The organism is Nocardiopsis sp. NPDC006139 (assembly GCF_040614155.1).
GTDB classification, from domain to species: Bacteria; Actinomycetota; Actinomycetes; order Streptosporangiales; family Streptosporangiaceae; genus Nocardiopsis; species Nocardiopsis changdeensis.
Map to the genome: position 1 here is coordinate 1 of NZ_JBEXTT010000017.1, position 56,849 is coordinate 56,849.

The window sequence follows — 56,849 nt, forward strand, 5'->3', positions numbered from 1 at the left end:
GCGCCACGCGGAGGCGGACCGGGCCACGGTGCTGGTCGACTACCTCCCCGACGCGGTGGTGGTGGAGGTCGCCGACAACGGGCGGGGCACCCTGGCCGCGCGGCGCCCGCCCCTTCGCGTGCGGCTACCAGCCGATGGCGAACGCGGACTCCAGGTCGTGCTTGGAGTAGGTCTGGAAGGAGATGTGGGTGTCGGAGGAGAGCACGCCGGGCACCTTGTTGACCCGCCCGGGGATGACCTCGGCGAGGTCCTCGTGGCGGCGGACCCGCACCATGGCGATGAGGTCGACCCCGCCGGTGACCGAGTAGACCTCGCTCACCCCGTCGATCTCGGCGATGGCCTCGGCGACCTCGGGGATGCGGTGGACGTCGGCCTTGATCATGACGATCGCGGTGATCACTGTGCCTCCTGGGCGGTGTCGGCGCGGGCGGAGGTCCCGGGGCCGCGCACGGCTAGTAGACGTCGGAGAGCCGCGTCCCGGAGCGCCATCGCAGCCGGTAGACCACCCATCCCGCGACCACCCCGGCCACGAATCCGTACACGTGCGCCGCGTAGGCGACGCCGGAGCCCGCACCGGGGGCGTTCGATGTGGTGACGTAGAGAAGATACTGAAGGACGAAGTAGCTGCCCACCAGCGCCCACCCGGGCAGGCGCATGGGGACCACCCCGAACACCAGGGTGGTGACCCGGCTGCGGAACTGCACGACCAGGTAGGCGCCGAGCACCCCGGAGATCGCGCCGGAGGCGCCGACCATGGGGATCATGCCCTGCGGGTCGCCCAGGGCGAAGCCGTAGGCGGCGGCCAGGCCGGTGACCACGTACAGCGCCAGGAACCGCAGCCGCCCGATCCGGTCCTCCACCACCGGCCCGAACACGAACAGGTAGACCATGTTGCCCACCAGGTGGGCGGCGCCGGAGTGGACGAACATGGAGGCGAACACCGACAGCCACACCTGTTTGCCCTCGATCCTCCCGCACTGGGGGACGACCGGGTCGGCCAGGTCGGTGTGCCCGAACATCTCGGCGGGGACCGCGCCCCAGCGCATGAAGTAGTCCTGGATCGAGCAGAAGCGCTCGACCATGTCGGCCGGGTACCAGACCGCCGTGGTCGCCTGCGGCGACATCAGGTAGGCCAGCACGTTGGCCGCGATCAGCAGGTAGGCGACGACGGGGGTGCGGCGGACCGGGTGGTCGTCATTGAGCGGTAGCGCGGCCATGCGCCCAGTGTGTCATCTCCGTGTGCGCCTCGGCCGACCGCAGCGGGCATGTCCACTCCCCGTCGATCTCCACCAGGCGCGTCGCGGGGTCGTCCAGCCAGGCCAGGATCAGCTCGGTCTCGCCGGGCAGGGCGGCGGACTGCGGGGGGACGGCCGGCTCGACGGTCTCGGCGGTGGCGGCCAGGGCGCGCAGGAACGCCGCGGGGTCGGTGCCGGGCTCCAGCACGGCGCTGGCGGCCAGCCGCCCGTGGCGGACCACGCAGGTGTCCCACCCGGTGGGGCCGCGCCGGGTCGCGACCAGGTGGGGGACGGCGGCGAGGGCGGCCATGCGCTGGGCGCGGCGGGCGCCGCGCAGGAACGCGGCGAGCCGGTCCCGCAGCGCCGCGGCCTCCTCGTAGCGCAGGTCGGCGGAGAGTTCGGCGATGCGCTCGGTGTGGGCGGCCACGACGGCGCCGGGGTCGCCGGTCATGGCGGTGCGGGCGGCCGCGGCGTGCTCCAGGTAGGCGTCCAGGGGCTCGGTGCCGTCGCAGGGCGCGCCGCAGCGGCCCATCTGGGCGAGCACGCAGGGGACGACCCCGCCGGTGCCGCCGGGGGTGAGCCGGTGCGTGCACTGGCGCAGCGGCAGGGCGTGCAGCAGCGCCTCCTTGGCCCGCTCGGCCTCCTGGGCCGACGCGTAGGGGCCGATGTAGGGGGCGCCGTCGTCCTTGACGGTGGTCACCACCGACAGGCGGGGGTAGGGCTCGGCGGTCAGGGTGACCCAGCGGACCCGTTCGGGGTTGCGCGAGCGCCGGTTGTAGGGGGGTTTGCGCTCGGCGATGATGCGCAGCTCGCGCACCGACGCCTCCAGGTCGGTGGCGCACACGATGGGGGTGACGCCCGCCACCACCCCGGCCATCTCCCGGATGCGCTGGCGGTTCTCGGCGGCGGTGAAGTAGGAGGCGACCCGGCGGCGCAGGTTGTTGCTCTTGCCCACGTACAGGTCGGCGCCGCGCGCGTCGGTGAACACGTACACCCCGGGGCGCTCGGGCAGCCCCTCGGCCAGGTGCCGCTTGGCGCGCTGGGCCTTGGTGGGCGGTTTGGTGACCGCGCGCAGCTCCTCCAGGCTGCCCACCCCCAGCGGGGTGAGGCGGTCGATGAGCCCGGTGAGGACGGCGACGGTGGCGCGGGCGTCGTCCAGGGCCCGGTGGTTGGGGGTGACCGGTGAGCCGAAGAACGCCGCCAGGGTGCCCAGCCGGTGGTTGCGGGTCTGCCCCTGGGGCAGGACGGCGCGGGCCAGGCGCAGGGTGTCCACCACCGGCGGGTCCGGCCAGGCCGCGCCGTGGCGCTCGCAGGCCGCCTTGAGGAACCCGACGTCGAAGGGGGCGTTGTGGGCGACCAGGGCGGTGTGCTCCTGCGCGGTGAGGAGGTCCAGCACCCGGGGCAGCACCTCCTCCAGGGGCGGCGCGGTGGCCACCATGGACTGGGTGATGCCGGTCAGCAGGGTGATCTCGGCGGGGATGAGCACACCGGGGTCCACCAGTGTGGTGAACTCCTCCTCCACCCGTCCGCCGCGCACCCGTACCGCGCCGATCTCGGTGATCCGGGAGTTCGTGGCGCTGGTGCCGGTCGTCTCCAGGTCCAGCACGACGAAGGACACGGCGCCCAGCGGAGTGCCGATGTCGCCGATGTCGAGTTGCACGCCCGTGGGCGCCGCGGACCGTCGAATCACCCGGTCAGGGTAATCGGAGGCGACGACCGAACACGGCCGCCCTCCGGTCCGGGCCACCCGACGTGGAAAGATGTGGGTGTTGGGACGTAAGTCCCGCACTTACCCGATCAAGAGGAGGAACCGTGGGGATCGCGATGCCGGGTGACAATGAGCGGTGGCGGTGCACCGGATGCGGCAACCTCACGCGGTTCGATGTGACGCGCACGGTCCGCTCCCAGGACTTCGTGCACCTGGACCTGTCCGGTGAGGGGCGGGTGGAGGAGCGCACCGTGCTGTCCGAGACGATCGAGCAGGTGAAGTGCCGCTGGTGCGGGGCCACGGACCGCATCGAGACCATCGCCCGCCCCGACGCCGACCGGTCGGTCTCCGACACTTCGGCGGAGAGCCCGACGGGTCGGGCATGAGCACCCGCCCGGAGGCCGGCGACTCCGGGAACGGGGCGGCCCCCGCGCACGGCCGCGGGGAGGACGGGGAGCGGCTGCTGCGCCCCCTGCCCGAGGCCGTGCGCTCCCGGGTCATCGACTACGGGTCCGACGTGCTGGGCGGCATGCGCGCCGCCGACCTGCCCGCCCCGCTGCGGCGGGTGGCCAAGTTCGAGCCGCGCCGCCGGGCCCGGCTGGCCGGACCGCAGATCGCCGCGCAGCTGGAGACCGACCCGGAGTTCCGGTCCCTGGTGGCCGAGCGGGTCGAGCAGGTGTGGCCCGAGCTGGCCGAGGGGCTGCGCTCGGGCGTGGTGCCCCCGGCCGCCGACCCCGTGGCGGTGGGGGCCTGTGCGTACCTGCTGCGGCCGCCGGGGTGGGCCGACATCGTCGAGGGCGTCCACCGCGAACTGGACCGCGAGGCCGGGGCCAAGGAGGCCGACGAGGCCGCCGAGGCCCTGGAGGAGGTGAACCGTCGTCTGGCCCAGGCCCGCGAGGAGCACCGGGTCGAGACGGACCGGCTGCGCGCCCAGCTCAAGGAGCACAAGGCCGAGATCTCGGAGCTGCGCCAGAAGGTGCACACCGAGCGCCGCCGCGCCCGGGAGGCGGCGGCCCGCGCCGAGCAGGCGGCGCTCCAGGCCGACGAGCGCGCCGCGGAGGCCACCGGCCGGGTCGGCGCCCTGGAGTCGGAGAACCGGCGGCTGAAGTCCCGGCTGTCGGCGGCGGAGGCGCAGGTGGAGAACGCGCGGCGGGCCGTGCGGGCGGGCCGCAACGCCGACGAGGCGCGGCTGCGTGTGCTGCTGGACGTGCTGGTCGACGCCTCCCACGGGCTGCGGCGCGAGCTCGCGCTGCCGGCCGCGGTGGACTCCCCCGCAGACCTGGTGGCGGCCGAGGCGGACGAGCGCCGCCGGGTGTCGCTGGGCGGGCTGCCCGACGACGACCCCGGCCTGCTCGAACACCTGCTGACGGTGCCGCGCGTGCACCTGCTGGTGGACGGCTACAACGTCACCAAGACCGGCTACGGGACCCTGCCCCTGGCCGACCAGCGCACCCGGCTGCTGTCCTCCCTGGAGGGGCTGGCCAGCCGCACCAAGGCGGAGATCACCTGCGTCTTCGACGGGGCCGACGTGGACGCCCCGCCGGCGGTGGCCCAGACCCGCCGGGTGCGGCTGCTGTTCAGCGCGCCCGGGGAGACGGCGGACGAGCTGATCGTGCGCCTGGTGCGGGCCGAGCCGCCCGGGCGGCCGATCGCCGTGGTCACCTCCGACCGGGAGATCGTGGGCGCGGTGCGCCGGGCCGGGGCGCGGGCGATCTCCTCGCCCATCTTCCTGCGCAGGTTGGAGTCGCACGGCTGACGCGGGTGCGGTGCCCGGGGCACCGCACCCGCTTCCGTGCCCCCTTGAGATCCTCGCCATGTGTTCGACCGTGTGGTTGAGCCGTGCCGTACGGTCCGCTAGGTTCTACCGGGAACGTGAGTGCTCTACCGGATAGAACACCACCCGTGTGTCCCCGGTGGGTCCCGCACACTCACGCCCGGTGCCCGCGTCCCGGACGCGGGTGCTCCCCTTGTACGTGTTCTCCCCAGCACCCCCGTGCGGACTTCTCACACCCCAAGGAGCGTGGCCCGCCATGAAGAACACCGGTGGTCGGCGTACGGCTCGCCGCATCGCTGCCTCGACCGGAATCGGAGCGGTCGTCGCAAGCTCCCTCCTCGTCCCCGGCACCGCCCACGCGGACCCCACCCGCGAAGAGGTCGAGGAGGAGATCGAACGCCTCAACGAGGAGGCCTCCACCGCGGTCGAGGAGTACAACCAGGCCAAGGAGGACCACGAGGTCGCCGAGGCCCGGTACGAGGAACTCGAGGAGCAGGTCGGGGACGAGCAGGAGAACTACGAGGCCCTCAAGGAGAAGGTCCAGAAGCTCGCCAACGCGACCTACCAGTCCGGCGACCTGGACTCGATCACCAACATCCTGACCTCCGACGGCCCCGAGGGGCTGCTGGAGCAGAACGCCGACCTCACCTACCTCTCCGAGACCCACCAGACCCAGCTGGACGAGTTCGGCGAGTCCGCCGAGCGCCTGTTCTCCCTCAAGGACGAGTCCGAGGAGGCCCTGAAGGAGGCCGAGGAGGCGCTGGAGGAGGCCGAGGAGGCCAAGAAGGAGGTGGAGGAGAAGATCGAGGCGCAGGAGGAGCTGCTCGCCGAGTTCCCCGACGCCGACGCCTCCACCGAGGGCGCGAACGACTCCGGCGGCCAGTCCTACACGGGCGGCGCCTCGGGCAGCGCGGGCGCCGCGCTGGACTTCGCCTACGCCCAGATCGGCAAGCCCTACATCTACGGCGGCACCGGCCCCAACGGCTACGACTGCTCCGGCCTGGTGCAGGCCTCCTGGCGCGCCGGCGGCGTGGACCTGCCCCGGACCACGTACTCGCAGGCCGAGGTGGGCAACCGCATCTACGACATCAACGCCCTGCAGCCGGGCGACATCATGTTCTTCACCGGGCTGAGCCACAACGGCCTGTACGCGGGCGGCGGGCAGATGGTGCACGCCCCGCGCACCGGCCGCAACATCGAGGTGGTCGGTCTGGCCGCCTACTGGGGCGGCGTGTTCGAGTTCGCCGTGCGCCCCTGACGCACTCCCGGTCCCGCCGAGGCCGCCCCCTTCCACGGGGGGCGGCCTCGCGGCGTTCCCGGGCGGAGGGCCGTCGTGTCCGCTCTCGCCACGGTTTCTTACGCCCCCTTTTCGGCCATATCCGGCCATGGTTCTGAACATCACGAAAAGGTTGAGAGCGCCCCGGGGATGCACTAGTGTTCAACGCCGAACGTCTTTCGGCCCCTTCACCGCGCCGGTCCGGTCCCCCGCACCGCACCCCGGAAGCCCCTGTTCCGGTCGGCGCCTCCCTTGAGGAAGGTGTTTCCCACCGTGTCCGTATCGCGCCGCATATCGGTCGTTGCCGTCCTGTCCTGCGGAGCGTTCCTGCTGCCCGCGTCGGTCGCGTACGCCGAGCCGACCGCCGATGAGGTCCGCGAGGAGATCGAACGCCTCGAAGAGGAGTTCGCCGAGCTCAACGCGACCTACAACGAGGCGAAGGAGGACCACGAGGTCGCCGAGGAGAAGCTCGAGGACATCCGGGAGGACCTCGAGGAGGCCCAGGAGCGGGTGGAGAAGCTGGGCCGCGGCGTGCGCACCCTGGCCAACCTCGCCTACACCGGCACGGACTTCACCTCCCCCACCCAGCTGATCGGCTCGGGCGCCCCCGAGGAGGCGATGTTCCACCAGGCCGACCTGACCTACCTCTCCGAGCAGCACAACGCCAGCCTCGACCAGTACCTCGAGGAGCTGGAGGAGCTGGAGACGCTGGAGGCCGAGGCCGAGGAGACCGAGGAGGAGGCCGCCGAGGCCCTCAAGGAGGCCGAGGAGGCCACCGAGGAGGCCGAGGAGAAGATGGAGGAGCAGGAGGCCCTGCTCGGCGAGCTGACCGAGGAGGAGCGGGCCGCGGCCACCTCCAACACCGCCAACACCGGCGGCTCCACCGGGGGCTCCGGCGGGGGCGGCTCCAGCTACACCGGCCCGGCCTCGGGCAACGCCCGGGTCGCCCTGGACTTCGCCTACGCCCAGATCGGCAAGCCCTACGTGTGGGGCGGCACCGGCCCCAACGGCTACGACTGCTCCGGCCTGACCCAGGCCGCCTGGGCGCAGGCGGGCGTGAGCCTGCCGCGCACCACCTACGACCAGGTCAACGCGGGCCAGCGCGTCTCCTGGGAGAACAAGCAGCCCGGCGACCTGCTGTTCTTCTACGGCTCCAGCCCGAGCCACGTGGGCCTGTACGCGGGCAACGGCATGATGGTGCACGCCTCGACCTCGGGCAAGCCCATCGGCGAGGTCGCCCTCAACGACTACTACCGGTCCAACTTCGTCGCGGCCGTCCGCCCGTAGGGCGCGCCCTGCGGACCCGCTCCGCTCCTTCGGGCCCCGCACCGGCATTTCGGTGCGGGGCTCCGTGCCGCGTGGGCCGCTACGCTCGTGGCGTGCCGCGAACGCTGATCATCACCAACGACTTCCCGCCCCGGGCCGGGGGCATCGAGGCCTTCGTCCACGAGGTGGCGCTGCGCCTGCCCGACGTCGTCGTGTACACGTCCTCCCCCTCCGCCGCGGACGGCGCCGCCGACCCCGGCTTCGACCTGCGGCTGCCGTTCCCCGTCGTGCGCGACGCCGCGAAGGTGCTGCTCCCCTCGCCCCGGGTGGTGCGGCGGGCGGCCGCCATCGCCCGGCTGGAGGACTGCGACTCGGTGCTGTACGGGGCGGCGGCACCGCTGGGGCTGGCCGCCGGTCCCCTGCGGGAGGCCGTGGGCCGCCAGGTGGCGCTGACCCACGGGCACGAGACGGGGTGGGCGCTGGTGCCGGGGGCGCGCGAGGCGCTGCGCCGCATCGGCGACACCACCGACACCGTCACCTACCTGGGCGAGTACTCCCGGCGGCGCCTGGCCCGCGCCCTGTCCGCCCCCGCCGCGGCACGGATGCGGCGGGTCGCGCCGGGGGTGGACACCGGCCGGTTCCACCCCGGTGCGGGCGGGGAGCTGATCCGCGGGCGGCACGGGCTGGGCGGCCGCCCGGTCGTGGTGTGCGTCTCCCGGCTGGTGCCCCGCAAGGGCCAGGACACGCTGCTGCGCGCCTGGCCCCGGGTGCTGGCCGACGTGCCCGACGCGGCGCTGCTGATCGTCGGCGACGGCCCCTACGCGGGGCGGCTGCGGTCGGCGGCCGCCGGCCTGGACTCGGTGGTGTTCACCGGCCCGGTCCCCGCCGCGGAGCTGCCCGCCCACTACGACGCCGGGGACGTGTTCGCGATGCCCTGCCGCACCCGGCGGGGCGGCCTGGACGTGGAGGGCCTGGGGATCGTCTACCTGGAGGCGTCGGCCACCGGGCTGCCGGTGGTGGCGGGCGACTCCGGGGGCGCCCCGGACGCGGTCCTGCCCGGGGAGACCGGGCACGTCGTCGACGGCTCCCTCCCCGGGCCCGCCGCCCGGGCGCTCGTCCGGCTCCTGCGCGACCCCGACCGCGCCGCCCGGATGGGCGCACGCGGCCGGGAGTGGGTGGAGCGGGAGTGGTCCTGGGACCGCGCCCGCGCACGCCTCACAGGTCTTCTGACGGCCTAGGGACCCTCACAGGCCCTCTCCGTGGACGCCGCCGGGCGGGCTGTCGGAGTCGGTCGCCTGCGGCTCGCCCGTCTCGCTGTGCTCCAGCCACTCCTCCCAGGAGCGCTGGTAGAACCCCCAGCCGTTGTCCCACTCCAGCTCCCGCGCGGTGCCGGTGGTCTCCAGCACGTCGCCCATCAGGGTGTTGTCGTGGAACCAGCGGGCGTCGGAGACCGACATGTTGGTGCAGCCGTTGGACCGGTTCGCGTAGCCGATGCTCCCGTTCCAGGGCGCGGCGTGGGTGAACTCGCCGCTGTTGGAGGTGCGCACCGCCCAGTCGGCCTCGACCCGGTAGTAGCCGGGCGAGCCCGCCGGGATGCCGACGGTCGCCGAGTCCATCACCAGCCTGCTGTACTTCTCCATCAGGACGTGGATCCCGGACGTGGTGGTGTTGAAGTGCCGCTCCCCCTTGCCGTTGCTGACCGGGATGGAGCGGACGCGCTCCCCGTCCACCTCCACGTGCATCCGGTGCTCGGGGACGTGCATGGTGGCGATGAGCTCGCGGCCCACCTCGAACCCGATGCGCCGGTCCTCGGTGCCGAACACCCCCTCGGAGGCCTCCACACCGGTCAGCCGCAGGTCGACGGTGACCTTCTGGTGCGGTTCCCAGTACTTCTTCGGCCGGAACACCGCGGTGGTCTCGTTCGGCCAGTTCCAGGCCCCCTCGGTGGCCTCCTCCGAGGTCACGTGCATGGAGTTCTCGACCTGCTCGCGGTTCTCCACGGGCTCCTCGAAGGTGACGACGACGGGCATGCCCACCCCGACGGTCTGCCCGTCCTGCGGCAGCACGAAGGGCTCGGCCAGGCGGTCCTCCCCGGCCACCGCGTGGGTGCCGAACGTGGAGACGACCTCGGTGCGCTCGCCGCCGGCGTCCCGGGCGGTGGCGTAGACGGAGACGACCCCGCCGGGGGCCAGGTTCCAGTCGCTGACCCAGGCCGAGCCGTCCTCCGAGAGCGTGCCGGTGACCGGCGCCCGCGCGGGGCCCCGCCCGTCCGTCCGCCCCGCCTCCGCCGCGGCCCACTGCTCCCGGTCGACCTGTTCGACGGTGACGTCGGTGAGGACGCCGCCCTCCACGGACACCCGCACCGGTGTGTTGGGCGCGATCCCGGACTCCCCCGGGGCCGGGCTGATGGAGATCCGCGGGCCGGGCGCCTCCTTCGGCTCCTCTTCTGCGGCCGTGCAGGCCGCGGCCGCCAGGGCCACCGCGACGGTGCCGGTGGCCAGGCGCCCCGCGAGCCGGACTCGTCGGTTCATGACAGAACCCCCAGATGTCACGTTAAGTGATTAAGAGGTTACAACGGACATGGGGGAAATCCCGGCATTTGCCACTCATGCACCTCGACCACCCGCCGCACCGCGGTGTCCGGGCACGGAAAAGCCCCGGCGGCGACCGTGCGGTCGCCGCCGGGGCGGGTGCCAGGTGTTCCGGCTAGTGCTGGAACTCCTTGCGGTAGTACTCGAAGACCCAGCCGATGGCGGTGAGGATGATGGCGAAGCCGCCGATGATCACCATCCACCAGCCGATGGCCACGCCCACCGCGGTGAACGCCACGGCCATGGCCACGAACATCGGCCACCAGCTGTGCGGGCTGAAGAAGCCGTACTCGCCGGCGTTCTCGGCGATCTCGCCGTCGAGCCGCTCCTCCGCGGGGAGGCCGTGGAAGTGCTCGCTGCGGCGGGCCGCCTGCCAGAGCCAGTAGCCGACCATCCAGCCGAAGCCGATGGAGACGACCAGCGCCGTCGTACCGGTCCACTCGATGGCCCCGGTGTCCTGCCAGGACCAGTAGATGTACAGGGCGGCCGCCAGACCGAAGAAGGTTGAGACGCCCATGAACAGATAGGCCTGTGTCTTCATGAGCCCCTACTCCTTCGTGGCGCCGACGGGGACCGCGCCCGGGGCGGCGGCGTGCGGGTGGTTGAGGTCGAACGCGGGGCGCTCGGACCGGATCCGCGGCAGCGACGTGAAGTTGTGCCGCGGCGGCGGGCAGGAGGTCGCCCACTCCAGCGAGCAGCCGTAGCCCCACGGGTCGTCGACCTCGACCTTGGGCGCCTTCTTCGCGGTGATGTAGATGTTCCAGAAGAAGATCAGCGTCGAGGCGGCCAGGACGAACGAGGACACCGACGAGATCTGGTTCAGCTCGGTGAACCCGTCACCGGGCAGGTAGTCGGCGTAGCGGCGCGGGAAGCCCATGGCGCCCAGCCAGTGCTGGACCAGGAACGTGCCGTGGAAGCCGAGGAACAGCAGCCAGAAGTGGAACTTGCCCAGCGACTCGTTGAGCATCTTGCCGGTGAACTTGGGCCACCAGAAGTAGAAGCCCGCGAACATCGCGAACACCACGGTGCCGAACACCACGTAGTGGAAGTGCGCCACCACGAAGTAGGAGTCGGTGACGTGGAAGTCGATCGGCGGGGAGGCCAGCAGCACACCGGTGAGACCGCCGAAGAGGAAGGTCACCAGGAAGCCGATGGTGAAGAGCATCGGCGTCTCGAAGGTGAGCTGGCCGCGCCACATCGTGCCGATCCAGTTGAAGAACTTCACACCGGTCGGGACCGCGATGAGGAACGTCATGAACGAGAAGAACGGCAGCAGGACCGCGCCCGTCGGGAACATGTGGTGGGCCCACACGGTGACGGACAGGCCCGCGATGGCGATCGTCGCGGCCACGAGGCTCTTGTAGCCGAAGATCGGCTTGCGGCTGAACACCGGCAGGATCTCCGTCGCGATGCCGAAGAACGGCAGCGCGATGATGTACACCTCGGGGTGGCCGAAGAACCAGAACAGGTGCTGCCACAGGATGGCACCGCCGTGCTCGGCGTTGTAGACCTGCGTGCCGACCATGCGGTCGGCGCCCAGGGCGATCAGGGCCGCGGTCAGGACCGGGAACGCGATGAGCACCAGGACGCTGGTGAGCAGGGTGTTCCAGGTGAAGATCGGCATGCGGAACATCGTCATACCGGGCGCGCGCATGCACAGGCCGGTGGTGATGAAGTTGACCGCGCTGAGGATGGTGCCCAGACCGGAGACGGCCAGGCCCAGGATCCACAGGTCGCCGCCCAGGCCCGGCGAGCGGACCGCGTCGGACAGCGGGGTGTAGGCGAACCAGCCGAAGCTGGCGGCGCCGCCCGGGGTGATGAACCCGCTGATGGCGATGAGGCTGCCGAACAGGAACAGGTAGTACCCGAACAGGTTCATCCGGGGGAACGCCACGTCGGGGGCGCCGATCTGCAGCGGCATGATGATGTTCGAGAACCCGACGAACAGCGGGGTCGCGAACATCAGCAGCATGATCGTGCCGTGCATGGTGAACATCTGGTTGAACTGCTCGTTGGACATGACCTGCATGCCCGGGAGGAACAGCTCGGCGCGCATGAGGAGCGCCAGGACCCCGCCGAAGAGGAAGAAGCCGAACGAGGTGATCAGGTACATGTACCCGATGATCTTGTGGTCGGTCGACGTCAGCCAGTTGACGATCATCGAGCCCTTGCGGCCCGGCAGCCCCTGCGTGGCGCTGTGCGTGGGGGTGGTGGTCGTGCTCATTACTCGTTGGTCTCCTCGGCCTCGTCGGCACCGGAGCCCGTGCCCTCCGCGTTGGAGCCCTCGGCGCCGGAGCCCTCACCCGAGTCCGGGGTGTCGGGGGCCTCGGCGGCCTCGGTCTCCTCGGCGGCCGCGGCCTGCTCCTGCTCGGCGGCCCAGGCCTCGTACTCGTCCTCGGGCAGGACCTCGACGTTGAAGAGCATGCGGGTGTGGTCCACACCGCACAGCTCGGCGCAGCGGCCGATGTACTCGCCGGCGGTGCCGTCGTTGAGGTTCACCTGGAACGCGTTGTCGCGGCCCGGGACGACGTCCATCTTGAAACCGAACGCCGGGATCCAGAACGAGTGGATGACGTCCGGGGAGTACAGGTCGAAGTGCACGACCGCGTTCTCCGGCAGCACCAGCGTGGACTGCGTGGAGGGGTCGGCGGTGCCGTCCGGGTTGGGCATGCCCACCTCGGAGAACAGCACCTCGCCGCCCTCGTCCTTGGGGGCGTCCAGGTAGTTGAACTGCCACGCCCACTGGAACGCGACGACCTCGACGTGGACGTCCGCCTCCTGCTCGGTGTCCAGCAGGTAGCTCTGGTCGCGCGCGGTGAAGTAGAACAGCACCGCGATGACGACGATCGGCAGAACGGTGTAGAGCGCCTCGATGGGCATGTTGTAGCGCACCTGGGGCGGCAGCTGCTCAGAGCGCTTGCGGTGGAAGATGATCGACCAGATCATCAGCCCCCACACGAGAATGCCGACCGCGAACGCCGCCACCCAGGAACCCTGCCAGAGCGAGAGAACACGCTCGGCCTGCTCGGTGATCGGCTCCGGCATGCCCAAACGAGTGAGCTCGTTCGACGCGCAGCCGGTCGCGGCCAGCCCCAGCACGGCGAGCGCGGCGCCGCGTGGTGCCCATCGGCGCAGAGTGGAGCGCCGATTTTCTTGGCGGGTCGGACTCACGGATTGCCTTCCCAGCGGTGTAGCCCGTGGACTTCCACGGGCGGCCTAAGTATCCAAAGCTTGTCAGGGGGAAACATTATCGCGAACCGCCCAGGGTCCCGTTCATGGGCTTGCCTGGTCAGCGTGTTGCCGAAGGCCCGTGATACGGGACGCTCGGTGGTCCGCGGAGCCGGGCCCGTCCGCGCGCCGGGGGTGATCCCCTCCGGCGTCGGCGAGGCACGGCCCGGCGTTCCCCCGGGCCCCTCTCCCGTGAGGCGGCCGGGGCACCCGTCCGGGTGTCGGGCGGCGCCCGCGTCCACAGCGGGTGCGTCCGATCTCCGGCGTCCCACGGGGAGAGAACAAGGTGAGCGTATCGCTGGGTTTACGGCACCCTTAACCGGGTTCGCCTTACCGGGCGGGAGGGGTCAAGATTGGGACACGGAACGACAACGCACAGGGGGTTCCCGTGTCCGAGGGACGGCCGCTGCCCGGGGCGATCACGGCGTCGGTGACCGTGGAAGCGGTGGGCCGCAAATGCCCGATCCCCATCATCTGGGTGGCGCAGCGCATGCACGAAGTGCCCATCGGCGGGGTCATCGCGGTCACCGCGGACGATCCCGCCGCCAAGGCGGACATCCCCGCCTGGTGCCGGATGAAGATGCACGAGTTCGTCGCGGAGGTGCCCCTCGCGCGGGGTAGCGCTTTTCACATCCGGCGCATGTACTGAACCGTTCCGGATTCCGGCTCCGGTTGGATAACGATTCGGGCACACCGAATCCCGGGGGTGTGGGGTACGAGAAAGGCCGCACGGACCCGGGGGTCCGTACGGCCGATCCTCGCTCCGGCGGCGCCGCGGGGACGCCGGCCGCTAGCGGGCGTAGAACTCGACGACGAGCTGCTCGTCGAAGGGCACCGGGATCTGCTCGCGCTTGGGGCGGTCGACGACCGCGATGCGCAGGTCCTTGTGGCTGACCGCCAGGAACCCGGCGATCTTGTCGTCGGCGTGGACGCCCTCGGCGGCCTCGACGAACGGCACCATGGACCGGGACTTCTCCCGGACCTCGATGATCTGGCCCGGCTTGACCTGGTACGACGGGATGTCGACCTTCTTGCCGTCCACGGTGATGTGGCCGTGGTTGATGAACTGGCGGGCGGCGTAGATCGACGCGGCGAAGCCGGCGCGCAGAACCACGGTGGCCAGGCGCAGCTCCAGCTCGGCCAGCATCTCCTCACCGGTGCGGCCGGGGCGCTTCTTGGCGTTCTCGTAGATCCTGACCAGCTGCTTCTCGGTCAGGTCGTAGTACCAGCGCACCTTCTGCTTCTCGGCCTGGCGGACGGCGAAGTCGCTGCTGTTGCGGCGAACGCGGCGGCCGTGCTCGCCGGGCGGGTAGGGGCGCTTCTCGAAGTAGCTGACCGCCTTACGGGTCAGCGGCATTCCGGCGCGCCGCGACAACCGCACCTTGGGTCCGGTGTAGCGCATGCAATGTCCTTTCACATGGAATGCGGGGAATCCCAGGTAAGGCTGACCTAGAACTGGGAGGCGTGCGGGCACGCCCGGGCCCCGTGCGCCTGGCGGCGCCACCGGAGCGGGTTCCCCACCGTCGCGGTGACCCCGCGCGAACGGTTCGGGCTCTGCACCGGCACGCGTTTCAGCGCACCGGCGGGCACGGCGGACCCGCCGAAGAAGGACGACGGGAGCCGTGCGGTCGCGTCCCGGGCATGCGAACGCACGGGACGCGGGGTCACGACTGTCTACTCTACGGGGTCCGGGGACCCTAGACGAACGGGCGGACCTCGGCGGCGACCTCCGCGCCGTAGGAGCGCTCCAGGCGGTCCAGCAGCGAGGCGCCGGTGAGCGTGTACTCCTGCGGGCCGTCGACCTCCAGGCAGTGCACCGCGGTGGCGTTGCCCACCTGGGCCGCGCGCTCCAGGGACAGGCCCCAGGAGTGGGCGGCCAGGAATCCGGCGCGGAAGGCGTCGCCCATGCCGGTCGGGTCGACCAGGTCGCCGACGACGGCGGCGGGCACGTGGACGCTCGGCTCGCCCGCGCTGTCGATCCGGGCGCCCTTGGCGCCCAGGGTGGTGATGCGGGTGCCGACCCGGGCCAGGATCTCGGCGTCGGACCAGCCGGTCTTCTGCTCGGCGAGGGCCTTCTCGTACTCGTTGGTGAACAGGAAGGCGGCGCCCTCGATGAGGGTGCGCACCTGCGGGCCCTCCATGCGGGCGAGCTGCTGGGAGGGGTCGGCCGCGAAGGCGATGCCCCGGGTGCGGCACTCCTCGCTGTGGCGGACCATCGCGGCCGGGTCGTCGGCGCCGACCAGGACCAGGTCCAGGCCGCCCAGGCGGTCCGCGATCGGCTGGAGCTCGATGTTGCGGGCCTCGGCCATGGCGCCCGCGTAGAACGACGCGATCTGGTTCTGGTCGCGGTCGGTGGTGCAGATGAACCGGGCGGTGTGCCGCAGCTCGGAGATGTAGACGTGGGAGGTGTCCACGCCGTGGCGGTCCAGCCAGGCGCGGTAGTCCTCGAAGTCGGCGCCGGCCGCGCCGACCAGGACGGGGGACAGTCCGAACCCGCCCAGTCCGAAGCAGATGTTGGCGGCGACGCCGCCGCGCCGGACGTCCAGCTCGTCGATGAGGAAGGAGAGGGACAACTGCTGGATCTGCTCGGGGATGATCTGCTCCGCGAACCGCCCCTCGAAGGACATCAGGTGATCGGTGGCGATGGATCCGGCAACCGCGATACGCACGGGACGAGGTCTCCTTGGTCGGGACGCGCCGGCCCGGGGCCGGACACTGCTCCGGGCGCGCTCACGGCGCCCTTTCGGACTGACCCAGGGTACCGACCCGTGTTCGGCCCCACACACGGCGACGGGAGGGCGGATCAGGTCCGCCCTCCCGTCGGTGGCCGTCGGCGTCCCCGGCTCGTCCCGGGGCCGCGCGCCCTAGTTGAAGGAGTCGCCGCAGGCGCAGGAACCGGTGGCGTTGGGGTTGTCGATGGTGAAGCCCTGCTTCTCGATGGTGTCGACGAAGTCGATCGTGGCTCCGACGAGGTAGGGGGAGCTCATCCGGTCGGTCACGACCTCGACGCCGCCGAAGTCGGTGACGATGTCGCCGTCGAGCTCGCGCTCGTCGAAGTAGAGCTGGTAGCGAAGCCCGGAGCAGCCGCCCGGCTGGACCGCGACGCGGAGGCGCAGGTCGTCCCGGCCCTCCTGCTCGAGAAGCGCCCGGACCTTGCTGGACGCGTCCTCCGTGAGGATGATCCCCTCGGTGGTCTCGCTCTGAACCGTCATCGTGTAAAGCTCCTCGTGGAAAGGGGTTGCGGCCCGCTTGCGCCCGCGGCCCCGGTCTGACGCCCGCCGCCGGGACGGATGTCCTCTTCAACGGGTGCCAACACCCGGACCCGGCGCCGCATTCCGACGCGCCGCCGCCGTGTCCGTCCGGCCCTCCCGGCCCCGGTCGCGGGGTCCGGTACGGGCTGACTTGCGCGTGTTCCACCAGGGTACCCATCCGGCTCCGCCGCCACACCGGACGGCGGGACCGGACCGCGGTGCTCAGCGGCTCCAGCGGCGGGCGACCGAGGCCGCCAGGTCCCGCAGCCCCCGGGCGGGGTGCTCCATCGCGGCGGCCACCGAGCCGGCGGACTCGACCAGGGAGTAGGTCTCGGTGATGCCCGCGGCGGCCGCCTCGGCCCGGCCCACCGCCACCCGCCCGGCGGTGACCACGCAGGGGACGGCGTGCTCCCCCGCCAGGCGGGCGACGCCGTGGGGCAGCTTGCCGCGCAGGGACTGGGAGTCGAAGGACCCCTCCCCCGTGACGACGAGGTCCGCCGTTGCCAGCCGGCCGGCCAGGCCGACGGCGTCCAGGACCAGGCCGATGCCCGACTCCACGGCGCCGCCGAGCAGCAGCAGGGCGAAGCCCAGGCCGCCTGCCGCGCCGGCGCCGGGCTCGGAGCGGGCCGCGCCCTCGGGGTCGGCCCGGTCGGCGAAGGCGGTCAGGGCCAGGTCCAGGCGCTGGACCAGGGCGGGGTCGGCGCCCTTCTGGGGGCCGAAGACCGCGCTGGCCCCGTGCAGTCCGAGCAGGGGGTTGTCGACGTCGGTGGCGGCGACCAGGCGCACCCCGGCGACGGCCTCCCGGGCCGGGGCGACGTCCACCTTGTCGATGTCGGCCAGTGCCCCGCCGCCGCGGGCGAGGTCGGCGGCGGGGGTCGCGCCCAGGGCGGCGAGCAGCCCGGCCCCGGCGTCGTTGGTGGAGCTGCCGCCCAGGCCGACGACGACCGTGCGGGCCCCGTCGGCGACGGCGCGGGCGAGCAGTTCGCCGACCCCGGCGCTGGTGGTCCGGGCGGGGTCGCGCCGGCCGGCGGGGACCAGGTGCAGGCCGCAGGCCTGGGCGCTCTCCACGTAGGCGGTGTCGCCGACGAGCAGGTAGCGGGCGGTGACGGGCTCGCCCAGGGGGCCGGTGACGGAGGCCTCGCGCAGGGTCCCGCCCAGGGCGGTGTGCAGGACCTCGACGAAGCCGGGCCCGCCGTCGGAGAGCGGGACCAGGTCGATGCGGGCGGAGGGGTCGACGGACCGCCAGCCGTCGGCGACGGCGCGGGCGGCGTCCAGGGCACTGAGGGTTCCGGCGAACTTGTCCGGTGCGATCACGATGTGCACGTGTTCAGTGTGCTGGGTCACGCGGCTCCGCACCAGGGTTCGGCGCCAAAAAAATTCATATCCCGGACTTTCATTTCCGGAATACGGAAATCAGAGGCCGGGTGCGCCGTACACCGGGAACCAGCGCGACCGGTCGGACTCCAACGGCAGGTCTCCGCCGATGGCCGCCTCGGCCTGGAGCTCCAGGGCGTTGTCGCGGCGCTGCCCCGGCAGCGGCGCGAACGGGTAGAAGGTCCCGCGCTTGTACAGGTAGACCAGGCCCAGCGAGCGCCGCCCGTCGGTGAAGCCCACCAGCGAGCACAGCAGCGAGGGCCCGTAGCCGTTCTCCTCCAGGGTGGAGTTGACCGCGTGCAGCGAGGTGACCAGCCCCGTGATGTCGGGGTCGGTGACCTCGCCCTGCTCCGTCGGCGGGTGGTCGGAGCGCACCACCAGCCACGTGTAGCCGTACTCGTCGGCGACCTGGCCGACCGGCGGCCCGTCCCCGGCCTCCAGCAGCGCGGTGATGTCCTTCTCCAGGTCGGCGAAGGCCGCCCCCTCCGTGGGCCGGAAGGCGACCGACCCCGTCCCGGTGGGGCGGAAGCCGGCCGCCGCGCGCAGGGTGACCGCCGCCGACGGCAGCCCGAAGAGGGCGTCCAGGTCGGGACGGACGGGCTCGGACCGGCCCAGCAGGGCTCTCCAGAAACTCACACTGCCTCCTCGGCGGGAACGGATCTCAGGCGCCCCGGCCCAGCTGCCGGGAGATGTCGGAGAGCTGCGCCAGGCGCCGCTCCACCGGCGGATGGGTGGCGATCAGGCTGTTGAGGCTGAACCCCTTGGTGAACGCCGGGGCGAAGAAGAAGGCGTTGAACGGCTCCACCTGGCGCAGGTCCCGGCTGGGGATCCGCGCCATGTCGCCGGTGATCTTGGTCAGGGCGCTGCCCAGGACCGAGGGGCGCCCGGTGAGGTAGGCGGCGGCCCGGTCGGCCGCCAGCTCCCGGTAGCGCGACAGCGCCCGGGTCAGCAGGAAGCTCAGCGCCCACGCGACGGCGCTGACCAGCACCACCAGCAGGGCGACCACCGCAGGGGCCGGGCCGTTGTTGTTCCCCCGGCTCGCCCCGGAGAAGGCGGCGAAGCGCAGCCCGGCCTGGGTGAGGAACCCGGCCACGATGCCCAGGAAGCCGGCCACGGTCATGACCGTGACGTCGCGGTGGGCGATGTGGGACAGCTCGTGGGCCAGCACCGCCTCCAGCTCCGGCCCGTCCAGGCGGCGCATCAGTCCGGTGGTCACGCAGACGACGGCGGTCCTGCTGCTGTGCCCGGTGGCGAAGGCGTTGGGCACGTCGGTGTCGGCGACGCCCACCCGGGGCTTGGGCATGTCGGCCATGGCGCACAGCCGGTCGATGAGCGCGTGCAGCTCGGGCGCCTGCTGGGGGGAGACCTCCTTGGCGCCCATCGCGAACATGGCGATCCGGTCCGAGGAGAAGTAGCTGAACAGCGCGAACGCGAGGACGATGACCAGGACCAGCCAGATGTTCAGCCCGACGGCGACCAGCCCCACGACGAAGGCGACGTACACCAGGACCAACAGGAACATGGTGAGGGCCATCCGGCCGGTCAGGCCTCGGTCAGGAGTGAACTTGGAACCCGCCATGCGCTGCGCCCCTCCCACTGGTCCGGACGCCTCGGAGTCTAGTTCGCGAAGGTGAGAAAGGGGTGAAAACCGCACGTGAACACGCCGGAGCCGCCGCGACCGGGAGGTCGCGGCGGCTCCGGAACAGCATGCGCAGGCACCGAGCCGGCCCCGCCGAGGACGGTGGTGGCGGAGACCGGCGAAACGGCCCGGACCGCGGAAAGCGGCCCTAGCCCGGGATCAGGCCGTCGTCCTGCAGCATCTGGCGGACCTCGTCCATGCCGGCGTCGGCGTGGGGCAGGATGAACTGCGAGGGCTCCAGCGCGTCGGCGGCCAGCGGCGTCCCGTGCTCGCGCACCTTGTCGAGCAGGTCGTGCAGCGCCTTGCGGAAGGCGGCCTCGTCACCCTTCTCGATCGCCGCCTCCAGGGCGGAGTCGAACGAGTTGAGCAGGTCGAGGTCGGCGTCGGTGAGGTCCACCTGACCCTCGCCCATGATGCGGACGATCACGCGCCCTCACCCCGTCCCGAGCCGCTGTTGCCGCCCTCGATCTGCGGGGTGGAGGAGGACCCGCCGCCGCCCAGCTCGAGCTTCATGCGCTCCAGCTCGGCCTCGACACCGCTGGAGCTGGCCATGCGGTCCAGCTCGGCCTGGATGTCGTCGCGCGGGCCGGACCCGGTGACGTCGTCGAGCGCGCCGGAGGCGAGCAGCTCGTCGACGGCCCCGGCCCGGGCCTGCATCTGGGCGGTCTTGTCCTCGGCGCGCTGGATCGCCAGGCCGACGTCGCCCATCTCCTCGGAGATGCCGGTGAAGGCCTCGCTGATCTGCGTCTGGGCCTGGGCCGCGGTGTAGGTCGCCTTGATCGTCTCCTTGCGGGTACGGAAGGCGTCCACCTTGGCCTGGAGGCGCTGGGCCGCCAGGGTGAGCTTCTGCTCCTCGCCTTGGAGGTTGGCGTGCTGCTCGCGCAGGCCGTCGATCTGCTGGGTGAGACCGGAGCGGCGGGTCAGGGCCTCGCGGGCGAGGTCCTCCCGGCCCTGGGTCAGGGCCGCCCGGCCCTGGTTCTCCAGCTTGGAGGACTGCTGCTCGAGCTGCTGGATCTGGAGCTCGACCCGCTTGCGGGAGGTCGCGACATCGGCCACGCCGCGCCGGACCTTCTGCAGCAGTTCGAGCTGCTTCTGGTACGAGTAGTCGAGGGTCTCCCTGGGATCCTCGACCGAGTCCAGGGCCTTGTTGGCCTTGGACTTGAAGATCATGGAAAGTCGCTGAAACACGCTCATCGGCGTGGCCGTCCCCTTCTCGGTGCGTACATCGGCTGTTCCCAGCGGGCGCTTCGCCCAACCCTACGCGGTCTGACCCGCGGTCGCCATAAAGCTGTGACCGGCTACCCTGAGGGTGTGTTCCGACGTCGCTCCGCTTCCGCAGACACGGATTCGAAGACCACCGAATCCGCCAGCCCCGAGGCCTCTGAGGCCACCCAACCTAAGGGATATACCCCTAAGAAGGGTGTGCCCACCCCCAAGCGCAAGGAATCCGAGTCGAACCCGCGCAAGCTGGTCAAGGCTCCGGAGACCCGCAAGGAGGCCTACGAGATCCACCGCGCCCGCTCCGAACGTAAACGAGGCGTCAGCAAGGTGAGTTCCGGCGGCCTCAAGGGCGTTCCCGCCGACGAGGCCCGGTTCTACCGACCCGCCGACCTGGGCCCGGCCCGCCGCTACGCCCGTGACCTGGTGGACTCCCGCCGCACGCTCAGCGAGTTCTTCCTGCCGCTGTCGATCGTCATCATCCTGCTGATCATGGTGCCCAGCCCGATCTTCCAGGTCGGTGTGGCGTACGTGGCCTGGCCGCTGATGATGGTGTCGCTCATCATCGAGGGCGTCTTCACCTCGCGCCGGGTCAAGCGGGAGGCCGCCGAGCACTACCCGGACGACGACATGCTGCGCGGCATCGGCTGGTACGCGGTCATGCGCCAGATCCAGTTCCGCCGGCTGCGGCTGCCCAAGCCGAAGGTCAAGGTCGGCGAGGTCCCGGTCCCGCACTAGCGCGGACCCGGGACGGGGCCCGCGTCCCCACGGACACCCGGGGCCGGTGCGCGCACGCGCACCGGCCCCCGACCTTCTCCCCCGTCTTTCCCCGGGACCGCCCCGGGGCTTCCCCGATCTTTCCCCGGGTTCTCCGCGAAGGCCGGTGGGAGCGTTCCCACACCCGCCGGGGCCGCCCTCGCGGAAGGACCCGGTACCCGGCTAGAGTGCCCGCCATGGAATTCCGCCATCTCGGCAAGAGCGGTCTCGTCGTCAGCGAGATCGCCTACGGCAACTGGATCACCCACGGCTCCCAGGTCGAGGAGGACGCGGCCGTCGCCTGCGTCCGCGCCGCCCTGGACGCCGGCATCACCACGTTCGACACCGCGGACGTCTACGCCCGCGGCAAGGCCGAGGAGGTCCTCGGCCGGGCGCTCAAGGGCGAGCGCCGCGACGGCCTGGAGATCTTCTCCAAGGTCTACTGGCCGATGGGCCCGGGCAAGAACGACCGGGGCCTGTCGCGCAAGCACATCATCCGCGGCGTGGAGGACACCCTGCGCCGCCTGGGCACCGACTACCTGGACCTGTACCAGGCCCACCGGTTCGACCACGGGGCCCCGCTGGAGGAGACCCTGCGGGCCTTCGAGGACCTGGTCCGCCAGGGCAAGGTCCTGTACGTGGGCGTCTCGGAGTGGAACGCCGAGCAGATCGAGCGGGCCCTGAAGATCGCCGACGAGTCCGGGTTCGACCGCATCGTCTCCAACCAGCCGCAGTACAACATGCTGTGGCGGGTCATCGAGTCCGAGGTCGTCCCGGTGTCCCGCCGCGAGGGGCTGGGCCAGGTCGTCTGGTCGCCCATCGCGGGCGGCATCCTCACCGGCAAGTACAAGCCGGGCGCGCCGCTGCCGGAGAACACCCGGGCCACCGACCCCAACAGCAAGCACTTCATCGCCGATCGGGTCGGCGACCAGGAGCTGCTGGAGCGGGTGCAGAAGCTGGCCCCGCTGGCCGCCGAGGCGGGTCTGACCCTGCCCCAGCTGGCCGTGGCCTGGGTCCTGCAGAACGACAACGTCTCCACCGCCATCGTCGGCGCCACCCGGCCCGAGCAGGTGCGGGACAACGTCCAGGCGGCCGGCGTGAAGCTGGACGCGGAGCTGCTGGCCCGGATCGACGAGATCCTCGGCGACAGCGTCGACCGCGACCCGGCGCTCACCCGCAGCCCGGAGGACATCCGCGCCTAGGCGGAGTCCCCGGACCTCCGCTCCGCAGCGGTCCGTGCCCGGCGCCCTCCGGCGCCCGCGGACCCCGCCGGCGCGGGAGGGCCCTGGGAGAACAGGGCCCCGGCCCCCGGAAGGGGCCGGGGCCCGTCGGTCATTCGGCGGGTTCCAGGGACATCGTGTAGACCTCCCTGCCGTCCTCCAGCAGGACGACCCGGTCCACTCCGCCCTCGGTGAGCTCGCCCCAGTTCTCGCCGAGCCAGCTCTCCGCGTCGCCGCGCGAGGTGAACGACTCCGCGGGGAGGTCACCCGCCGGCGGGTCCGCCCCGTCGGCCTCGCGGTACCGCCAGGTCCACGCCATCGTCGACCGCCCTTTCGTCCCGATAGGTCGCGGTCTACGGGTCACCGCGATCCAGTCCCGAGCTTAACCAAGGCTTGGTGGAGCATGCGGTTTACTTCTTCAGGTGCGAATCCGATTCCCGGGGACGGCCGGCCACGCCGGATGGCCCGCCCCGCAGTGCACCTGCGCCTCGTGCAACCAGGCCCAGGCCGACCGCCGGCTGCCGCTGCGCGTGACCGTCGACGACCGGTTCCGGCTCCGCGAGAGCGGTGCGGTGGGCCCGGTGCCACCGGACTACTCGGTGACGCCCACCCCCGACGGCATCCTGGTGGCGAGCCCCGACGGCGGGCGGCTGCTCTACGCCCGCTCCGGACCCGCGGTGCTGCCCGCGGTGCCCCCGGTGGAGGCGGTCCCGCCCGGCTCGGGGTTCGCGTCGGCGCCGCCCCAGCAGGTGGACATGGTCATCGTGGACGCCGCCCAGCGCCCGGAGACCATCGGTGAGCTGCGGCGCAGCGGGGTGATCGGTGTGACCACGGCCGTGGTCGCGGTCGGCGGCGACCACCGGGTCCGCTCCCCCGCGGAGTTCGCCCGCCGGGCCCGGCTGTGGGGCGCGTTCGCCCCCGGCGACGGCCACGTCATGTCGTGCCCGCCGGCGGTCTGGCCGCAGTCGCGGCCGCACGGCCCGCACCGGGTGCTCATCACCGGCGGCGCCCGCTCGGGCAAGTCGGTCGAGGCCGAGCTGCGGCTGCTCACCGAGCCGAAGGTGTCCTATGTGGCCACCGGCGAGCCCGCCGACCCCGCGCGCGACCCGGAGTGGGCCGAGCGGGTGGCCCGGCACGCCGCCCGCCGGCCGTGGTGGTGGGAGACCGAGGAGACCCGCGACCTGCCGTCGCTGCTCAAGCGGGCGCGGGGCGCGGTGCTCATCGACTGCCTGGGCACCTGGCTGACGGCGGTCATGGACGAGCACGGGCTGTGGGACGAGGAGCCGGCGCCGGACGCCGAGGAGCGGGTCGAGGCCGAGATGCACGACCTGCTGGAGGCGTGGCGGGCCACCCAGGCCTACGCGGTGGCGGTGACCAACGAGGTGGGCTCGGGCGTGGTGCCCGCGACCCGGTCGGGGCGGCTGTTCCGCGACCACCTGGGGCGGCTGAACCAGTGGGTGGCCGCCGAGTCCGAGGAGGTCGTCCTGGTCACGGCCGGACGCGTGCTGGAGCTTCCGTGAGCGGTGCCGCCGGCGCGGGCGCGCGTCTGGCGGTGGGGACGTTCACCGTGGTCCCGGTCCGGGTGGAGCGGGTGGACCGGGCGGCCGCCCGGTGGGCGATGCTGTGGGCCCCCGCGCTGGGGGCGGCGGCGGGCGCCCTGACCGGGGCGCTGGCCGCGGTGGGGGCGGCGGCGGGGCTGCCCCCGGCTCTGGCGGCGCTGCTCGGTGTGGGCGCCGGGGCGCTGTTCACCCGGGGGCTGCACCTGGACGGGCTGGCGGACCTGGCCGACGGGCTGGGCAGCGCCCGGCCGGCCGCGGGCGCGCTGGAGGTGATGCGCCGCTCCGACATCGGCCCGTTCGGTGTGATCACCCTGATCGTCGTGCTGGGCGCGCAGGTGCTGGCGCTGGGCCGGCTGGCGGAGGTGTCCCCGTGGGCGGCGCTGGCCGGGGCGGTGGCGGCGGGGACCGCGGGCCGGACGGCGATCACGTGGGCGTGCACGCCGGGGGTGCCCGCGGCGCGTCCGGAGGGGCTGGGCGCGCTGGTGGCCGGGACGGTGCCGGTGGCGGGCGCGGCGGCGGCGACCGCGTGCGCGCTCGCGGTGTGCGCGCTGGGTCTGCTCCGGGGTCCGGCGTTCGCGGCGGCCTGCGCCGCGGCGTTCGTCGCGGGCCTGGCGGGGGCAGCCCTGCTGAGGCGGCGGGCGGTGCGCCGGCTGGGCGGCGTGACCGGGGACGTGCTGGGGGCGCTGGCGGAGACGGCGGCCACGGTGGCTCTGGTGGTGCTCACCGGCGCGGTCGCGTGGCTGTGAAGCCGGGACCGCGCGGCCACCAGGCGTTTTCTACCGATCGGTAATATCAACGCGCACCCGATGTAGCCATCATCACATTTTTTCACACCACGTTTCACCGCCCACCACGCCGGGGAACGCGCCGTCCGCCCGCCGCCCGGCTGTGACGGCCCCCACCGGCGGCCAGGGGCGCCCTCCCCGGCCGGTCGGCCCGGGGCCGACCCCCGACCGGCCCCGCCCGCCGCTCCCCCGCGCAGCGCCCCCTCAGGGGCCGGAGCGCCACGTCACCGACCGGAGCACGGGGCGACTAGCATCGTGGGTGTGAGCACGACGTTGTCAGTACACACGGAGTCCCCCAGTTCGCTCGACGCCGACGCCCTCGTCGTCGGTTACCACTCCGGGGGCGACGCCCCGGAGCCCGCGTCGGGCGCTCATGACGTCGACGCCGCCTTCTCCGGCGGCCTCGCCCAGACCCTGTCGCTCCTGGGAGCGAGCGGCGCCGCAGAGGAGGTGCACACCCTTCCCTCCCTCGGGGCCGTCGCCGCCCCGGTGATCGTCGCCGTCGGCCTCGGTGACAGGCCCGCCGACGGCCCGGTCGACGCCGACACCCTCGCCCGCGCCGCGGGCGCCGCGCTGCGCGCCCTGGCCGCCCGCCCCGAGGGCGCGGGCCGCGTGGCGCTGGCCCTGCCGGCCGGCACCGCCGAAGAGGCCGGGGCCGTCGCCCTGGGCGCCCGGCTGGGCGCCTACTCCTTCGACCGCTACCGCACCGGCGAGAAGGCCGGGAAGAAGGCCGCCCCCGCGCTGCTGCTGGCGAGCGGCGCCGAGGGCGCGCAGGCCGCGGTCGAGCGCGCCGCCGTCCTGGCCGACGCGGTCGAGCTGACCCGCGACCTGGTCAACACCGCCCCCTCCGACCTGGTCCCCGAGGACCTGGCCGCGACCGCCCAGGAGATCGCCGCGCAGGCCGGCCTGGACATCGAGGTGCTCGACGAGCAGGCCCTCGCCGAGGGCGGCTACGGCGGCCTGACCGGCGTCGGCCAGGGCTCGGCCAACCCGCCGCGCCTGGTCCGCCTGGCCCACACCCACCCGGAGGCCACCCGCACGGTCGCCTTCATCGGCAAGGGCATCACCTTCGACTCCGGCGGCCTGTCCCTCAAGCCCGCCACCGCCATGGACTGGATGAAGTCCGACATGGCCGGCGCCGCCTCCGTGCTCGCCGCCCTGCGGGCCGTCTCCGCCCTGGGCCTGAAGGTCAACGTCGTCGGCTACCTGGCCGTCGCCGAGAACATGCCCAGCGGCACCGCCCAGCGCCCCTCCGACGTGCTGACCATCTACGGCGGCAAGACCGTCGAGGTCCTCAACACCGACGCCGAGGGCCGCCTGGTCATGGCGGACGCCCTGGTCCGCGCCCAGGAGGACGGCCCCGACCTGGTCGTCGACATCGCCACGCTGACCGGCGCCCAGCTGGTCGCGCTCGGCACCCGTGTGTTCGCGGTCATGGCCAACGACGACGAGGTGCGCGAGCAGGTCGTCGCGGCGGCCGGCGCCGAGGGCGAGGCCGCCTGGCCGATGCCCCTGCCCGCCGAGCTGCGCGCGGGGCTGGACTCCGCGGTCGCCGACATCGCCAACGTGGCGGGCGAGCGCTGGGGCGGCATGCTGTCCGCCGGCGTCTTCCTCAAGGAGTTCATCGGCGAGGGCGTCAAGTGGGCGCACCTCGACATCGCCGGCCCCTCCTTCAACCAGGGCGGCCCGCACGGGTACACGCCCAAGGGCGGTACCGGCTCCGGCACCCGGACCCTGATCCGCATCGCGGAGTCCTACGCCGAATAGCCCGACCCCGGGGCGGTCGGCGCTCCCTGAGCCCGCGCCGACCGCCCCGACCGCGGTCCCCTCCCCCCGAGCCGCGGAAACCACCGGCAATCACCAGCCACCACAACAAGGAGTTCGTTCCCGTGAGTGAGAGCGGCGGCACCTTCGACCTCGTCGTCCTTGGCGGCGGCAGCGGCGGATACGCGGCGGCACTGCGCGCCGCGGAGCTCGACATGAACGTCGTGCTGATCGAGAAGGACAAGCTCGGGGGCACCTGCCTGCACCGCGGCTGCATCCCCACCAAGGCCCTCCTGCACTCGGCCGAGGTCGCCGACTCCGCCAAGGAGAGCGAGAACTTCGGTGTCAAGGCCACCTTCGAGGGCATCGACATCGAGGCCGTGCACAAGTACAAGGACAAGGTGATCAACGGCCTGCACAAGGGCCTCACCGGTCTGATCAAGTCCCGCAAGATCACCGTCGTCGAGGGCGAGGGCCGCCTCACCGGCAAGGACGAGGTCACCGTCGGCGACGCCGTCTACAAGGGCAAGGCCGTCCTGCTGGCCACCGGCTCCCAGCCCAAGACCCTGGGCCTGGAGATCGACGGCGAGAAGGTCATGACCAGCGACCAGGCCCTGGGCCTGGACCGCGTCCCCGGCTCCGTGGTGGTCCTGGGCGGCGGTGTCATCGGCGTGGAGTTCGCCAGCGTCTGGCGCTCCTACGGCGCCGAGGTCACCATCGTCGAGGCCCTGCCGCACCTGGTGCCGGTCGAGGAGGAGTCCAGCTCCAAGCTGCTGGAGCGCGCCTTCCGCAAGCGCGGCATCAAGTACGAGCTGGGCACCCCCTTCGAGTCGGTCAAGACCACCGACTCCGGGGTCACCGTCACCCTCCAGGGCGGCAAGACCCTGGAGGCGGAGGTGCTGCTGGTCGCCATCGGCCGCGGCCCCGTCTCCGCCGGCCTGGGCTACGAGGAGCAGGGCATCTCCCTGGACCGCGGCTTCGTCACCGTGGACGAGAACCTGCACACCGGCGTCGGGAACATCTACGCCGTCGGCGACCTCATCCCGACCCTGCAGCTGGCCCACGTCGGCTTCGCCGAGGGCATCTTCGTCGCCGAGCACATCGCGGGCCTCAACCCGGCCCCGATCGACTACGACGGCGTCCCCCGCGTCACCTACTGCGAGCCCGAGGTCGCCTCGGTCGGCCTGACCACCAAGGCCGCCAAGGAGCGCGGCCTGGAGGTCGTCGAGATGAACTACAACCTGGCGGGCAACGGCAAGAGCCAGATCCTCCAGACCCAGGGCGCCGTCAAGGTCATCGCCGAGAAGGACGGTCCCGTGCTGGGCGTCCACATGGTGGGCAGCCGCGTCGGCGAGCTGATCGCCGAGGGCCAGCTCATCTACAACTGGGAGGCGCTGCCCTCCGAAGTGGCCCAGCTCATCCACCCGCACCCGAGCCAGTCGGAGGCGCTGGGCGAGGCGCACCTCGCGCTGGCGGGCAAGCCGCTCCACGTCCACGACTGACCGCACCGGGGGCGGGCCCGGCGGGCCCGCCCCCGCCGCCGTACATCCGCGCTGCCCATCACCGGGATCGGGCAGGACACCGCGCCCATATCCAACGAGGAACCCATGCCGACATCCGTTTCCATGCCCGCCCTGGGTGAGAGCGTCACCGAGGGGACTGTGACCCAGTGGCTGAAGAACGTGGGCGACACCGTCGAGGTAGACGAGCCGCTCCTTGAGGTCTCCACCGACAAGGTGGACACCGAGATCCCCTCCCCGGTAGCGGGCGTGCTCACGCAGATCCTCGTCCAGGAGGACGAGACCGTGGAGATCGGCGCGGAGATCGCCGTCATCGGCGAAGCGGGCGAGGACTCCGCCGCGCCGGCCGCCCCGGCCGCCGAGGAGGCGCGCCCGGAGCCGGCCGCCGTCCCGGAGCCCGAGCCGGCCCCGGAGCCGGAGCCCGAGCCCCGGCAGGAGCAGGCGCGGCCGGCCGCCGAGGCCCCGGAGCCCGCGGCCCCCGCCGCGGAGGGCCCCGAGACCCCCGTGACCATGCCCGCCCTGGGTGAGAGCGTCACCGAGGGGACCGTCACCCAGTGGCTCAAGAGCGTCGGCGACACCGTCGAGGTGGACGAGCCGCTCCTCGAGGTCTCCACCGACAAGGTGGACACCGAGATCCCCTCCCCGGTGGCCGGCGTGCTCACGCAGATCCTCGTCCAGGAGGACGAGACCGTGGAGATCGGCGCCCGGATCGCCGTCATCGGCGGTGCCGGCGCCGCTGCCGCCCCCGCGGCCCCCGCCGCCCCGGAACCGGCCCCGGCGAAGGCCGCCGAGCCCGCGGCGGCCGAGCCGGCCCCCGAGCCCGCCGCCCCGGCGCCCGCTCCGGCCTCCACCGACACCCCGTCGGTGGACATCGGCACCCTGAGCAGCACCGGCCCGTCGGGGACCGACACCGGCACCGAGGGCTACGTGACCCCGCTGGTGCGCAAGCTCGCCGCCGAGCACCGCGTGGACCTGAGCCGCGTCCGGGGCACCGGCGTGGGCGGGCGCATCCGCAAGCAGGACGTGCTCAAGGCCGCCGAGGAGCAGAGGGCCGCCGCCGCGCGCGCCGCCGCCCCGACCGCCCCGTCCTCGGCCCCGCGCAAGCAGAGCGCCGACACGGCGCTGCGCGGGCGCACCGAGAAGCTCACCCGGCTGCGCAAGTACATCGCCGACAGCATGGTGGAGTCCCTGCACGTCTCGGCGACGACCACCCAGGTCGCCGAGGTGGACGTCACCAAGATCGCGCGCCTGCGCGAGCGGGCCGCCGAGAACGGCGGAACGGCCCCGGACTTCTTCGCGTTCTTCGCGCTGGCGACGGTGGAGGCGCTGCGCGCCCACCCCAAGCTCAACGCGTTCATCGACGCGGACAAGCAGGAGGTGACCTACCACGACGTCGAGAACCTGGGCGTGTCGGTGGACACCGAGCGCGGCCTGCTGGTCCCGGTCGTCAAGGACGCGGGCAAGCTCGGGCTGAGCGGCCTGGCCGGCACCATCTCCGACCTGAGCGAGCGGGCCCACACCGGCCGTCTGGGCCCGGACGAGCTGGGCGGCGGCACGTTCACCATCGCCGAGACCGGCGGCACCGGGGCGCTGTTCGGCACCCCGATCATCAACCAGCCGCAGGTCGCGATCCTGGGCACCGGCGCGGTCGTCAAGCGCCCGGTCGTGGTCGAGGACCCGGCCATGGGCGGCGAGGTCATCGCCGTGCGCTCGATGGTGTACCTGTCCCTGGCCGTGGACCACCGGCTGATCGACGGCGCCGACGCGGGCCGCTTCCTCACGGCGGTCAAGGACCGCCTGGAGGAGGGCGACTTCGAGGGCGAGCTGGGCCTGTCCTAGCCGTCCGCCGATCCGCCCCGGAGGGCCGGGCACCGCACGGTGCCCGGCCCTCCGGCGTGAAAGTTCACATTCGCTTGACCTCTACAGCGGTTGAGGTTTTAGCGTTGGTGCACCGACCAGCACGGCACAAGGACCTGACACATGGACAACCTGCGGATCGCGGTGATCCTGGGCTCGAACCGGAACGGACGCACGGGGCCGGCGGTCTCCCGCTGGTTCGTGGACCTGGCCCTGGGCCGACCGGACCTGGACGTCGACGTCCTGGACGTGGCCGACCTGCCCGCCGACGAGCGGTACGGTCACGGGCACGGCGCCCCGCTGGCGGACTTCGGCCCCCGGGTGGCGGCCGCCGACGGGTACGTGGTGGTCACCCCCGAGTACAACCACGGCTATCCGGGCCCGCTCAAGAGCGCGATCGACTCGGCCCGCCGGGAGTGGTTCGGCAAGGCCGCGGGGTTCGTCTCCTACGGCGGGATGTCCGGCGGCCTGCGCGCGATCGAGCAGCTGCGCACGGTCTTCTCCGAGCTGCACGTGGCGACGATCCGCGACACGGTGAGCCTGCACAACGCGGGCGCGCTCTTCGGTCCGGACGGGCTCCCCGGCCCGGAGATGGCGGGCGCCGACGCCGCGGCGAAGCTCCTGCTGGACGAGCTGTCCTGGTGGGCCCTGGCCCTGCGCGAGGCGCGCCGACACCGGCCCTACCCCGCCTGAGCCCGCCGGGCGGGCGTGGGGGCACGGGCCGGGAACGGTGGACGGGGCGGCACCTCGCGGCGCCGCCCCGTCTTTCTACCCCACCAATCACCATCCCCTGATGATCCCCATCATCAAAGGTCTGTTGGGTGGACGCGACAGCCAGCCCGACAGCGCGTCGCCCACGGTAGCCCCGCGTTGACGCGGAGTTCCATGTCCCACGTTCAAAGTAGAAGACCCGGGGCCCCGCGCGCAGGACTTTGGCGAAAATCCCCGGGAAAAAATCGGGGCGGCCCCCACAAGGGCACCCCGGCCCCGGTACTCGCTCCCGCGCCGGGTAGACACCTGAGCATGAAAGTGGCGATCACGGGCAGTTCGGGACTCGTCGGGGCGGTACTGGTCGAGGCGCTCCTCGCCGACGGGCACCAGGTCGTGCGGATGGTGCGGCACGCGCCCCGGCCGGTCTACCGGTCGCGGTTGGAGGAGGCCGAGTGGCGCCCCGAACAGGGGCGGGTGGACACCGTGGCGCTGCACGGCGCCGACGCGGTGGTGCACCTGGCGGGGGCGCCGCTGAGCCACGCGCCGTGGCCCCGGGGGCGGCGGGAGGCGATCCGGCGGGCCCGGGTGCGCGGCACCCGCACCCTGACGCGGGCGCTGACCGGTATGGACGCCCCTCCCCCGCGGCTGCTGGCCGCCTCCGGCATGCAGTTCTACGGCGACACCGGGGGCCGGGTGGTGACCGAGGCCGACCCGGCGGGCACCGGCTTCCTGGCGCAGGTGTGCCGCGACTGGGAGGCGGCGGCCGCCGAGGCCGCCGGGGCCGGGATCTCCACCGCGCACCTGCGGATGGCGGTGGTGCTGGACCGCTCCGGCGGCTACCTGCGCTCGGTGCTGCCGCTGTACCGGGCGGGGCTGGGCGGCCGGATCGGCTCGGGGGCCCAGTACATGACGTGGATCGCGATGCGCGACGCCATCGGGGCGATCCGGTTCCTGCTGGAGCGGCCCGACGTCACCGGGCCGGTCAACCTGTGCGCGCCCGAGCCGGTGAGCAACGCCGCCTTCACCGAGGCCCTGGCCCGCGCCCTGGACCGCCCGGCGGTCCTGCGGGTCCCGGCGACGGCGCTGCGCGCCACCCTGGGGGACTACGCGGAGGAGACGGCCCTGCTCGATCTGCGGGGGCGGCCCGAACGCCTGATCAAGGAAGGTTATTCCTTCACACTTCCCACCATCGACAGTGCGCTATCCGACATCCTGGCCCGACCGCTGCCTTCCGCCGGGGCGTAGAGTGAATGTGTGAGTGATCTCGTTTACGCATGGCTCGGCGCCACCCCCGTCCCCTACCATCAGGGCTGGGACCTGCAGAAGCGGCTCCACGAGCGCCGCGTCGCCGACGAGGTGGCCGACACCGTCCTCCTCCTGGAGCACGAACCCGTGTACACGGCGGGCAAGCGCACCGGGAGGTCGGATCGTCCCATCACAGACCCCGGAGCGCCGGTCGTGGACATCGACCGGGGGGGCAAGATCACCTGGCACGGCCCCGGGCAGCTCACGGTGTACCCCATCGTGCGGCTCCCGGACCCCATCGACGTGATCGCCTACGTCCGCATGCTGGAGGAGGCCATCATCCGCACCATCGCGGAGTACGGCCTCGTCGGCAGGCGCGTGGAGGGGCGCACGGGGGTGTGGCTGGACGCCGACCCCGACCGCGGGCTCATCGAACGCAAGATCGCGGCGATCGGCTGCCGCATCGCCCGCGGGGTCGGCATGCACGGGCTCGCCCTGAACTGCAACAATGACATGTCGTGGTTCGACCGGATCGTCCCCTGCGGCATCTCCGACGCCGGGGTCACCTCGCTCACCGCCGAAACCGGGCGCGACGTCCCGGTCGCCGAGGTGCGACCGCTGATGGAGCGCCACCTGGCGGACGTCCTGGGCGCGCACCAGTACAGCCACATCGACGGCCCCGGACTGCTGTCCGAGCCCGTCGCCGCCCGGGGATGACACACCACACCATGAGCCGGCCCCCGCACGGCCCCGCCCTCACCAGGGCGTCCGGGTCCGCGGGGCACAGAAGGGAACGGGTTCACGTTGACCATCGCTCCTGAGGGCCGCCGCCTGCTGCGCGTCGAGGCGCGCAACAGCGAGACCCCCATCGAGAAGAAGCCGCCGTGGATCAAGATCAAGGCGCACATGGGGCCGGAGTACTCCGAGCTGCGCTCACTGGTCAAGACCGAGGGCCTGCACACGGTGTGCCAGGAGGCGGGCTGCCCCAACATCTACGAGTGCTGGGAGGACCGCGAGGCCACCTTCCTCATCGGCGGCGACCAGTGCACCCGCCGCTGCGACTTCTGCCAGATCGCCACGGGCAAGCCCACCGCGCTGGACCGCATGGAGCCGACCAAGGTCGCCAACTCGGTCAAGACGATGGGGCTGCGCTACGCCACCATCACCGGTGTCGCCCGCGACGACCTGGAGGACGGCGGCGCCTGGCTCTACGCCGAGACGGTGCGCAAGATCCACGAGCTGAACCCGGACACCGGCGTCGAGCTGCTCATCCCGGACTTCAACGCCGACCCCGACCAGCTGGCCGAGGTCTTCGGGTCCCGCCCCGAGGTGCTGGCGCACAACGTGGAGACGGTGCCGCGCATCTTCAAGCGCATCCGCCCGGGCTTCCGCTACGAGCGCTCCCTGGAGGTCATCACCAAGGCCCGCGAGGACGGCCTGGTCACCAAGTCGAACCTCATCCTGGGCATGGGCGAGACCCGGGAGGAGATCAGCGAGGCCATGCGCGACCTGCACGAGGCCGGCTGCGACCTGCTGACCATCACCCAGTACCTGCGCCCCTCCAAGCTGCACCACCCGATCGACCGCTGGGTGAAGCCGCAGGAGTTCGTGGAGCTGGGCGAGGAGGCCGAGGAGATCGGCTTCGCCGGTGTCATGTCGGGGCCGCTGGTGCGTTCGTCCTACCGGGCCGGACGCCTCTACCAGCAGGCGCGCGAGAAGCGTGACGCCGAGGCCGCGGCCCTGACCAAGTAGTACATAACGGGCTTTCCGCCCGAGTCGTGACCAAGCTGGAACGGTGGCCTCCGGGCCACCGTTCCGCGCACCCGGGTCCCGCCGCATATCCTGGGGGTCCGACAGGGCGCCCCGACAGGTGGCGCCGAAGGGCGCCGCACGAGTCGACCGCGTAGGTAGAAGGAGGCAAGGCAGCTTCGGGATCTCCGTCCCCGCCGACGGTCCGTCGGCGCCCGCTGCCTGAGAGCACGATGGCGAAAAAGGGTTCCGAGAGCACAGCACCCGCCCAGGGCAAGGACAAGAAGGAGCCCGGCCGGCTCAAGCAGATCGGCATGGTCGCCAAGGTCGTCCACCGCCAGAGCCCGCGCAGTATCCCGCTGGCCGCCGGCGTCGCGGTCCTCATCCTCGCGGTGTTCGTCGTCATCGGCATCTGGACCGGTTCCTGGATCCTGTGGCCGCTGACCGGCCTGCCGATCGCGCTGCTGACCGGTTTCATCATCTTCACCCGTTCGGCCCAGCGCGTGCAGTACCAGATCCTCGACGGCCAGATCGGCGCCGGCGCGGCGATCCTGGACAACATGCGCGGCAACTGGACGACCGAGTTCGCGGTCAACGCCAACCGCCAGCAGGACGTGGTGCACCGGGTGGTGGGCCGCCCCGGCGTCATCCTGGTCGGCGAGGGCGACCCGCACCGCCTGAAGTCGCTCATCGCCTCGGAGAAGAAGCGCGTGTCCCGGGTGGCCCTGGACACCCCCATCTACGACTACAAGGTGGGCAACGGCGAGGACCAGGTCCCGCTGGCCAAGCTCCAGCGCACGCTGGTCAGGCTGCCGCGCACCCTGGACAAGAAGGACGTCACGCAGCTCAACTACCGGCTGCGCGCGCTGCCCGCCAAGATGCAGATGCCCAAGGGCCCGATGCCCAAGAACGCCAAGATGCCCCGGGGCCTGCGCGGCCAGAGCGGCGGCTGACAGCCCCGGCGCCTTTCGCCACGCGACGAAGGGGGCGCGCACCGGATCCGTCCGGTGCGCGCCCCCTTCCCGCCGTTCAGGACCGGTCCGCTGCGGGCGCGTAGTCGATGAGGTCGCCGGGGCGACAGTCCAGCTCCCGGCACAGGGCCGCCAGCGTGCTGAACCGGATGGCCCGGGCCCGGCCGTTCTTGAGCACCGACAGGTTGACCACGGTGATCCCGACCCGGGCGGCCAGTTCGGTGAGGGTGATCCCGCGCGCGGCGAGCACCTCGTCCAAGCGGACGACGATGTCCGCGCCCTCGTCCTCCTCCGGCGGCATCAGACCAGTCCCCGCACGTCGTCGCGCATCCGTGTGCCGCGCCGGAACACCTCGGCCAGCCCCAGCAGGAGCAGGGACACGAAGACCATCGTGAAGGAGATCCCGCCCTCCCCGATGAGGACGTAGGAGACCTCGAAGCCGTCGACGCCCAGGGCCTGGCCGCGCAGGAGCCCTTCCCCGACCTTCTCCGCGGCCGGGACCAGCAGCGTTCCGGCCAGGACGGCCAGGGCGATGACGCGCAGCCGGAGGGCGTTGGCGGGGACGAAGGGGTCGCCGAGGTCCAGGCTCCGGACGATGCGCAGCAGGTTGACCATCACCAGGAGGGCGGCCGCCTGGGCCAGCAGGCCGGGCAGGACCAACAGCAGCCGCTGCACCGTCGTGGGGTCGTGGAACGTGATCACCATGTCCTGCTCCGCCTCGATCCCGTACTCGGGCCCGGCCGGGACCGCGGGGGGCGCCGGCTCCGGGGCGCCGTCGGGGGACGGGACCGTGATGGTGTTCGCGGGCACGGAGCCGTCGGCGGGCAGCAGCGGTGTGATCCACACCAGGGCGAACACGGTCGTGAACAGAGTGACGCCGATGGCCATGACGAGGACGAACTGAGCCACGAAACCGTCGGCACGGCTCCACCGAAAGGGGGTCCTCTTCGACATGCCTTCCCTCCTTATCGTTTTTCGATATTAACGATAAACGATAAGCCCCGGCGTGCCGAACGGATGGAACGGCGAGGGCCCCGGGGCGCGTTCGGCGCTCCCGGGGCCCTGTGGTGCGTGGCGTGCGGGCCTAGCCGCAGTCGACGGCCTGATCGGCGGAGGTGCCGCTCAGACCCGCCAGCGGGTCGTCCGCGGACTCCCCGCCGGACTCGCCGCCGGACTCGGAGCCCTCCAGGGCGACGCCCTGCCAGTCGGTGCCCATGACCAGCTCGACCGAGCCGGACAGGTCCGCGGCCTCCTCGATCTGCGCCCCGCTGACCAGCGCGTCGGCCACGGCCTGCGCCTGCGCCTGCTCGCCCGGGGCGTGGTAGACCGTGGTCTGCTGCGGGGCCCGGGTGGTGGGGTTGCCCGAGCCGGTGACGGTGAAGCCCAGCCCGGTCAGCAGCGGCTCCACCTGTCCGGCCAGCCCCTGGGTGCCCTGGTTGTTGACGATGTACACCGAGACGTCGGAGGGCGAGACGGACTCCTCGGGGGCCTCCTCGGCCGCCTCCTCCGGCTTCTCCTCCTCTTCGGGCCTGGTCGCCTCGCCCGCGGCGACCGCCGCGAACAGCTCGGACGCCTGGGGCTCCATGAGCTGGACCTTGGCGTCGTTGTAGTCCTCGACCGGGACCGTCACCATGTTCATCCGCCCCAGGTCCACCCCGCGCATGGCGATGGCGAGCTCGGCCATCTCGTCGACGCTGAACTCGCTGTCGGTGGTCATGCTGTCGGTGACCGAGCCGAAGAAGTCGTAGAGGGTGGCGGGGCTGGTCATGACCTCGCCGGTGGTGACCTTGCGCAGGATCGCGCCGATCATCTGCTGCTGGCGCTTGATCCGGTCCAGGTCGCTGCCGTTCTCGGTGGTGTCCCGGGAACGGGCCAGGGCGAGCGCCTGGGTGCCGTCCAGGGTCTGCTCCCCGGCGGGCAGGTCGAGCTTGGCCTTGGGGTCCTGGAGCGGCTCGGGGATGCACATGTCGATCCCGCCGATGGAGTCGACGATGGCCTGGAACCCGGCGAAGTCGACGAGGACCATGTGCTCCAGGTGGACGCCGGTGATGTTCTCGATGGTCTTGCCCTGGCAGTCCATCCCGCCGTAGAACATGGCGTGGTTGAGCTGGTCCACCGTCCCCGCGGTGATGCCGGGCTTGTCCTCGACGGGGTCGCAGCCGGGCATGGTGACCATGAGGTCGCGGGGCATGTTGACCATGGTCACCCCGCCCTTGTCGACGTCGATGTTGACCAGCACCAGGACGTCCGGGCGGATCCCGTTGGCGACGCTGTACTCGGCGTCCTCCCCGGCCCGCTCGTCGGTGGCCAGCAGCAGGATGTTGTGGATCCCGTCCACCTGCGCCGGGCGGTCGCCCCAGGCGTCGGTGTTGATGTCCTCGGTCTGCACCGCCAGGGCGTCGCGGTAGCCCGCGTAGCCGACCAGGCTGGCCGCGATGACGACGCCCGTCAGCCCGCAGGCCGCCCACTGACCCGGGGACATCCACGCCTTCGCCGTGGACTTCGCCGTTCTGGACACGTGTCTGGGAGCCAAGAGGGCACCTGCGATCCGTTCAGGGACAAGGGAAGGGGGAGGCCGTTCTCCCGGGCGGGCCCGGGGGTCACGACGGGATCACGGCCGAACGCTACCGCACGGTACGCCGAAGGCCGGGTTTCGGTCAAGTAAGGGTAACGAACCCCTTCGACCGGAATGTCCCCCTGGGGATCAGCAGGCGCTCTCGGGCTTCTCCTCCGCGGTGATCCCGCCCAGGTCCTCGGTGACCGAGATCTCCGGCGCGGCCTCCTCCTCGTCGCCCTTGAACCCGGTCCAGTCCGGGCCGAGGACCAGTTCGAGGGTGCCGGTGAGCCCGGCGGCCTCCTCGGTGACCGCGGTCTCCAGCGACCCCGCCAGCAGCTCGGCGGCGGCCTCCTGGCCGGGCGCGTAGTAGACGGTGGTGACCGCGGGGACGCGGACCTGGGGGTTGCCGGTGGCGTTCACCGTGTACCCGTCGGTGGTCAGCCGCTCGGCGACCTGGCCGGCCAGGCCCTCGATCCCGGTGCCGTTGAGCACGTCCAGGGAGATGTCGGCCGGGGTCGGGCCGCTCTCGGCGTCGTCGGCCTCCTCGCCCCCCTCGTCCCCGTCCTCTTCCTCCTCCGCGCCCCCGGAGAGGTCGGCGCCGGAGTTGATGGCCGTGAAGAGCTCGGAGGCGGCGGGCTGGCTCAGCGCCAGGCGGTTGGGGTCGGCCGGGTGCTGGCCGTTGGGCACGGTGACGAACTGGATCCTGTTCAGGTCCACCTCGCGCATGGAGATCGCGATGTCGGTCATCGTGTCGACGGTGAAACCGTCGTCGGCGGTGACCGATTCGGTGACCGCGTTGAGGAAGTTGGTGATGGCCAGGGGGCTGGTCATCACCTCGCTGCTGAGGACCTGGCGCAGCATGGCGCCCATGAACTGCTGCTGGCGCTCGATGCGGGACAGGTCGCTGCCGTCGCCCTGGCCGTAGCGGGAGCGCACGTAACCCAGCGACTGCTCGCCGTCCAGGGTCTGCTCCCCGGCCTCCAGGGTCAGGTGGGCCTTGGGGTCGTCGATGGGAGCGGGGATGCACATCTGCACGCCGCCGACGGCGTCGACCATGTCCTTGAACCCGGTGAAGTCCATCATGACGAAGTGGTCCAGGTGGACCCCGGTGACCTGCTCGACGGCGTTCCACTGGCAGCCCACGCCGCCGAAGGTCATCGCCGAGTTGATCATGCCGCTCTGCGGGGCCATCCCCTCGTAGCCCTCGACCGCCTCGCAGCCGGGCAGGTCCACGACCAGGTCGCGGGGCAGGTTGACCATGGTGACGGCGCCGCGGTCGACGTTGATGCTGGCGATGAGCATCATGTCGGGGCGCTCGCCCTCGGCCTCGCCGTAGTTCGCGTTCTCCCCCGAGCGCACGTCCGACCCGATGACCAGGAGGTTCATGACACCCTCGACGCTGGTGGGCCGGTCCCACTCGTCGGTGTCGACCTGGGCGGTCGTGATGTTGTTGGCGATGCCCTGGTACCAGAGGTAGCCGCCCAGGCTCCCCACGATCGACAGCGCGGTGACCGCGCAGGCGACCCACTGCCCCGTGGACAGGCGCACGGCGTCCAGGAAGCCGGCGGGGCGTGGGGCGGAGCGTTTTCCAGCCATGGCGAACCTTCGAGGGGTGCGGTGAGACCCGGGAGGGAGGGGACGCCGGGCGTCCGATGAGGGGATCACACAGTCCCGGGACGGTGTGACCGAGAATCGGATGCTAACAGCACCGGAGGGGCTGTTGATCCCGTCGTCATCCGCGCCGGGACCCGGGTGCTCAGATGCGGACGGCCACGGTGCCCGCGGCGCGGTCGTGGAGGCCGCGGGTGTCGCGGTCGTAGATGACGGCCGGGATGACCAGGCACAGCAGGAGGGTGCGCACGGCCATGGAGGCGAACCACGGCCAGGAGCGCTCGCCGGTGGCCTTGATCCGCACGCCGACCAGGCGGCGGCCGACCGAGGTGCCGAACAGGCTGAGCAGCACGATGTTCATGGCGGCGAACACCACGAGGGCGGTGTTGCTGACCAGGGTGGTGGCCTGCTGCTCGTCGGCGACACCCGCGCCGATGGCCCCGGCCGAGTACAGCCCGGCGGCGATGAGCAGCGCGAGCAGCCAGTCCAGCAGCAGGCCGGCCAGGCGGCGGCCCACGCCGGGCACCGAGTCGGGTCCGTGTTCGGGCAGGCCCAGCCGGTTGCCGCGGTAGCGGAAGTCGTCGTCGGTCACGGCCCTGTCCTCGCTCATGCCTCCACGGTATCCACCGCCGCGCGCGGCCTCGTCCCGGGTCGCCCGCACGGGCCCGCCCCGGGCCCGGCGGCGCCGTGGCGCGGGCCACATCCGGGCCTCCCTGCGTCCCGTTTTCGCCCTGTACACACAGGAATCACCGGGTCAGGCGGTATGGTCTGCGAAAACACCGGAGTCCGTAACATGCAGGAAACAATGGAGACACGGCATGGAAATCCCGCGCTCCTAGCTTCGTCAGCGAAGCCGGGAGACACCGCGTCGATCCGCCGCGTCCGCGATGGGGCGGCCCGCGGATCCGGTCGTCTCAGCCACCTGCACGGAGGTTCGTTTTGTTCAGCAGCGTCGACGAGGTGCTCGCTTTCATCCGGGACGAGGACGTCAAGTTCCTCGACGTCCGTTTCACGGACCTGTTCGGAGGCGTGAACCACGTTACCCTCCCGACCGAGAACGTCGACGCCTCGACGTTCACCGACGGTCAGATGTTCGACGGCTCGTCGATCCGCGGTTTCCAGGCCATCCACGAGTCCGACATGCTGCTGCTCCCCGACCTGAGCACCGGCGTGCTGGACCCGTTCCGCAAGTACAAGACGCTGAACATGACGTTCTTCGTCCACGACCCCCTCACCCTGGAGTCGTACAGCCGCGACCCGCGCAACGTCGCCCGCAAGGCCGAGGCGTTCCTGCGCGGCTCCGGTGTCGCCGACACCGCCTTCTTCGGCCCCGAGGCCGAGTTCTACATCTTCGACGACGTCAAGTTCGAGACCCGGTCCAACACCGGCTTCTACGAGATCGACTCCATCGAGGGCGCCTGGAACACCGGTTCGGCCCTCGAGGGCGGCAACCGCGGCTACCGTCCCCGCTACAAGGGCGGCTACTTCCCCGTCGAGCCGGTCGACCACTACAGCGACCTGCGCTCGGACATGGTCCGCACCCTCATCGAGGCGGGCATCGAGGTCGAGCTCCAGCACCACGAGGTCGGCACCGCCGGCCAGGCCGAGATCGGCATCAAGTTCGGCACGCTGCTCCAGCAGGCCGACCGCGTGCAGCTGTACAAGTACATCGTCAAGAACGTGGCCAACAACGCGGGCAAGACGGCGACCTTCATGCCCAAGCCGCTGTTCGGCGACAACGGCTCCGGCATGCACTGCCACCAGAGCCTGTGGAAGGACGGCGAGCCGCTGTTCTTCGACGAGTCCGGCTACGGCCAGCTGTCCGACACGGCCCGCTACTACATCGGCGGCCTGCTCAAGCACGCCCCGGCACTGCTCGCCTTCACCAACCCGACGGTGAACTCCTACCACCGCCTGGTGCCCGGCTACGAGGCCCCGATCAACCTGGTCTACAGCCAGCGCAACCGCTCCGCGTGCATCCGCCTGCCGCTGACCGGCTCCAACCCCAAGGCCAAGCGCATCGAGTTCCGCGTGCCGGACCCGTCGGCCAACCCGTACCTGGCCTTCTCCGCCATGCTCATGGCCGGCATCGACGGCATCAAGAACAAGATCGAGCCGCCGGAGCCCGTGGACAAGGACCTCTACGAGCTGCCGCCGGCCGAGGCCAAGGCCATCAAGACGGTCCCGGCCTCGCTGGACGACGCGCTCAACGCGGTCGAGGAGGACCACGAGTTCCTCCTGGAGGGCGGCGTGTTCACGAAGGACCTCCTGGAGACCTACGTGGACTTCAAGCGCACCGAGGAGATCGACTCCCTGCGCCTGCGCCCCCACCCGCGCGAGTTCGAGCTCTACTACGACATCTAGGCCGTAGCGCAGCTCCCCGGGGAGGCGCGCCCGCGCGGGCGCGCCTCCCCGCCCGGGGCCGGTATCCGTTCGGATACCGGCCCCGACCCGGTTCCGGACCATCCCCGGGCGAACCCGGCGACGGGGCGCATGGAGGTGTTCCGGCCCTCACCGTGCGGCCGTCCCGGGGCCGTGCGGCTACCGTTGACGCGTGGCAAGGGACGGAACAGACACCATGACGGCAGGCTCGCTCGCACGGCGCGGCTTCAGTGACAGCCCGCGGGCCCTGCGGCTGCTGACGGGGGCGGGGCTGGACTCCTCCGCCGACACGGCCGTGATCGACTCCCTGGCGGCGGCCCCCGATCCCGACCAGGCCCTGCTGGGGCTCATCCGGGTCCTGGAGAGCGACCCCGACCCGGACGTCCTGCGCGACGCCCTGCGCGAGGACTCCGACCTGCGGGAGCGGCTGTGCCGGGTGCTGGGCACCGGCGGTGCCCTCACCGACCACCTGGTGCGCCACCCCGGCGACTGGCGGGAGCTGCGCGGCGCCGACGCCGCCCGCACCCCCGAGCCGGAGGAGCTGCGCCGGGGGCTGCTGCACACCGTGGGCGCCGACCCCCACTCCCCCGCTCCGGCCGCCGACCTCTCCGGCACCCGTTCCGCCGCCGAGCTGCGCCACGTGCTGCGCGTCGCCTACCGGCGCCGGGTGCTGCGGCTGGCCGGCCGCGACCTGACGGGGCTGGTCACCGTGGACGCGGTCGCCGCCGAGCTGGCCGACCTGGCCGCCGCCCTGCTGGACGGCGCGCTGGCGGTGGCCCGCGCCGAGCACCCCGAGGACGCCGCCCGCTGCCGCCTGGCCGTCATCGGCATGGGCAAGTGCGGGGGCCGCGAGCTCAACTACGTCAGCGACGTGGACGTGGTGTTCGTGGCCGAGCCCGCCGGGGACCCCGGGGACGGGGAGCCGGCGGACGAGCAGGCGGCGATGCGTTCGGCGACCCGGCTGGCCACCGCCATGATGCGGGTGCCCGTCGAGACCGACGCCGAGGGCACCCTGTGGGAGGTAGACCCGGCGCTGCGCCCGGAGGGCAGGAACGGCCCGCTGGTGCGCCCGCTGTCGGGGCACCGCGCCTACTACGAGCGCTGGGCCAAGACCTGGGAGTTCCAGGCCCTGCTCAAGGCGCGGCCGATCGCCGGGGACGCGGAGCTGGGCCGCGCCTACATGGACGTCATCACGCCCATGGTGTGGCAGGCGTCCGCGCGCAAGGACTTCGTCGAGGACGTGCAGGCGATGCGCCGCCGGGTGCTGGAGCACATCCCCGCCGGGCAGGCCGACCGGGAGCTCAAGCTGGGCCCGGGCGGGCTGCGCGACATCGAGTTCTCCGTGCAGCTGCTCCAGCTGGTCCACGGCCGGGCCGACGACCGGCTGCGGTCGGGCACCACCCTGGTGGCGCTGGCCGCCCTGTCCGAGCACGGGTACGTGGGCCGCCAGGACGCCGCCGGGCTCGCCGACGCCTACCGGTTCCTGCGCCGGCTGGAGCACCTGCTGCAGCTGGAGCGGCTGCGCCGCACCCACCTGATGCCCGACGGCGCGACCGCCGACGGGCAGGCGGAGCTGCGGCGGCTGGGCCGGGCCCTGGGCTTCGTCGCCGACCCGGTGCGGGAGCTGACCGAGGCCCGCCGCAAGGTCGCCGCCGAGGTGCGCCGCCTGCACGAGAAGCTGTTCTACCGGCCGCTGCTGAACGCCGTCGCCAAGCTGCCCGGCGGGGAGGTGCGCCTGTCCCCCGAGCAGGCCCGCGACCGGCTGGAGGCGCTGGGATTCGCCGACCCGGCCGGGGCGCTGCGCCACCTGGAGTCGCTGACCTCGGGCGTGTCCCGGCGCGCGGCCATACAGCGCACCCTGCTCCCGGTGATGCTGGGCTGGTTCTCCGACGCCCCCGACCCCGACGCGGGGCTGCTGGGGTTCCGCCAGGTCAGCGACTCGCTGGGCACCACCCCGTGGTACCTGAGGCTGCTGCGCGACGACGTCCGGGTCGCCGAGCGCATGGCGTGGCTGCTGGGCACCAGCCGCTACGTCACCGACCTGCTGCTGCGCGCCCCCGACGCGATCAAGGTGCTCGCCGACGACGCCGACCTGGTGCGCCGCGACCCCGGGTCGCTGGCCGCCGAGGCCGACGCGGCGCTGCGCCGCTACGCCACCGCCGAGGAGTCGGTGTCGGCGGTGCGGGCGCTGCGCCGCCGCGAGCTGCTGCGCACCGCCGCCGCCGACCTGTTGGAGGTCTCCGACGTCCGGGAGGTGGGCTCGGCCCTCACCGACATCTCCGCGGTGACCATCGACGCCGCCCTGCGGGTGGCCACCGCCCGGGTGCTGGAGGCCGACGGCGAGGAGCTGACCCGGGTGTGCGTGGTCGCGATGGGCCGGTTCGGGGGCGGTGAGCTGACCTACGCCAGCGACGCCGACGTCATGTACGTGCACGCCCCGCTGCCCGGCGTGGACACCACCGCGGCGACCCGGCAGGCGATGGCGGTCGTCCGGGAGCTGGCGCGGCTGTTGGAGATGCCCGCGGCCGAGCCGCCGCTGAAGGTCGACACCGACCTGCGGCCCGAGGGCAGGAGCGGCCCGGTGGTGCGCACCCTGGACTCCTACGCCGCCTACTACGGCCGCTGGTCGCAGGTGTGGGAGAGCCAGGCGCTGCTGCGGGCCCGGCCGGTGGCCGGCGACCCGGAGCTGCGGGCCGCGTTCACCGCGCTCATCGACCCGATCCGCTATCCGGCGGGCGGGATCGACTCCGCGTCGGTGCTGGAGATCCGCAAGCTCAAGGCGCGCATGGAGGCCGAGCGGCTGCCGCGCGGCGCCGACCCGACCCTGCACACCAAGCTGGGCCGGGGCGGGCTGTCGGACGTGGAGTGGGTGGCGCAGCTGACCCAGCTGCGCCACGCCCACGAGTACCCGGACCTGCGCACCACCGGCACCCTGGAGGCGCTGGAGGCGGCGGTCGCCCACGGGTTCCTGACCGCCGACGACGGCGCCGTCCTGGAGCAGGCCTGGCGGCTGGCCTCGCGGGTGCGCGGCATGGTGATGCTGGTGCGCGGCCGGGGCGGCGACTCGCTCCCCACCGACCTGCGGGTGCGGGCGGCGCTGGCCACCGCCATGGGCTGCCGCAGCGCCCAGGACGAGGAGGGCCTGTGGGCGGGGCCCGCCGAGCAGCTGACGGAGGCGTACCTGCGCACGACCCGCCGGGCGCGGGCCGTGATGGAGCGCGTCTTCTACGACGACTAGGACCTGTTCTCGAACGCTCTCCTGTGCCGCCGGGGGTTCGCGAGGCGCCCGGCGGGCCGAAGCGCGGCGGAGGTTCGAAAGAGCACAGCCTAGGAACGGCCGGGGAGGGTGACGGTGGCGGTCAGGCCCCCACCGGGGCGGGGTGCGAGGTCCAGGGTCCCGCCGTGGACGGCCACGACCCGGGAGACCAGGGCCAGGCCCAGCCCGTAGCCATCGCCGCCGCGCCTGGTGCGGCCCTCGCCGCGCAGGAACGGCTCGGTGAGCCGGGCGACGGTCTCCGGGGCCAGCACGGGGCCGGTGTTCTCGGTGCGCAGCACGGCGGACCCGTCCGGGGCTCGGCCGACGGAGACGGTGGCGGTGCCGTCCTCCACGTTGTGGCGCAGGGCGTTGCGCACGAGGTTGTCGGCCAGCCGCAGCAGCAGTTCGGCGTCCCCGGTCACCGGCGCGGGCGCCGCGTCCAGGCGCAGGCCGACGCCGCGCCGTCCGGCCTCCTCCCGGGCCTCGGCGACGGCGCGGCGGACCGGGTCGGCCAGGTCCAGGGGTTCGGCGGCCGCGGTGACGGCGTCCACGTCGGCCAGCCGCAGCAGCGCCTCGGTGATGCCGACCGCGCGGGAGTTGACCTCGGTCAGCCGGTCGAGCACCGGGTCGTGGCCGGGTTCGCGGCGGGCCACGTCGAGCATGGTGGCGGTGATCGCCAGCGGGGTGCGCAGTTCGTGGGAGGCGTTGGCGGCGAACCGCTCCTGCACGGCGAAGGCGTCCTGGAGCCGGTCGAGCATGTGGTCGAAGGCGTCGGCCAGCCGCCGGAACTCGTCGTCGGGACCGGTCAGGCGGATGCGGTGGTCCAGCCGGCCGGCGGCGACGGTGCGGACCGCCGCGTCGATGCGGTGCAGGGGCCTGAGCACCCACCCGGCCAGGAACCAGCCCCCGGTCAGGCCGATGGCGGCCAGCGCGAGCAGCACCCACAGGGTCACGTCCACCAGGGCGTCCACGATCTGCCCCCGGGAGGTGATGTTGACGTGGGTCACACTGGGGTCGGCGGTGGTCAGCGGGTAGTCGGGGATGTAGCGGACGACGATGTACACCCCGGCCAGGACCGCCATCCCGGACACGACCAGGAAGGCGGCGTAGCCCAGGGTCAGGCGCAGGCGGGCGCTGACCGGCAGTCCCGGCCGCCGCAGCGGGGCCCGGTTCACCGCTCCCGCCCGGGGTCGACCAGACGGTAGCCGACGCCGGGAACGGTGACGACGGGGTCGGGGGCGCCCAGGGCCTTGCGCAGGTGGGAGACCGCGACCCGGGGCGCGCTGGTGAAGGGGTCGGCGTGCTCGTCCCACACCTTCTCCAGCAGGGTCTCTGCGGTGACCACGGCCCCGTCGGCGCGCATGAGCAGTTCGAGGACGGCGAACTGCTTGCGGGGCAGCCGCAGCGGGCGGGCCCCCCGGTGGGCCTCCCGCCGGTAGGGGTCCAGGCGCAGGTCGCCGACCCGCAGCACCGGGTCGACGGCGGTGGCCGGGCGCCGGGCCAGGGCGCGCAGGCGCACCACCAGCTCCTCCAGGGCGAACGGCTTGGTGAGGTAGTCGTCGGCGCCCAGGGAGAACCCGTCGACCTTGTCGCGCAGCCGTCCGGCGGCGGTGAGCATGAGGATCCGGGTGCCGGGGTGGTCGCGGACCAGGACGGCGCACACCTCGTCGCCGTGCACGCCGGGGATGTCCCGGTCCAGGACGACCGCGTCGTAGTCGTTGACGGCGACGCGTTCCAGCGCCCGGTCCCCGTCCAGGGCGATGTCGGCGGCGATGGCCTCCTGCCGCAGGCCCGCCTGGAGGGCCTCGGCCATGTAGGGCTCGTCCTCGACGACCAGTACGCGCATACGGTGCTGCCCCCTCTTCCCGGCGGGCTCCCCGGGCCCGCTCGGCCCCGAGTCTAGGAGCGCGCCTGTTGCGGAAGTGTTGGGTTGCGCAAGTGTTGCGCGAACGCTCAACACGGACGCAACCCCCCCTTTGATGGTGTGGCCCCCGCAGGCCGGGCGCCGGGCCCGGCTCCGGACGAGGGGGAGTTCGTTGAACGCAGTGCGCCGCTGGGCGGCGACCGCGGCCGTGGCGGCCGTGCTGGTGTCGGGGGGCTGCGCGTCCCAGGAGGCCGGCGGCGGGGGCGCCGCGGCGGGCCGGCTGTCGTTCGGCTCCGAGCCGCTGACCGAGGAGGACGGGTTCGTGCCGGTGGGCGAGGGGCTGGAGGTCGACGCCGACGTCCCGGCGCTGGCCAACCTGGACCCCGAGCTGCTGGCGGCGGTCCAGGAGGCCGCGGCGGACGCCCTGGACGCGGGGATCGACGTGGTGATCGTGACCGGCGGCTGGCGCAGCGAGCGCTACCAGGAGCACCTGTGGGAGGAGGCGCTGCGCGAGCACGGCGGTGAGGAGGAGGCGAGCCGGTGGGTGGCCTCGCCCGAGGAGTCCACCCACGTCAGCGGGGACGCGGTGGACATCGGGTACACCAACGCCGCGGACTGGTTCTCGCGGTTCGGGCACGAGTACGGGCTGTGCCAGACCTACGCCAACGAGCTGTGGCACTACGAGCTGGCGGTGGAGCCGGGCGGGCCCTGCCCGCACCCGGTCTCCGACGCCTCCGAGCGGAACGCGGGCGCCCCCGTGCCGGAGGGGTGAGGCACGGGGGCGCCGTTCGGGGCGGGTCCTCTCAGGCGGTCACCGGTGGTTCCAGGTGACGGTGGCGGCGGGGCCGACCCGGTTGGACCCCGTCTCCCATTCCACGTTGCCGGAGCCGTCGACCTTGACGAGCTTCCATTCGGTGCCGGCTCCGATGTCGACCGTGCCGGACCAGGTGGGGTAGGTGGCGGCGTCGGTGGACAGCTTCACGCCCCGGGAGGGGTCCCAGGACCCGAGTCCGGGAGTGGAGCCCACCACGTACACCTCCTGTCCCCAGACGGTGTGGACGACCGCCCGCAGGGTGTCCCCGGTGCCCGGGTCGGGGCCTCCGCAGTCGTCCTCGCACTCGCCGTCGACGTGCAGGGCCACGGCCCCGTTCGCGGGCACCTCGACGGTGACGCGTCCGCCGGAGACGGTGGCGGTGCCGCCGCCCGCGGCGTTGTCGTAGGTGCCGTCGGGCAGGGAGGTGTCGGAGGTCAGCCGCCAGGTGTCGCCGGTGGCGTTGAAGGCGGCGAAGCCGCGCGCCCCGCGGTCGAAGGCGAGGCGCCCGTTCCCGTCGGTGGCGCGCTGGACCAGGGCGGTGTCGCCGGCGGAGGCGCGGAAGGCGACCATGCCCGCGACGGTGGGGTGGCGGTGGGAGCAGACCCATGCGCCGGTGGAGCAGTCGGTGTCCTCGGTGATCCAGCCCGCCGGGTTGCCCTCGGCGTACCCGGTGCTGGGCGGGCCCTCGGTGACGTTGTCGCCGAAGTCGTAGCCGGAGGTCACCACGGGGGTGCCGTAGGGGTGGGCCAGCATGAACGCGGTCGCCAGGTGGTAGCGGTCCCCGTCCTTGTAGGTGAGGGTCGGGTGGTAGCGCTGGGTGTCGTGGTTGTCGATGAAGACGGTGGCCTGCTCCGAGGTCAGCCCGCCGTAGTCCGGCATGTGCGCCAGCCCGGCGATGTTCCCGTCCTTGAACTTCCCGGCCACGTCGCGCTGGTAGTCGAAGTTGGTGACCTCGCCGTAGGGGGCGTAGGCGGTGTAGGGGACGGTGGCGTCGCCGTAGACCTCGTAGAAGACGCGGGGGGTGCCGCCGAAGCCGGGCACCGTGTTCAGGTTCCCGAAGATGTCGGCGATGTGCGCTTCGGGGACGTGCTTGGCGGCGTCGACTCGGAAACCGCCCACCCCCAGGTCGACGAGGCCGTTGAGGTAGCGCTTGATGTGGTCGCGCACCCGCGGGTCGGCGGTGTCGAGGTCGGCCAGGCCCACCAGCTGGCAGTTCTGGACCTCCTCCTTGTCGTTCCAGTTCGCGATCTCCTCGTAGCAGGGACCGAAGTCGTCGTACCCGTAGGAGGCGGTGCCGTCGCCGAAGAGGTCGGGGTGGTCGTACTTGGCCCAGGAGGTGCCCGCGCTGCCGACGCCGTCGCCGTCGCCGGTCATGTGGTTGACCACGGCGTCGACGTAGACGCGCACGCCGTTGTCGCGGCAGGTCCGGACCATGGCGGCGAACTCCTCGGCGGTGCCGCGCCGGGTGTTGTCGAGCCGGTAGGAGACGGGCTGGTAGTCCTGCCACCAGGGGTGGTTGCCGCCTTCCGCGAAGGGGATGACGACGTGCTCCTGGGGCGGGGACACCTGGACCCCGGAGAAGCCGTTGGGTCCGAGGAAGTCCTCGCACTCGGCGGCGACGGAGTCCCAGTTCCACTGGAAGAGCTGGACGAGGGCCTCGTCGTCGGGTGTGGTCCGGGCGGCCGCGGCCTCCGCCGGGGCCGGCAGGGGTGCCGCGGACGCGGGGAGGGCGGTCAGGGGGAGGAGGAGCAGGGCCGCGGCGGCGGCCGCTTTCAGGGGGGTGCGTCGGTGCATCGGCGCTCCAGTGTCGCTTGCGGGGGGTCGCGCATCCTCTTGCGTGAAATGCAAGAAATTGCGTGATGCCGAGCACACTACCGGCCCGTTACGGCTTTGTGAATAGAGCACTACCCGCGCGTCGAAATGGGACGTGGTCCCTCCAGCGGCCGGGACCGGGGGCGATCGCGTTCCGCCACGTCGGGTCACCGGTGGCGCCCGCGCAAGATCTTGCGTCACGGGTAAAGAAAAACCGGCGCCGACGCGGTTCACGGGCTCCGCGCCGGCGCCGGTCGGGGACCGGCGGGGTCCTATCCCCAGAAGACGGCGACGCCGATGTTGACGATGGCGAGCACGCCGGCGATGATCGCCAGGTTCTTGGCGGGCTTGCGCAGGTTGAGCACGCCCACCACCACGACGGCCAGGGCGATGATCAGCTTGACGCCGATCTTGATGTGGTTCAGGTCGCCCAGGTCGCCCATCTCGGCCACGCCCACCAGGAGCAGGCCGGTGACGAGCTGGAGCAGGGAGCTGTGCAGCAGGACCTTGGTCGACTTGGGGTTGTCGGTCATGAGCTGCATGAGGAAGCCCGCGATGATGCCCGCGAGGCCGATCATGTGCAGGAAGACGAGCGCGGAGTAGAGGATTGCCATGGCCCTAGACTACTACCGCGTGTAGTACTGGTGGGATTTTTCCTGACACTCTGACGTAACGATCGGGTGGACTTCACGCCACCCGGCGCCGCCACACCAGCCACCCCAGCCCCACCAGCAGTGCCGCCCCCGCCACCCGCGCCAGCAGCGCGCCGTCCACCGTCTCCGTCACCCGCGACAGCACCGTCGGAGAGGCCACCACGACCGTGTCGCTGGCGCACGCCGTCGGGTCGGCGTTCCGGTCCAGCAGCAGGCAGGCCGTGCTCATCAGCCGCTCCGCCCCCTGGACGTCCTCCGCCACCCGGACCCGGACCGTGTAGTCCCGCTCTCCCCCGGCGGGCACGTCCACCCGCCAGTTGACGATGCCGTCCTCCAGCACCCCGCCGGCGCCCACCTCCAGGACCTCCAGGTCGTCGGGGACGTGCTGGGCGAGCTGCGCGCCGCTCACCGCCTCGCCGGAGTCGCCGTTGGCCACCGTCGCCCGCAGCACCGCCTCGTGCCCGGGCAGCGGCGCCTCCCCCTCCACCGCCAGGGACAGCCCGACGAAGGCCTCCGGGGACTCCTCGGCCGACGGAGCGGTGTGCACGTCCCCGCCCGCGTCGGCGAGCGCCGCAGGCGCCGACACCACCAGGCCGGCGCCCATCAGGGCGGCCGCCCCGGCCGCCAGTCGGCGGCCGCGCAGGCCGCCTCCGATCCCGTCCATCATCCGCGCCTTCCGTCCGTGCGGTCACGACACCACCCAAGACAACTATGCGCGCATACGGGATCACCATGTGTGACACGCCGGTCCGGGGTCCCGGACCGGGCGCCCGGGGGTCCCGGACCCGGACAAGGCGCCACGGGCGCCTAAGACCCCCTAAGACCCCGATACTCCACCGCGAACGGGGATTTCTCCCGATGCGCGCCCCGCCTCCTCAGACCGATCGTGGAGTGAGGAAGGAGGGCGGGGCACCCGGCCCCGCCGCGAGGAGGAGAACGTGTACCACGAAGCCCTGTTCCTGGCCCACCATCCGCCCCTGACCGAGGAGGACGTCCGCCGCCTGGGGCACCGCGCCGCGGCGCGCCGTAGGGCCCGCGCCGAACGCCGCGCCCGTCGCCGCCGCTGGTGGCCCCGCCGCGACAGCGGCCCCCGGGCCTACGCCCGTGCCGCCTGAGCCCGCCGCCGCCCGGTCCCCGCGGGGCGCCCCGGACACGGCGCCGTTGGGGATAATGGCGCCCATGCCCCTACTCCCTGGAACCGCTCCGGTGCTCGTCGGCCGGGCCGCCCCGCTGGCGGCGCTCACCGAGCACGCCGACCTCTGCCGCACCGAGCGCTCCGGGGCGCTGCTGCTGGGCGGGGACGCCGGGATCGGCAAGTCCCGGCTGGTCGCCGAGTTCGCCCGGACGCGGCGGCCGGGGACCGTGCTGGTCGGGGGCTGCCTGGAGCTGGGCGTGGACGGCCTGGCCTACGCGCCCTTCACCGCAGCCCTGCGCCAGCTCCTGCGCGAGCGCGGGCCGGAGCCCTTCGCCGCCGGGGGGCGGGCGGGCGAGCTCGCCCGCCTGCTCCCCGAGCTGGGCCCGGTCCCCGAGGGCGGCCACCGGGACCGGGGCCTGCTGTTCGGGCTGGTCCTGCACCTGCTGCGGACCGTCGCGGGCGAGGAGGGCCTGACCCTGGTCCTGGAGGACCTGCACTGGGCCGACGGAGCCACCCGCGACCTGCTCGTCTACCTCATCCGCAACCTCGACCTGCCCGGCGTGCAGATCGTCGCCACCTACCGCAGCGACGACCTGCACCGCACCCACCCCCTGCGCCGCCTGCTCCCCGAACTGGAGCGTCTGCCCTCGGTGACCCGGCTGGAGCTGGAGCCGCTCACCCGCGCGGAGGTGGAGGAGCACGTGCGCGCCCTCACCGGCCGCTCCCCCGCCCCCGCCGAACTCGACGACCTGTACCGGCGCAGCGACGGCATCCCGCTGTACGTGGAGGCCCTGGCCGCCTCCCCGCACCGGCCCGGCGGCGTGCCCGACGCCTTCCGCGACCTGCTGCTGGCCCCCGTGGACCGGCTGGACGACGCCGCGCTGTCCGTGCTGCGCCTGTCGGCCGTCGGCGCGGTCTCCGGCACCGTCTCCCACGAGGCCCTGCGCCACGCCTCCGACCTGGGCGACCGGGACCTGGAGATCGCCCTGCACACCCTGATCGACGCCCGGCTGCTGCACGTGGACGGCGACGGCTACCGGTTCCGGCACGCGCTGCTGCGCGAGGCCGTCCACGAGTCCCTGCTGCCCGGCACCCGCACCCGCCTGCACCTGCTGCTGGCCCGCATCGTCGGGGACCACCCGGGGACGGTCCCGCCCGAGCGCCGCGCCGCCGAGCTGGCCCACCACTTCCAGGCCGCCCACGACCTGCCGCGCGCGGTGACCGCCGCCTGGGCCGCGGCCGAGCGCGCCGGGGAGACCCTGGCCCACGGGGAGCGCCTGGCGATGCTCCGCCGCGTCCTGGAGCTGTGGGACCGGGTGCCCGACGCCGCCGCGCTGCTGGGCGGGCGCGAACGCCCCGCGGTGCTGGCCGAGGCCGCCCTGTCCGCCCTGGAGGGCGGACACCCCCGCATGGCGTGGGAGCTGTGCGACGAGGCCCTGGCCGCGGTCCCCGAGGAGCCCGCGGACGACGCCGGGCTGGAGCTGCGGGCGCTGCTGCTGCGCCGCCGCGGGCAGGCCCGCAGCCAGTGTGTGGACCCGGGCGCCGAGGACGACCTGGCCGAGGCGCTGCGCCTGCACCCGCCGCACATGCCCGGGTACGCGCGCATGCTGTCGATCCTGGCCCGCGAGACCATGGTCCGCGCCGACGGCCGCGGCCCGCTGGACCGCTCCGCCGAGGAGCTGGCGACGGAGGCCATCACCGCGGCCGAGCGGGTCGGCGACGACAGCGCCCTGGCCGCCGCCCTGGTCACTCTGGGCTCGGTCCTCATGGCCCAGGGGGAGGAGGACCGGGGCCGCCCCTACCTGAAGCGGTCCATCGAGCTGAGCCGCCGCATCGGCGACCCGATGATGGAGGCCCGCGGCGTCAACAACCTCTCCCACTACCTGCGCGAGCAGGGGCAGCACACCCGCGCCCTGGAACTCCTGGAGGACTTCCTGGCGGCCCCCGGCCACAGGGACTCCGGATGGGTGCACGGCGGCTTCACCTCGCAGAACCTCGCCGAACTCCACTACGAGATGGGGGACCTGGCCGGGGCGCGCGCCATCGCCGTCCGGGCTCTGGGCCACAGCCCCTCCCCCACGCACCGGGTGTTCCTCCTGGTCCCGGCGTCCCGGGCCGCCATCGCCCAGGGCGACCTGGAGGCGGCCCGCTCCGGGACGGCCCGGGGGGAGCTGGGGGAGGCGGGCATCGCCTCGCTCGACCGCGCCTCCGTGCTGAGCCTGGAGCGCGTGGACCAGGCCCAGCAGGCGGCCTCCGCCTGGCTGGACCTCCTCCTGGCCGAGGGCGACGCCGAGACCGCCCGCGCCTACGCCGTGCAGGTCCTGGAGCGCCCCGGGTTCGCCGGGTCGGCCGGGTACGGGTGGGTGATCACCGAGCTGGCCGCCGAAGCGGTGCGCCGCTCCGGCGCCGGGCCCGGCGACCCCGCTCGCGCCCGGGTGGAGGAACTCCTGGAGATGCCCGTGCACGGCCCGGTGCAGGAGGCGTTCCGGGCCTCGACCGCGGCCCGGCTGGCCGAGGGGGCCGCCGACCCGCGGGAGGTCCTGGAGCGGTGGGCGGCGGCGGTGGCCGCCTGGGAGGCCACCCCGCTGGTGCTGAACCTGGCCGCGGCCCGCCTGCGCGCCGCCCGCGCCGCCCTGGCCGTGCGCGCCCCGGAGCGGGCCCGCGCCTGGTGGGAGCCGGTGGGCCCGGCCGCCGCCGCGAGCGGGGCCGAGCCCCTGGCGCGGGAGGCCGCCGACCTGGGCCGCCGGGCCGGGTTCACCGCCCCGGTCCGGGCGGCGCCCGCCGGGCTGACCCCGCGCGAGGCCGAGGTCCTGCGGCTGCTGGCCGCCGGGGGCACCAACGCGCAGATCGCCGCTGAGCTGTTCATCTCCCCCAAGACGGCGAGCGTGCACGTCTCCAACATCCTCGCCAAGCTCGGCGCCCCCAACCGGGCCGCGGCCGGCGCCCGCGCCCGCGACCTGGGCCTGGCCTGAGCCCGGACCGGAACGGCTCCCCGCAGGTCGCCGGAGAGGTCTCAGGACCGGGGCGGGACGTCTTAGACCGGGGCCGCCGGATGCCCGGTCCGGGCCCGGATGTCTTAGACGGGGTCCGCCCCGCCGCCCGGGACGGTGCTCGGGACTGGGTGTTCTCCCGATGTGGGGGCGGGGTTCTCAGCGGGATCGTGGAGACGTCGGTGAGGGACACCGGCACGACACACCGCTTCGAGGAGCACAGCATGAACCCCGAACTGCTCAACGCCACCGCCCGCGCGATGACCGAGGAGCGCCTGCGCTCCGCGCAGCTGCGCAAGGAGGCCCGGGAGCAGCGCGCCGAGGCGCGCCGACGCGAGCGGGACGAACGCAGGGCCGAGCGCTTCGGCCGGGCGGCCTGACGGGCCGCCCGGCCGGGCCCGGCCGGCACCGACCGGCCCACTGCCCCGCCGCCACGACCGGAAATTCCCATCGGACCGACACCCAGGGTCGGCATAATGAGCGGTATGCCCCTTCTTGTCGACAACGGTCCCGTGTTCATCGGCCGCGAGGCCGAACTCGGAGCCCTGCGCGACCACGCCCGTCGCACCCGCACCACAGGCCCCGGCATGATCCTCCTGGGCGGCGACGCGGGAGTCGGCAAGAGCCGCCTCATCAGCGAGTTCGCCGCCACCCTCCCCCCGGGGGCGGTGCACGTCGGCGCCTGCCTGCAACTGGGCGGCGACGGCCTCGCCTACGCCCCCTTCACCGCGATCCTGCGCAGGCTCCTGCGCGAGCGCGGGCCCGAGCTCTTCGCGGCCGCCGCCCCCGGCGGCACCGGCGAACTCGCCCGCCTCCTGCCCGAGCTGGGCGAACTCTCCGCCAACCGCACCGGCGGCCGGGGCGCCTTCCACGAGCCCGAGAACCGCGGCATCCTCTTCGAACAGGTGCTGCGCCTGCTCTACCACAGCGCCGGGGACGAGGGCGTGACCTTCGTCCTGGAGGACCTGCACTGGGCCGACAGCGCCAGCCGCGACCTGCTCGTCTTCCTCATCCGCAACCTCGAACTGCCCGGTGTGCAGATCATCGCCACCTACCGCAGCGACGACCTGCACCGCGCCCATCCGCTGCGCCGCCTGCTGCCCGAACTCGAACGCGTCCCGGGCGTGGAGTCCCTGCGGCTGGCCCCGCTCACCCTCACCGAGACCGGCGAGCACGCCGCCGCCCTGCGCGGCGGCCGCCCGCTGGCCCCGCACGAGCTGGACGAGCTCTACCGCCGCACCGAGGGCGTGCCCCTGTTCGTGGAGTCCCTGGCCGACGCCCCCGCCGGGCACGGCGACGTCCCCGACCGGTTCCGCGACCTGCTCCTGGAGCCCCTCCAGGGGTTCGACGACACCGCACGGTCCGTCCTGCGCACGGCCTCCGTGGGCGCCGTCTCCGGCGGTATCGACCACGAGGTGCTGCGCCAGGCCGCCGGCCTGCCCGACGGCGACCTCGAGGCCGCCCTGCACGCCCTGGTCGACGCCAACGTCCTCAAGGTCGACGGCGAGGGCTACCGGTTCCGGCACGCCCTGCTGCGCGACGCCGTGCACGGCGAGCTCCTGCCCGGCCCGCACACCCGCCTGCACCTGCGCTTCGCCCTGCTCATCGACGAGCGGCCCGACCTGTTCCCCTACGAGCGGCGCGCCTCGGAGGAGGCCCACCACTACATGGCCGCCCGCGAGCTGCCCCGGGCGCTGCAGGCCGCCTGGTGGGCCGCCGTCCGCGCCGGGGACACCCTCGCCTCCAGCGAGGAGCTCGACATGCTGGAGCGGGTCCTGTCCCTGTGGGACCAGGTGCCCGACGCCCGGGAACGGGTCCAGGACCACACCTGGGCCGAGGTCGTCTCCCGCGCCGCCGGCGCCGCCGTGGACGCCGGGCGCGGCCGCCGCGCCCTCGAACTCGCCGACGAGGCCCTGGCCACCCTTCCCGAGGACCCCGCCGACGACCACACCCGCGCCGTCAAGGCCACCCTGCTGCGCCGCCGCGGCCTGGCCCGCTCCCTGACCACCTGCGGCGGCGGCATCGACGACCTGGTGGCCGCCCTGGACCTGCACCCGCCCCACATGCCGGGCTACGCGTCCCTGCTGTCCGTCCTGGCCCGCGAGAGCCTGCGCCACCGCGCCGACCGCCTCGTCCCGCCCGACCAGGAGCGGCTGCGCGACCTGCGCGAGACCGGGCACTCGGCGCGCGAGCTGGCCGAGAAGGCGATCGCCCTGGCCGAGACCTCCGACCCGACCGACCGGTGCGCGGCCGCCGACGCCCGCATCACCCTGGGCAGCCTCCACATCGGCGAGGGCGACCTGGAGCGCGGCCGCCCGCTCATCGAGGAGGCCATGAGGATCGCCGCCGAGGTCTCCGAGCCCTCCCTGGAGGCGCGCGGCGCCGGGAACCTCGGGCACTTCCTGCGCGAGCTGGGCCGCCACGAGGAGGGGCTGCGGGTGCTGGAGGAGTCCCTGGCCCGCCACGAGGAGATGGGCTGGGCGTCGGTCCACAAGACGTTCAACCACCAGAACCGCGCCGAGATCCACTTCGAGCTCGGCAACCTGGCCGAGGCCCGAGAGATCTGCGAGATGATCCTGCGCACCCGCGGCCCCGTCAAGGACCGCTCCTACGTGGACGCGGTGCTGGCCCGCAGCGCCGCCGCCACCGGCGACCTGGAGACCGCCCGGCGGGTCTCCCGCTGGGCGCCGGGCGAGCGCGTCCCCGGCGCGCAGCGCATGAACATCATCCAGCTGGACCTGCTGGCCAAGCTGGAGACGGGCCTGGCGGAGGGCTCGGTGGACGCCGTCCTGGCCCTGTCCGAGCAGGCCCTGGAACAGCTGGAGCTGGAGGCCTCGCGCGGCTACACCTGGCCGCTGGTCGACGTGATGGCCGAGGCCGCCGCGCGGGCGGCCGGGGCCGGCACCGGCGGGAACGGCGCGGGGGACGGCGGTGCAGGGGGTGACCGGGCCCGCCGCGTCATGGCCATGGCGGTGAAGATCATGGGGGCCATGGCCGTCACCGGCACCCCGCAGCGCGCCCACCGCGCCCGGATCCTGGCCTACGCCGCCGACCTCGACGGCGGCGGACCCGCCGACC

General features: G+C 73.0%; 51 protein-coding genes (1 of these 51 running past the window's edge). 25 read left to right on the plus strand and 26 right to left on the minus strand.

The features are described 5' to 3' along the window. Positions 1–124 precede the first annotated feature (124 nt). Genes ABZ249_RS21440 through ABZ249_RS21450 form a run of 3 tightly spaced genes read right to left on the minus strand, consistent with a single transcriptional unit; the run spans position 125 to position 2,922 of the window. Positions 125–400 (minus strand): Lrp/AsnC ligand binding domain-containing protein, encoded by a 276-nt coding sequence (locus ABZ249_RS21440; RefSeq protein ID WP_220559899.1) that lies wholly within the window; start codon positions 398–400, stop codon positions 125–127. 52 nt (positions 401–452) lie between these two features. Then, positions 453–1,217 carry a rhomboid family intramembrane serine protease gene (locus ABZ249_RS21445; RefSeq protein ID WP_355265695.1) on the minus strand — a complete coding sequence of 255 codons (765 nt, stop codon included), beginning with the start codon at positions 1,215–1,217 and terminating at the stop codon, positions 453–455. After that, a complete protein-coding gene (locus ABZ249_RS21450) occupies positions 1,195–2,922 on the minus strand; it encodes a DEDD exonuclease domain-containing protein (RefSeq protein WP_355265994.1) in 1,728 nt (575 codons plus the stop codon). The genes ABZ249_RS21445 and ABZ249_RS21450 overlap by 23 nt, the downstream gene beginning before the upstream one ends. Positions 2,923–3,047: 125 nt before the next feature. On the opposite strand from ABZ249_RS21450, the gene ABZ249_RS21455 reads away from it, so the two are divergent. The 5 genes from ABZ249_RS21455 to ABZ249_RS21475 all read left to right on the plus strand — a co-directional run bounded on the left by ABZ249_RS21455 (position 3,048) and on the right by ABZ249_RS21475 (position 8,497). Continuing rightward, the gene (locus ABZ249_RS21455; protein ID WP_220559896.1) at positions 3,048–3,329 is read left to right on the plus strand and encodes a hypothetical protein; all 282 of its coding nucleotides are present in this window, start codon (positions 3,048–3,050) and stop codon (positions 3,327–3,329) included. Next, positions 3,326–4,699 carry an NYN domain-containing protein gene (locus ABZ249_RS21460; protein ID WP_355265698.1) on the plus strand — a complete coding sequence of 458 codons (1,374 nt, stop codon included), beginning with the start codon at positions 3,326–3,328 and terminating at the stop codon, positions 4,697–4,699. The genes ABZ249_RS21455 and ABZ249_RS21460 overlap by 4 nt, the downstream gene beginning before the upstream one ends. A 274-nt stretch (positions 4,700–4,973) precedes the next feature. Beyond that, positions 4,974–5,975, plus strand: a complete 1,002-nt coding sequence (locus tag ABZ249_RS21465) for a C40 family peptidase (protein WP_220559894.1) — start codon at positions 4,974–4,976, stop codon at positions 5,973–5,975. A 291-nt stretch (positions 5,976–6,266) separates the two neighbouring features. After that, complete coding sequence (locus ABZ249_RS21470) at positions 6,267–7,280, plus strand: C40 family peptidase (RefSeq protein ID WP_355265701.1); 1,014 nt, start codon at positions 6,267–6,269, stop codon at positions 7,278–7,280. Between the two features lie 92 nt (positions 7,281–7,372). Then, the gene (locus ABZ249_RS21475; protein WP_355265704.1) at positions 7,373–8,497 is read left to right on the plus strand and encodes a glycosyltransferase family 4 protein; all 1,125 of its coding nucleotides are present in this window, start codon (positions 7,373–7,375) and stop codon (positions 8,495–8,497) included. A gap of 6 nt (positions 8,498–8,503) precedes the next feature. Here ABZ249_RS21475 and ABZ249_RS21480 read toward each other — a convergent pair whose 3' ends face one another. The 4 genes from ABZ249_RS21480 to coxB form a co-directional block, all read right to left on the minus strand. Continuing rightward, positions 8,504–9,790: an Ig-like domain-containing protein gene (locus tag ABZ249_RS21480; protein WP_355265707.1), complete on the minus strand. Its 1,287-nt coding sequence runs from the start codon at positions 9,788–9,790 to the stop codon at positions 8,504–8,506. 175 nt (positions 9,791–9,965) lie between these two features. Further along, positions 9,966–10,391: a cytochrome c oxidase subunit 4 gene (locus ABZ249_RS21485; protein ID WP_220559890.1), complete on the minus strand. Its 426-nt coding sequence runs from the start codon at positions 10,389–10,391 to the stop codon at positions 9,966–9,968. Between the two features lie 6 nt (positions 10,392–10,397). Next, positions 10,398–12,011 (minus strand): cytochrome c oxidase subunit I, encoded by a 1,614-nt coding sequence (gene ctaD, locus ABZ249_RS21490; protein WP_355265997.1) that lies wholly within the window; start codon positions 12,009–12,011, stop codon positions 10,398–10,400. Positions 12,012–12,073: 62 nt separating this feature from the next. Beyond that, on the minus strand, positions 12,074–12,895 hold the full coding sequence (gene coxB, locus ABZ249_RS21495; protein ID WP_355266000.1) for a cytochrome c oxidase subunit II: 822 nt from the start codon (positions 12,893–12,895) through the stop codon (positions 12,074–12,076). A gap of 571 nt (positions 12,896–13,466) precedes the next feature. On the opposite strand from coxB, the gene ABZ249_RS21500 reads away from it, so the two are divergent. Next, positions 13,467–13,727 (plus strand): sulfurtransferase TusA family protein, encoded by a 261-nt coding sequence (locus tag ABZ249_RS21500; protein WP_255646423.1) that lies wholly within the window; start codon positions 13,467–13,469, stop codon positions 13,725–13,727. A gap of 141 nt (positions 13,728–13,868) precedes the next feature. Here the strand turns inward: ABZ249_RS21500 and rpsD are convergent, their stop codons facing one another. The 8 genes from rpsD to ABZ249_RS21540 all read right to left on the minus strand — a co-directional run bounded on the left by rpsD (position 13,869) and on the right by ABZ249_RS21540 (position 20,536). Beyond that, a complete protein-coding gene (rpsD, locus tag ABZ249_RS21505) occupies positions 13,869–14,480 on the minus strand; it encodes a 30S ribosomal protein S4 (protein ID WP_220559886.1) in 612 nt (203 codons plus the stop codon). Between the two features lie 295 nt (positions 14,481–14,775). Continuing rightward, the gene (locus tag ABZ249_RS21510) at positions 14,776–15,747 is read right to left on the minus strand and encodes a carbohydrate kinase family protein (protein ID WP_220559885.1); all 972 of its coding nucleotides are present in this window, start codon (positions 15,745–15,747) and stop codon (positions 14,776–14,778) included. Positions 15,748–15,942: 195 nt separating this feature from the next. Further along, positions 15,943–16,290 carry an iron-sulfur cluster assembly accessory protein gene (locus tag ABZ249_RS21515; RefSeq protein WP_306367561.1) on the minus strand — a complete coding sequence of 116 codons (348 nt, stop codon included), beginning with the start codon at positions 16,288–16,290 and terminating at the stop codon, positions 15,943–15,945. Positions 16,291–16,551: 261 nt separating this feature from the next. Then, positions 16,552–17,652, minus strand: coding sequence for a glycerate kinase (locus ABZ249_RS21520; RefSeq protein ID WP_355266003.1), 1,101 nt, complete (start codon positions 17,650–17,652; stop codon positions 16,552–16,554). A 90-nt stretch (positions 17,653–17,742) separates the two neighbouring features. Beyond that, entirely contained in the window at positions 17,743–18,339 is a 597-nt protein-coding gene (locus ABZ249_RS21525; RefSeq protein WP_220559883.1) for a hypothetical protein, read from the minus strand. A gap of 25 nt (positions 18,340–18,364) precedes the next feature. Continuing rightward, positions 18,365–19,282: a zinc metalloprotease HtpX gene (htpX, locus tag ABZ249_RS21530; protein WP_355265713.1), complete on the minus strand. Its 918-nt coding sequence runs from the start codon at positions 19,280–19,282 to the stop codon at positions 18,365–18,367. A gap of 208 nt (positions 19,283–19,490) precedes the next feature. Further along, positions 19,491–19,769: a hypothetical protein gene (locus ABZ249_RS21535; RefSeq protein WP_355265716.1), complete on the minus strand. Its 279-nt coding sequence runs from the start codon at positions 19,767–19,769 to the stop codon at positions 19,491–19,493. Beyond that, entirely contained in the window at positions 19,766–20,536 is a 771-nt protein-coding gene (locus ABZ249_RS21540; protein WP_355265719.1) for a PspA/IM30 family protein, read from the minus strand. The genes ABZ249_RS21535 and ABZ249_RS21540 overlap by 4 nt, the downstream gene beginning before the upstream one ends. Positions 20,537–20,632: 96 nt before the next feature. On the opposite strand from ABZ249_RS21540, the gene ABZ249_RS21545 reads away from it, so the two are divergent. Next, on the plus strand, positions 20,633–21,298 hold the full coding sequence (locus ABZ249_RS21545) for a DUF3043 domain-containing protein (protein WP_220559879.1): 666 nt from the start codon (positions 20,633–20,635) through the stop codon (positions 21,296–21,298). Positions 21,299–21,513: 215 nt separating this feature from the next. Beyond that, the gene (locus tag ABZ249_RS21550; RefSeq protein WP_355265722.1) at positions 21,514–22,518 is read left to right on the plus strand and encodes an aldo/keto reductase family protein; all 1,005 of its coding nucleotides are present in this window, start codon (positions 21,514–21,516) and stop codon (positions 22,516–22,518) included. Between the two features lie 130 nt (positions 22,519–22,648). Here ABZ249_RS21550 and ABZ249_RS21555 read toward each other — a convergent pair whose 3' ends face one another. Beyond that, positions 22,649–22,855: a hypothetical protein gene (locus ABZ249_RS21555; protein ID WP_355265725.1), complete on the minus strand. Its 207-nt coding sequence runs from the start codon at positions 22,853–22,855 to the stop codon at positions 22,649–22,651. A gap of 211 nt (positions 22,856–23,066) precedes the next feature. On the opposite strand from ABZ249_RS21555, the gene ABZ249_RS21560 reads away from it, so the two are divergent. The 10 genes from ABZ249_RS21560 to ABZ249_RS21605 all read left to right on the plus strand — a co-directional run bounded on the left by ABZ249_RS21560 (position 23,067) and on the right by ABZ249_RS21605 (position 34,679). Further along, entirely contained in the window at positions 23,067–24,056 is a 990-nt protein-coding gene (locus tag ABZ249_RS21560) for a bifunctional adenosylcobinamide kinase/adenosylcobinamide-phosphate guanylyltransferase (RefSeq protein ID WP_355266006.1), read from the plus strand. Next, on the plus strand, positions 24,053–24,841 hold the full coding sequence (locus tag ABZ249_RS21565) for an adenosylcobinamide-GDP ribazoletransferase (RefSeq protein ID WP_355265728.1): 789 nt from the start codon (positions 24,053–24,055) through the stop codon (positions 24,839–24,841). Before ABZ249_RS21560 ends, ABZ249_RS21565 begins: the two co-directional genes overlap by 4 nt. A 300-nt stretch (positions 24,842–25,141) precedes the next feature. Further along, positions 25,142–26,647, plus strand: a complete 1,506-nt coding sequence (locus tag ABZ249_RS21570) for a leucyl aminopeptidase (protein ID WP_355265731.1) — start codon at positions 25,142–25,144, stop codon at positions 26,645–26,647. Positions 26,648–26,769: 122 nt separating this feature from the next. Further along, the gene (gene lpdA / locus ABZ249_RS21575; protein WP_355265734.1) at positions 26,770–28,146 is read left to right on the plus strand and encodes a dihydrolipoyl dehydrogenase; all 1,377 of its coding nucleotides are present in this window, start codon (positions 26,770–26,772) and stop codon (positions 28,144–28,146) included. A gap of 105 nt (positions 28,147–28,251) precedes the next feature. Beyond that, complete coding sequence (gene sucB / locus ABZ249_RS21580) at positions 28,252–30,003, plus strand: 2-oxoglutarate dehydrogenase, E2 component, dihydrolipoamide succinyltransferase (protein WP_355265737.1); 1,752 nt, start codon at positions 28,252–28,254, stop codon at positions 30,001–30,003. Positions 30,004–30,144: 141 nt separating this feature from the next. Beyond that, positions 30,145–30,714 carry an NAD(P)H-dependent oxidoreductase gene (locus tag ABZ249_RS21585; RefSeq protein ID WP_220559871.1) on the plus strand — a complete coding sequence of 190 codons (570 nt, stop codon included), beginning with the start codon at positions 30,145–30,147 and terminating at the stop codon, positions 30,712–30,714. 330 nt (positions 30,715–31,044) lie between these two features. Continuing rightward, positions 31,045–31,977, plus strand: a complete 933-nt coding sequence (locus ABZ249_RS21590) for a TIGR01777 family oxidoreductase (protein WP_355265740.1) — start codon at positions 31,045–31,047, stop codon at positions 31,975–31,977. Positions 31,978–31,986: 9 nt separating this feature from the next. Then, positions 31,987–32,694, plus strand: coding sequence for a lipoyl(octanoyl) transferase LipB (gene lipB / locus ABZ249_RS21595; RefSeq protein WP_220559869.1), 708 nt, complete (start codon positions 31,987–31,989; stop codon positions 32,692–32,694). Positions 32,695–32,781: 87 nt separating this feature from the next. After that, positions 32,782–33,729 carry a lipoyl synthase gene (lipA, locus tag ABZ249_RS21600; protein WP_220559868.1) on the plus strand — a complete coding sequence of 316 codons (948 nt, stop codon included), beginning with the start codon at positions 32,782–32,784 and terminating at the stop codon, positions 33,727–33,729. 230 nt (positions 33,730–33,959) lie between these two features. Beyond that, on the plus strand, positions 33,960–34,679 hold the full coding sequence (locus tag ABZ249_RS21605) for a DUF4191 domain-containing protein (protein ID WP_355265744.1): 720 nt from the start codon (positions 33,960–33,962) through the stop codon (positions 34,677–34,679). 76 nt (positions 34,680–34,755) lie between these two features. Here ABZ249_RS21605 and ABZ249_RS21610 read toward each other — a convergent pair whose 3' ends face one another. The 5 genes from ABZ249_RS21610 to ABZ249_RS21630 form a co-directional block, all read right to left on the minus strand. Further along, positions 34,756–34,998, minus strand: a complete 243-nt coding sequence (locus tag ABZ249_RS21610; protein WP_220559865.1) for a helix-turn-helix transcriptional regulator — start codon at positions 34,996–34,998, stop codon at positions 34,756–34,758. Then, a complete protein-coding gene (locus tag ABZ249_RS21615) occupies positions 34,998–35,651 on the minus strand; it encodes a DUF2975 domain-containing protein (RefSeq protein WP_355265747.1) in 654 nt (217 codons plus the stop codon). The genes ABZ249_RS21610 and ABZ249_RS21615 overlap by 1 nt, the downstream gene beginning before the upstream one ends. 130 nt (positions 35,652–35,781) lie before the next feature. Continuing rightward, positions 35,782–37,179 carry an LCP family protein gene (locus ABZ249_RS21620; protein WP_355265750.1) on the minus strand — a complete coding sequence of 466 codons (1,398 nt, stop codon included), beginning with the start codon at positions 37,177–37,179 and terminating at the stop codon, positions 35,782–35,784. 222 nt (positions 37,180–37,401) lie between these two features. Further along, positions 37,402–38,850: an LCP family protein gene (locus ABZ249_RS21625; protein ID WP_355265753.1), complete on the minus strand. Its 1,449-nt coding sequence runs from the start codon at positions 38,848–38,850 to the stop codon at positions 37,402–37,404. 160 nt (positions 38,851–39,010) lie between these two features. Beyond that, positions 39,011–39,475 carry an RDD family protein gene (locus ABZ249_RS21630; RefSeq protein WP_355265756.1) on the minus strand — a complete coding sequence of 155 codons (465 nt, stop codon included), beginning with the start codon at positions 39,473–39,475 and terminating at the stop codon, positions 39,011–39,013. Between the two features lie 329 nt (positions 39,476–39,804). Here ABZ249_RS21630 and glnA point away from each other — a divergent pair, with 329 nt between their 5' ends. After that, entirely contained in the window at positions 39,805–41,229 is a 1,425-nt protein-coding gene (gene glnA / locus ABZ249_RS21635) for a type I glutamate--ammonia ligase (RefSeq protein WP_220559860.1), read from the plus strand. Positions 41,230–41,443: 214 nt separating this feature from the next. Next, positions 41,444–44,485: a bifunctional [glutamine synthetase] adenylyltransferase/[glutamine synthetase]-adenylyl-L-tyrosine phosphorylase gene (locus ABZ249_RS21640; RefSeq protein ID WP_355265759.1), complete on the plus strand. Its 3,042-nt coding sequence runs from the start codon at positions 41,444–41,446 to the stop codon at positions 44,483–44,485. An 89-nt stretch (positions 44,486–44,574) separates the two neighbouring features. Here the strand turns inward: ABZ249_RS21640 and ABZ249_RS21645 are convergent, their stop codons facing one another. Continuing rightward, complete coding sequence (locus ABZ249_RS21645; protein ID WP_355265762.1) at positions 44,575–45,678, minus strand: HAMP domain-containing sensor histidine kinase; 1,104 nt, start codon at positions 45,676–45,678, stop codon at positions 44,575–44,577. Next, positions 45,675–46,349 (minus strand): response regulator transcription factor, encoded by a 675-nt coding sequence (locus ABZ249_RS21650; protein WP_355265764.1) that lies wholly within the window; start codon positions 46,347–46,349, stop codon positions 45,675–45,677. Before ABZ249_RS21650 ends, ABZ249_RS21645 begins: the two co-directional genes overlap by 4 nt. Before the next feature lie 199 nt (positions 46,350–46,548). Here ABZ249_RS21650 and ABZ249_RS21655 point away from each other — a divergent pair, with 199 nt between their 5' ends. Beyond that, positions 46,549–47,139: a M15 family metallopeptidase gene (locus ABZ249_RS21655; protein WP_355266009.1), complete on the plus strand. Its 591-nt coding sequence runs from the start codon at positions 46,549–46,551 to the stop codon at positions 47,137–47,139. A 39-nt stretch (positions 47,140–47,178) separates the two neighbouring features. Here ABZ249_RS21655 and ABZ249_RS21660 read toward each other — a convergent pair whose 3' ends face one another. The 3 genes from ABZ249_RS21660 to ABZ249_RS21670 form a co-directional block, all read right to left on the minus strand. After that, a complete protein-coding gene (locus ABZ249_RS21660) occupies positions 47,179–48,975 on the minus strand; it encodes a carbohydrate-binding module family 20 domain-containing protein (RefSeq protein WP_355265767.1) in 1,797 nt (598 codons plus the stop codon). A gap of 290 nt (positions 48,976–49,265) precedes the next feature. Next, complete coding sequence (locus tag ABZ249_RS21665; RefSeq protein WP_355265770.1) at positions 49,266–49,607, minus strand: hypothetical protein; 342 nt, start codon at positions 49,605–49,607, stop codon at positions 49,266–49,268. Between the two features lie 73 nt (positions 49,608–49,680). Beyond that, complete coding sequence (locus tag ABZ249_RS21670; protein ID WP_355265773.1) at positions 49,681–50,310, minus strand: hypothetical protein; 630 nt, start codon at positions 50,308–50,310, stop codon at positions 49,681–49,683. 274 nt (positions 50,311–50,584) lie between these two features. Here ABZ249_RS21670 and ABZ249_RS21675 point away from each other — a divergent pair, with 274 nt between their 5' ends. From ABZ249_RS21675 to ABZ249_RS21690, 4 genes are all read left to right on the plus strand, one after another. Continuing rightward, positions 50,585–50,761 carry a hypothetical protein gene (locus ABZ249_RS21675; RefSeq protein WP_355265776.1) on the plus strand — a complete coding sequence of 59 codons (177 nt, stop codon included), beginning with the start codon at positions 50,585–50,587 and terminating at the stop codon, positions 50,759–50,761. Positions 50,762–50,825: 64 nt separating this feature from the next. Then, entirely contained in the window at positions 50,826–53,753 is a 2,928-nt protein-coding gene (locus ABZ249_RS21680; protein ID WP_355265779.1) for an AAA family ATPase, read from the plus strand. Positions 53,754–53,995: 242 nt separating this feature from the next. Next, positions 53,996–54,151 (plus strand): hypothetical protein, encoded by a 156-nt coding sequence (locus ABZ249_RS21685; protein WP_220559850.1) that lies wholly within the window; start codon positions 53,996–53,998, stop codon positions 54,149–54,151. Positions 54,152–54,247: 96 nt separating this feature from the next. Beyond that, on the plus strand, positions 54,248–56,849 hold the 5' portion of the coding sequence (locus tag ABZ249_RS21690) for an AAA family ATPase (RefSeq protein WP_355265782.1). Its footprint extends 443 nt past the window's final position; 2,602 of the gene's 3,045 nt are visible here — the first part of the coding sequence; the start codon lies at positions 54,248–54,250; its stop codon lies beyond the right edge, outside the window.

What these genes read in the sequence shown, in the direction of transcription:
- ABZ249_RS21640 (WP_355265759.1), top strand. Translation starts at nt 41,444, where the DNA reads ATGACGGCAGGCTCGCTCGCACGGCGCGGCTTCAGTGACAGCCCGCGG.
- ABZ249_RS21515 (WP_306367561.1), bottom strand. Translation starts at nt 16,290, where the DNA reads ATGACGGTTCAGAGCGAGACCACCGAGGGGATCATCCTCACGGAGGAC.
- ABZ249_RS21465 (WP_220559894.1), top strand. Translation starts at nt 4,974, where the DNA reads ATGAAGAACACCGGTGGTCGGCGTACGGCTCGCCGCATCGCTGCCTCG.
- ABZ249_RS21445 (WP_355265695.1), bottom strand. Translation starts at nt 1,217, where the DNA reads ATGGCCGCGCTACCGCTCAATGACGACCACCCGGTCCGCCGCACCCCC.
- ABZ249_RS21605 (WP_355265744.1), top strand. Translation starts at nt 33,960, where the DNA reads ATGGCGAAAAAGGGTTCCGAGAGCACAGCACCCGCCCAGGGCAAGGAC.
- sucB (WP_355265737.1), top strand. Translation starts at nt 28,252, where the DNA reads ATGCCGACATCCGTTTCCATGCCCGCCCTGGGTGAGAGCGTCACCGAG.
- ABZ249_RS21630 (WP_355265756.1), bottom strand. Translation starts at nt 39,475, where the DNA reads ATGAGCGAGGACAGGGCCGTGACCGACGACGACTTCCGCTACCGCGGC.
- rpsD (WP_220559886.1), bottom strand. Translation starts at nt 14,480, where the DNA reads ATGCGCTACACCGGACCCAAGGTGCGGTTGTCGCGGCGCGCCGGAATG.
- ABZ249_RS21480 (WP_355265707.1), bottom strand. Translation starts at nt 9,790, where the DNA reads ATGAACCGACGAGTCCGGCTCGCGGGGCGCCTGGCCACCGGCACCGTC.
- ABZ249_RS21625 (WP_355265753.1), bottom strand. Translation starts at nt 38,850, where the DNA reads ATGGCTGGAAAACGCTCCGCCCCACGCCCCGCCGGCTTCCTGGACGCC.
- ABZ249_RS21620 (WP_355265750.1), bottom strand. Translation starts at nt 37,179, where the DNA reads ATGTCCCCGGGTCAGTGGGCGGCCTGCGGGCTGACGGGCGTCGTCATC.
- ABZ249_RS21555 (WP_355265725.1), bottom strand. Translation starts at nt 22,855, where the DNA reads ATGGCGTGGACCTGGCGGTACCGCGAGGCCGACGGGGCGGACCCGCCG.
- ABZ249_RS21485 (WP_220559890.1), bottom strand. Translation starts at nt 10,391, where the DNA reads ATGAAGACACAGGCCTATCTGTTCATGGGCGTCTCAACCTTCTTCGGT.
- ABZ249_RS21670 (WP_355265773.1), bottom strand. Translation starts at nt 50,310, where the DNA reads ATGGACGGGATCGGAGGCGGCCTGCGCGGCCGCCGACTGGCGGCCGGG.
- ABZ249_RS21650 (WP_355265764.1), bottom strand. Translation starts at nt 46,349, where the DNA reads ATGCGCGTACTGGTCGTCGAGGACGAGCCCTACATGGCCGAGGCCCTC.
- ABZ249_RS21610 (WP_220559865.1), bottom strand. Translation starts at nt 34,998, where the DNA reads ATGCCGCCGGAGGAGGACGAGGGCGCGGACATCGTCGTCCGCTTGGAC.
- ctaD (WP_355265997.1), bottom strand. Translation starts at nt 12,011, where the DNA reads ATGATCGTCAACTGGCTGACGTCGACCGACCACAAGATCATCGGGTAC.
- ABZ249_RS21660 (WP_355265767.1), bottom strand. Translation starts at nt 48,975, where the DNA reads ATGCACCGACGCACCCCCCTGAAAGCGGCCGCCGCCGCGGCCCTGCTC.
- ABZ249_RS21665 (WP_355265770.1), bottom strand. Translation starts at nt 49,607, where the DNA reads ATGGCAATCCTCTACTCCGCGCTCGTCTTCCTGCACATGATCGGCCTC.
- htpX (WP_355265713.1), bottom strand. Translation starts at nt 19,282, where the DNA reads ATGGCGGGTTCCAAGTTCACTCCTGACCGAGGCCTGACCGGCCGGATG.
- ABZ249_RS21585 (WP_220559871.1), top strand. Translation starts at nt 30,145, where the DNA reads ATGGACAACCTGCGGATCGCGGTGATCCTGGGCTCGAACCGGAACGGA.
- ABZ249_RS21680 (WP_355265779.1), top strand. Translation starts at nt 50,826, where the DNA reads ATGCCCCTACTCCCTGGAACCGCTCCGGTGCTCGTCGGCCGGGCCGCC.
- coxB (WP_355266000.1), bottom strand. Translation starts at nt 12,895, where the DNA reads ATGCCGGAGCCGATCACCGAGCAGGCCGAGCGTGTTCTCTCGCTCTGG.
- ABZ249_RS21540 (WP_355265719.1), bottom strand. Translation starts at nt 20,536, where the DNA reads ATGAGCGTGTTTCAGCGACTTTCCATGATCTTCAAGTCCAAGGCCAAC.
- ABZ249_RS21590 (WP_355265740.1), top strand. Translation starts at nt 31,045, where the DNA reads ATGAAAGTGGCGATCACGGGCAGTTCGGGACTCGTCGGGGCGGTACTG.
- ABZ249_RS21685 (WP_220559850.1), top strand. Translation starts at nt 53,996, where the DNA reads ATGAACCCCGAACTGCTCAACGCCACCGCCCGCGCGATGACCGAGGAG.
- ABZ249_RS21615 (WP_355265747.1), bottom strand. Translation starts at nt 35,651, where the DNA reads ATGTCGAAGAGGACCCCCTTTCGGTGGAGCCGTGCCGACGGTTTCGTG.
- ABZ249_RS21460 (WP_355265698.1), top strand. Translation starts at nt 3,326, where the DNA reads ATGAGCACCCGCCCGGAGGCCGGCGACTCCGGGAACGGGGCGGCCCCC.
- ABZ249_RS21550 (WP_355265722.1), top strand. Translation starts at nt 21,514, where the DNA reads ATGGAATTCCGCCATCTCGGCAAGAGCGGTCTCGTCGTCAGCGAGATC.